Annotated in this window: 47 protein-coding genes and 1 pseudogene (1 of these 48 running past the window's edge); 25 read left to right on the top strand and 23 right to left on the bottom strand. The window is 72.0% G+C overall.

Annotated features, from left to right (window positions below; genetic code table 11):
• The 13 genes from ACWCP6_RS14860 to ACWCP6_RS14800 all read left to right on the top strand — a co-directional run.
• On the top strand, positions 1-192 hold the end of the coding sequence (locus ACWCP6_RS14860) for a xanthine dehydrogenase family protein molybdopterin-binding subunit (protein ID WP_450932804.1). 2,193 nt of this gene lie to the left of the window's left edge; only the last 192 of its 2,385 coding nucleotides appear in the window; its start codon lies beyond the left edge, outside the window; it ends in the stop codon at positions 190-192.
• Between the two features lie 264 nt (positions 193-456).
• Positions 457-1,920: an NCS2 family permease gene (locus tag ACWCP6_RS14855; RefSeq protein ID WP_450932803.1), complete on the top strand. Its 1,464-nt coding sequence runs from the start codon at positions 457-459 to the stop codon at positions 1,918-1,920.
• 41 nt (positions 1,921-1,961) lie between these two features.
• Positions 1,962-3,110: an XdhC family protein gene (locus ACWCP6_RS14850; RefSeq protein WP_450932802.1), complete on the top strand. Its 1,149-nt coding sequence runs from the start codon at positions 1,962-1,964 to the stop codon at positions 3,108-3,110.
• 258 nt (positions 3,111-3,368) lie between these two features.
• Positions 3,369-4,583, top strand: coding sequence for a cytochrome P450 family protein (locus ACWCP6_RS14845; RefSeq protein ID WP_450932801.1), 1,215 nt, complete (start codon positions 3,369-3,371; stop codon positions 4,581-4,583).
• 158 nt (positions 4,584-4,741) lie between these two features.
• Entirely contained in the window at positions 4,742-6,553 is a 1,812-nt protein-coding gene (locus ACWCP6_RS14840) for a glycosyltransferase (RefSeq protein ID WP_450932800.1), read from the top strand.
• A gap of 2 nt (positions 6,554-6,555) precedes the next feature.
• A complete protein-coding gene (locus ACWCP6_RS14835) occupies positions 6,556-8,769 on the top strand; it encodes a bifunctional glycosyltransferase family 2 protein/CDP-glycerol:glycerophosphate glycerophosphotransferase (protein ID WP_450932831.1) in 2,214 nt (737 codons plus the stop codon).
• A gap of 11 nt (positions 8,770-8,780) precedes the next feature.
• Positions 8,781-10,451, top strand: a complete 1,671-nt coding sequence (locus tag ACWCP6_RS14830; RefSeq protein WP_450932799.1) for a glycosyltransferase family 2 protein — start codon at positions 8,781-8,783, stop codon at positions 10,449-10,451.
• Between the two features lie 51 nt (positions 10,452-10,502).
• A complete protein-coding gene (locus ACWCP6_RS14825; protein WP_450932798.1) occupies positions 10,503-11,327 on the top strand; it encodes a polyprenol monophosphomannose synthase in 825 nt (274 codons plus the stop codon).
• Entirely contained in the window at positions 11,324-12,952 is a 1,629-nt protein-coding gene (locus tag ACWCP6_RS14820; RefSeq protein ID WP_450932797.1) for a hypothetical protein, read from the top strand. The genes ACWCP6_RS14825 and ACWCP6_RS14820 overlap by 4 nt, the downstream gene beginning before the upstream one ends.
• 222 nt (positions 12,953-13,174) lie before the next feature.
• Positions 13,175-14,371, top strand: coding sequence for an EfeM/EfeO family lipoprotein (locus ACWCP6_RS14815; RefSeq protein ID WP_450932796.1), 1,197 nt, complete (start codon positions 13,175-13,177; stop codon positions 14,369-14,371).
• A complete protein-coding gene (gene efeB / locus ACWCP6_RS14810; RefSeq protein ID WP_450932795.1) occupies positions 14,368-15,609 on the top strand; it encodes an iron uptake transporter deferrochelatase/peroxidase subunit in 1,242 nt (413 codons plus the stop codon). Before ACWCP6_RS14815 ends, efeB begins: the two co-directional genes overlap by 4 nt.
• Positions 15,610-15,785: 176 nt before the next feature.
• Positions 15,786-17,621, top strand: a complete 1,836-nt coding sequence (locus ACWCP6_RS14805; RefSeq protein WP_450932794.1) for a phospholipase C — start codon at positions 15,786-15,788, stop codon at positions 17,619-17,621.
• A 105-nt stretch (positions 17,622-17,726) separates the two neighbouring features.
• Positions 17,727-18,545 carry an SDR family NAD(P)-dependent oxidoreductase gene (locus tag ACWCP6_RS14800; RefSeq protein ID WP_450932793.1) on the top strand — a complete coding sequence of 273 codons (819 nt, stop codon included), beginning with the start codon at positions 17,727-17,729 and terminating at the stop codon, positions 18,543-18,545.
• 100 nt (positions 18,546-18,645) lie between these two features.
• On the opposite strand, the gene ACWCP6_RS14795 is transcribed toward ACWCP6_RS14800, so the two are convergent.
• Both ACWCP6_RS14795 and ACWCP6_RS14790 read right to left on the bottom strand, forming a co-directional pair.
• A complete protein-coding gene (locus ACWCP6_RS14795; protein ID WP_450932792.1) occupies positions 18,646-19,029 on the bottom strand; it encodes a HEAT repeat domain-containing protein in 384 nt (127 codons plus the stop codon).
• Between the two features lie 375 nt (positions 19,030-19,404).
• Complete coding sequence (locus ACWCP6_RS14790; RefSeq protein ID WP_450932791.1) at positions 19,405-20,586, bottom strand: magnesium and cobalt transport protein CorA; 1,182 nt, start codon at positions 20,584-20,586, stop codon at positions 19,405-19,407.
• 319 nt (positions 20,587-20,905) lie between these two features.
• On the opposite strand from ACWCP6_RS14790, the gene ACWCP6_RS14785 reads away from it, so the two are divergent.
• A complete protein-coding gene (locus tag ACWCP6_RS14785; protein ID WP_450932790.1) occupies positions 20,906-22,066 on the top strand; it encodes a winged helix DNA-binding domain-containing protein in 1,161 nt (386 codons plus the stop codon).
• 354 nt (positions 22,067-22,420) lie between these two features.
• On the opposite strand, the gene ACWCP6_RS14780 is transcribed toward ACWCP6_RS14785, so the two are convergent.
• The gene (locus ACWCP6_RS14780; RefSeq protein WP_450932789.1) at positions 22,421-23,368 is read right to left on the bottom strand and encodes a LuxR C-terminal-related transcriptional regulator; all 948 of its coding nucleotides are present in this window, start codon (positions 23,366-23,368) and stop codon (positions 22,421-22,423) included.
• A gap of 133 nt (positions 23,369-23,501) precedes the next feature.
• On the opposite strand from ACWCP6_RS14780, the gene ACWCP6_RS14775 reads away from it, so the two are divergent.
• Positions 23,502-25,184, top strand: coding sequence for an AMP-binding protein (locus tag ACWCP6_RS14775; protein ID WP_450932788.1), 1,683 nt, complete (start codon positions 23,502-23,504; stop codon positions 25,182-25,184).
• 20 nt (positions 25,185-25,204) lie between these two features.
• Entirely contained in the window at positions 25,205-26,839 is a 1,635-nt protein-coding gene (locus ACWCP6_RS14770) for an AMP-binding protein (RefSeq protein WP_450932830.1), read from the top strand.
• A 33-nt stretch (positions 26,840-26,872) separates the two neighbouring features.
• Here the strand turns inward: ACWCP6_RS14770 and sigJ are convergent, their stop codons facing one another.
• On the bottom strand, positions 26,873-27,766 hold the full coding sequence (gene sigJ, locus ACWCP6_RS14765; RefSeq protein ID WP_450932787.1) for an RNA polymerase sigma factor SigJ: 894 nt from the start codon (positions 27,764-27,766) through the stop codon (positions 26,873-26,875).
• Positions 27,767-27,888: 122 nt separating this feature from the next.
• Here sigJ and ACWCP6_RS14760 point away from each other — a divergent pair, with 122 nt between their 5' ends.
• The gene (locus ACWCP6_RS14760; protein WP_450932786.1) at positions 27,889-28,278 is read left to right on the top strand and encodes a hypothetical protein; all 390 of its coding nucleotides are present in this window, start codon (positions 27,889-27,891) and stop codon (positions 28,276-28,278) included.
• A gap of 71 nt (positions 28,279-28,349) precedes the next feature.
• Here the strand turns inward: ACWCP6_RS14760 and ACWCP6_RS14755 are convergent, their stop codons facing one another.
• Together ACWCP6_RS14755 and ACWCP6_RS14750 are read right to left on the bottom strand one after the other, a co-directional pair.
• Entirely contained in the window at positions 28,350-29,711 is a 1,362-nt protein-coding gene (locus ACWCP6_RS14755) for a serine hydrolase domain-containing protein (RefSeq protein ID WP_450932785.1), read from the bottom strand.
• A gap of 147 nt (positions 29,712-29,858) precedes the next feature.
• Positions 29,859-30,765 (bottom strand): annotated as a pseudogene (locus ACWCP6_RS14750) (hypothetical protein).
• Between the two features lie 293 nt (positions 30,766-31,058).
• Here ACWCP6_RS14750 and gcl point away from each other — a divergent pair.
• Entirely contained in the window at positions 31,059-32,846 is a 1,788-nt protein-coding gene (gene gcl, locus ACWCP6_RS14745) for a glyoxylate carboligase (RefSeq protein WP_450932784.1), read from the top strand.
• A gap of 196 nt (positions 32,847-33,042) precedes the next feature.
• On the opposite strand, the gene ACWCP6_RS14740 is transcribed toward gcl, so the two are convergent.
• The 17 genes from ACWCP6_RS14740 to ACWCP6_RS14660 all read right to left on the bottom strand — a co-directional run bounded on the left by ACWCP6_RS14740 (position 33,043) and on the right by ACWCP6_RS14660 (position 51,582).
• Positions 33,043-33,951: a TIGR04222 domain-containing membrane protein gene (locus ACWCP6_RS14740; RefSeq protein ID WP_450932783.1), complete on the bottom strand. Its 909-nt coding sequence runs from the start codon at positions 33,949-33,951 to the stop codon at positions 33,043-33,045.
• 360 nt (positions 33,952-34,311) lie between these two features.
• Positions 34,312-35,769, bottom strand: a complete 1,458-nt coding sequence (locus ACWCP6_RS14735; protein ID WP_450932782.1) for a catalase — start codon at positions 35,767-35,769, stop codon at positions 34,312-34,314.
• Between the two features lie 225 nt (positions 35,770-35,994).
• Positions 35,995-36,900: a 2-hydroxy-3-oxopropionate reductase gene (locus ACWCP6_RS14730; protein ID WP_450932781.1), complete on the bottom strand. Its 906-nt coding sequence runs from the start codon at positions 36,898-36,900 to the stop codon at positions 35,995-35,997.
• Between the two features lie 74 nt (positions 36,901-36,974).
• A complete protein-coding gene (locus ACWCP6_RS14725) occupies positions 36,975-37,814 on the bottom strand; it encodes a TIM barrel protein (RefSeq protein WP_450932780.1) in 840 nt (279 codons plus the stop codon).
• Positions 37,815-37,986: 172 nt separating this feature from the next.
• Positions 37,987-38,772, bottom strand: a complete 786-nt coding sequence (locus tag ACWCP6_RS14720) for a hypothetical protein (protein ID WP_450932779.1) — start codon at positions 38,770-38,772, stop codon at positions 37,987-37,989.
• Between the two features lie 106 nt (positions 38,773-38,878).
• The gene (locus ACWCP6_RS14715) at positions 38,879-39,478 is read right to left on the bottom strand and encodes a hypothetical protein (RefSeq protein ID WP_450932778.1); all 600 of its coding nucleotides are present in this window, start codon (positions 39,476-39,478) and stop codon (positions 38,879-38,881) included.
• Positions 39,451-40,725: an MCE family protein gene (locus ACWCP6_RS14710; protein ID WP_450932777.1), complete on the bottom strand. Its 1,275-nt coding sequence runs from the start codon at positions 40,723-40,725 to the stop codon at positions 39,451-39,453. Before ACWCP6_RS14710 ends, ACWCP6_RS14715 begins: the two co-directional genes overlap by 28 nt.
• Positions 40,722-42,008 (bottom strand): MCE family protein, encoded by a 1,287-nt coding sequence (locus ACWCP6_RS14705; protein ID WP_450932776.1) that lies wholly within the window; start codon positions 42,006-42,008, stop codon positions 40,722-40,724. Before ACWCP6_RS14705 ends, ACWCP6_RS14710 begins: the two co-directional genes overlap by 4 nt.
• Positions 42,005-43,117 carry an MCE family protein gene (locus ACWCP6_RS14700; RefSeq protein ID WP_450932829.1) on the bottom strand — a complete coding sequence of 371 codons (1,113 nt, stop codon included), beginning with the start codon at positions 43,115-43,117 and terminating at the stop codon, positions 42,005-42,007. Before ACWCP6_RS14700 ends, ACWCP6_RS14705 begins: the two co-directional genes overlap by 4 nt.
• Positions 43,118-43,191: 74 nt before the next feature.
• The gene (locus ACWCP6_RS14695; RefSeq protein WP_450932775.1) at positions 43,192-44,406 is read right to left on the bottom strand and encodes an MCE family protein; all 1,215 of its coding nucleotides are present in this window, start codon (positions 44,404-44,406) and stop codon (positions 43,192-43,194) included.
• Positions 44,403-45,452, bottom strand: a complete 1,050-nt coding sequence (locus ACWCP6_RS14690; RefSeq protein WP_450932774.1) for an MCE family protein — start codon at positions 45,450-45,452, stop codon at positions 44,403-44,405. Before ACWCP6_RS14690 ends, ACWCP6_RS14695 begins: the two co-directional genes overlap by 4 nt.
• Positions 45,449-46,726: an MCE family protein gene (locus ACWCP6_RS14685; RefSeq protein WP_450932773.1), complete on the bottom strand. Its 1,278-nt coding sequence runs from the start codon at positions 46,724-46,726 to the stop codon at positions 45,449-45,451. Before ACWCP6_RS14685 ends, ACWCP6_RS14690 begins: the two co-directional genes overlap by 4 nt.
• Positions 46,727-46,730: 4 nt before the next feature.
• On the bottom strand, positions 46,731-47,570 hold the full coding sequence (locus ACWCP6_RS14680) for an MlaE family ABC transporter permease (protein WP_450932772.1): 840 nt from the start codon (positions 47,568-47,570) through the stop codon (positions 46,731-46,733).
• 2 nt (positions 47,571-47,572) lie between these two features.
• Positions 47,573-48,343: an MlaE family ABC transporter permease gene (locus ACWCP6_RS14675; RefSeq protein WP_450932771.1), complete on the bottom strand. Its 771-nt coding sequence runs from the start codon at positions 48,341-48,343 to the stop codon at positions 47,573-47,575.
• Positions 48,340-49,281, bottom strand: a complete 942-nt coding sequence (locus ACWCP6_RS14670) for an ABC transporter ATP-binding protein (protein ID WP_450932770.1) — start codon at positions 49,279-49,281, stop codon at positions 48,340-48,342. Before ACWCP6_RS14670 ends, ACWCP6_RS14675 begins: the two co-directional genes overlap by 4 nt.
• Positions 49,282-49,433: 152 nt before the next feature.
• The gene (locus ACWCP6_RS14665; RefSeq protein ID WP_450932769.1) at positions 49,434-50,516 is read right to left on the bottom strand and encodes a sigma-70 family RNA polymerase sigma factor; all 1,083 of its coding nucleotides are present in this window, start codon (positions 50,514-50,516) and stop codon (positions 49,434-49,436) included.
• Between the two features lie 61 nt (positions 50,517-50,577).
• Complete coding sequence (locus tag ACWCP6_RS14660) at positions 50,578-51,582, bottom strand: lytic transglycosylase domain-containing protein (protein ID WP_450932768.1); 1,005 nt, start codon at positions 51,580-51,582, stop codon at positions 50,578-50,580.
• Positions 51,583-51,896: 314 nt separating this feature from the next.
• Between ACWCP6_RS14660 and ACWCP6_RS14655 the strand changes: the two genes are divergently transcribed.
• The 7 genes from ACWCP6_RS14655 (at position 51,897) to ACWCP6_RS14625 (ending at position 57,461) form a co-directional block, all read left to right on the top strand.
• Positions 51,897-52,148, top strand: coding sequence for a hypothetical protein (locus tag ACWCP6_RS14655; RefSeq protein ID WP_450932767.1), 252 nt, complete (start codon positions 51,897-51,899; stop codon positions 52,146-52,148).
• 53 nt (positions 52,149-52,201) lie between these two features.
• Positions 52,202-52,522, top strand: coding sequence for a helix-turn-helix domain-containing protein (locus ACWCP6_RS14650; protein ID WP_450932828.1), 321 nt, complete (start codon positions 52,202-52,204; stop codon positions 52,520-52,522).
• A gap of 169 nt (positions 52,523-52,691) precedes the next feature.
• A complete protein-coding gene (uraD, locus tag ACWCP6_RS14645; RefSeq protein WP_450932766.1) occupies positions 52,692-53,198 on the top strand; it encodes a 2-oxo-4-hydroxy-4-carboxy-5-ureidoimidazoline decarboxylase in 507 nt (168 codons plus the stop codon).
• Positions 53,199-53,203: 5 nt separating this feature from the next.
• Positions 53,204-53,605, top strand: coding sequence for a hydroxyisourate hydrolase (uraH, locus tag ACWCP6_RS14640; protein WP_450932765.1), 402 nt, complete (start codon positions 53,204-53,206; stop codon positions 53,603-53,605).
• Positions 53,606-53,610: 5 nt separating this feature from the next.
• On the top strand, positions 53,611-54,534 hold the full coding sequence (gene pucL / locus ACWCP6_RS14635) for a factor-independent urate hydroxylase (RefSeq protein WP_450932764.1): 924 nt from the start codon (positions 53,611-53,613) through the stop codon (positions 54,532-54,534).
• 62 nt (positions 54,535-54,596) lie between these two features.
• Positions 54,597-55,994: a nucleobase:cation symporter-2 family protein gene (locus tag ACWCP6_RS14630; RefSeq protein ID WP_450932763.1), complete on the top strand. Its 1,398-nt coding sequence runs from the start codon at positions 54,597-54,599 to the stop codon at positions 55,992-55,994.
• 81 nt (positions 55,995-56,075) lie between these two features.
• Entirely contained in the window at positions 56,076-57,461 is a 1,386-nt protein-coding gene (locus ACWCP6_RS14625; protein WP_450932762.1) for an 8-oxoguanine deaminase, read from the top strand.
• Positions 57,462-57,671 lie beyond the last annotated feature (210 nt).

Below are 57,671 nucleotides of genomic sequence, written 5' to 3'. Positions count from 1 at the left end.
CTCGACACGCCGACCATCCCCGTCGACGTGCTCGAACTCGCCGACCAGCACGCCCCGTACGGGCTGCGCGGCATCGGCGAGGCCCCGACCCTGTCGTCCACCCCGGCCGTCCTCGCGGCGATCCGGAACGCGACGGGTCTCGAACTCAACCGGACGCCAGTGCGCCCCGAGCACCTCACCGGCACCGCCTGAGTTCCCCCGAGCCTCCGGACGGTGCGTGCCTCCCGGGAACGTCACACTTCCGCCGCCCGCACCGTCCGGAGAACCCGTACCGCACCGCTCGCGGTCCGAGCAGCACCCTCGCAGTACCCAGCAGTACCCGACGAGTACCTCAACAGGTACCCCGATGTCCGTCTCGGGCCGTCCCCCGGGTCGTGCAGCCAAGCAACATCCCAAATCCCGCAGGCTCATGGGAGCTTGTTGCGGGTGCCCCTATGAACCTTGGGAGTAGGCACCATGACCCAGTCGTCAGTGGAGCCGAAGACCACCGCCGAGGACGCGGGCGCGGGTTCGCGTCCGTCGGCGGGCCGGTCTTGGCTCGATCGGTACTTTCACATATCCGAGCGAGGATCCTCCGTCGCCACCGAGGTGCGCGGCGGCATCACCACCTTCATGGCGATGGCGTACATCCTCCTTCTCAACCCCCTGATCCTCGGCGGCAAGGACCTCGCCGGGGACTCGCTCAGCCGCCAGGCCCTGATCACCACGACCGCGCTGTGCGCCGCGGGCACCACCCTGCTCATGGGCTTCCTCGGCAAGGTGCCGCTCGCCATGGCCGCGGGTCTCTCGGTCTCCGGCGTGATGGCCGGTCAGATCATCGGGCAGAAGCTGATGACCTGGCCGCAGGCCATGGGCATGTGCGTCGCCTACGGCGTCGTCATCATGCTCCTCGTGGTCACCGGGCTCCGCGAGATGATCATGAATGCCATCCCGCTCGCCCTGAAGCACGGCATCACCATCGGCATCGGTCTTTTCATCGCGTTCATCGGCTTCAACAAGGCCGGGTTCGTGCACCAGGGCGAGGCGACCCCGATGACGCTCGGCCCCGCCGGGCAGCTCGCCGGCTGGCCCGTGCTCCTCTTCGCGGGGACCCTGCTGCTGATCTTCGCGCTCCAGTCCCGGAAGATCCCGGGCGCCATCCTCATCGGCATCATCACCGGCACCGTCGTCGCCGCCGTCCTCAACGCCGCCGGCGTCATCGGCGCCAAGCAGTGGGCCAACGGCGCTCCCGAACTGCACGGCAGCGCCGTCTCGATGCCGGACTTCTCGCTCATCGGCCACGTCTCCTTCAGCGGCTGGGGCGACGTCGGCTACATGACGATCGGCATGATCGTCTTCACGCTGGTGCTCGCCGGCTTCTTCGACGCGATGGCCACCATCATCGGCGTCGGCACCGAGGCCAACCTGGCCGATGCGCAGGGCCGTATGCCGGGCCTGTCCAAGGCGCTGTTCATCGACGGCGCGGGCGGCGCGATCGGCGGTCTCGCGGGCGGCTCCGGCCAGACCGTGTTCGTCGAGTCCGCGACCGGCGTCGGTGAAGGCGCCCGTACCGGCTTCGCCTCGGTCATCACCGGACTGTTCTTCGCGGCCTGCCTCTTCTTCACACCGATCACCGCGATCGTGCCCCAGGAAGTCGCGTCCGCCGCGCTCGTCGTCATCGGCGCCATGATGATGATGAACGCCCGTCACGTCGACTGGGGCGACCGGTCCGTCGCCATCCCGGTCTTCCTGACGGTGGTCCTCATGCCCTTCACGTACACCATCACCACCGGTGTCGCGGCGGGTGTCATCTCCTACGTCGCCATCAAGGTCGCCCAGGGCAGGGCCCGTGACATCGGTGCCTTCATGTGGGGCCTGACGGCGATCTTCGTCATCTATTTCGCGCTGCACCCGATCGAGGGCTGGCTGGGCGTCCACTGATGCCCTTAGTTCTCCACGCACACGCCCCAAGGAGGCCGAACATGCTGGACATCGCCGACGAGCTGAACCGGTGGGTCGGGCAAGGACGTGACTTCGCCGTGGCCACCGTGGTGGCCGTCAGCGGCAGCGGGCCCCGGCAGCCGGGCGCCGCGCTCGCCGTGGACAGCGAGGGCACGGCCATCGGTTCGGTCTCCGGCGGGTGCGTGGAGGGTGCGGTCTACGAACTCTGCCGACAGGCGCTCGACGACGGCGAGACCGTCCTCGAGCGCTTCGGCTACAGCGACGAGGACGCCTTCGCTGTCGGCCTGACCTGCGGCGGCATCATCGACATCCTCGTCACCCCGGTCCGTGCGGGCGACCCCGGGCGGGAGGTCCTCGCGGCCGCGCTGGCCGCCGCCGCCCGAGGGGAGGCCGCGGCGGTCGCGCGGATCACCCGGGGCCCGGCCGACCTCATGGGCCGAGCCGTGCTCGTACGCTCCGACGGGAGCTGGGAGGGCGGCCTCGGCGGACACCCCGAACTCGACCGCACCACCGCCGCCGAAGCGCGCGCGATGCTGGACGCCGGGCGGACCGGCACCCTGGAGATCGGCGAGCGGGGCTCGCGCTGCGGACAGCCCCTGACGCTCCTCGTCGAGTCCTCCGTCCCCGCCCCGCGCATGATCGTCTTCGGTGCCATCGACTTCGCGTCCGCGCTGGTCCGCATCGGCAAGTTCCTCGACTACCACGTGACCGTGTGCGACGCGCGCCCCGTCTTCGCCACGAGGACCCGTTTCCCGGACGCCGACGACATCGTCGTCGAGTGGCCGCACAAGTATCTGGAGCGCACGGAGGTCGACGGGCGGACCGTGCTCTGCGTACTGACGCACGACGCCAAGTTCGACGTGCCGCTGCTGCAGCTGGCGCTGCGCCTTCCGGTCGCCTACGTCGGCGCGATGGGCTCGCGCCGGACCCACGAGGACCGCAACCGCCGGTTGCGCGAGGTCGGTGTCAGCGAGCTCGAACTCGCCCGGCTGCGCTCGCCGATCGGGCTCGATCTCGGGGCGCGGACGCCCGAGGAGACGGCTCTGTCGATCGCCTCCGAGATCGTCGCAGGACGGCGTGGGGGCAGCGGGGTCTCGCTCACCGGTGCGCACACCCCCATCCACCACGACCCCGTCCCTCCGCCGGTCCGCATCGGCTCGGTCGCCTGAGGTGTCCGCCGTCCGCCGGGTCTGTGTCCCGGGGGCAACCGCCCGGTCACCACGAGGCTCACGCCGGTCCACCGCTCCCCGGATCGCCGCAGCTGTGCCGGTGACGCGCGCACATGGCTCCGTGACGTCGAACTGACCTGTGTATAGGGTGAGTTGATCGCTCCGAGTGCGGTGGCGGGCGCGGCGGCGGCAAAAGCGGCACGTCGCACGGAACCGGCTCTCGCACGGGCGCTCCACCCCCCACACCCAGGAGACTCCATGGCGCACGAGCCCCTCGCCCTCGACCCGGCGGGCCGCGATCTGCACGGCGAGGCCGACCGACTCCGCGAGCGGGGCGCCGCCGCTCTCGTCGAACTGCCCGGCGGCATCCGCGCCTGGGCGCCCACCGGGTACCAGGTGCTGCGCGACCTGCTCGCCGACGACCGGGTCTCCAAGGACCCCAACCGGCACTGGCCCGCCTGGATCAGGGGCGAGTACCGGGACACATGGGTGAACTCATGGGTGGGCGTGACGAACATGTTCACCGCGTACGGCGCCGACCACCGGCGGCTGCGCAAGCTCGTGTCGCCTGCCTTCACCAAGCGGCGCACGGACGTCCTGCGGCCCCGGGTGGAGGAGCTGACCGCCGGCCTGCTCGACGCGATGGCCGAGGCCCCGGACGGGCGGGCCGAGCTGCGCGCGGCCTTCGCCCATCCGCTGCCCATGCAGGTGATCTGCGAGCTGTTCGGCGTTCCCGGCGACCACCGGGCGGACAGGGCCCGCCTGGTCGAGAGCATCATGGACACGACGGTCACACCGGAGCAGGCCCAGGCCACCTGGCAGGAGGTCCACGGCCTGCTCGCCGGGCTCGTCGCGCTCAAGCGCGAGCAGCCCGGCGACGACCTGACCAGCGCGCTGATCGTCGCCCGCGACGACGAGGGCTCCGCGCTCACCGAGGCCGAGCTGATCGACACGCTGCTGCTGGTCATCGGCGCGGGCCACGAGACGACGGTGAACCTGATCGGCAACGCCGTGCAGGCACTGCTCAGCCACCCCGAGCAGCTGGGGCGGGTGCTCGGCGGCGAGGTCCCGTGGAGCGAGGTCATCGAGGAGACCCTGCGGTGGGCGCCCTCGATCGCCAATCTGCCCCTGCGGTACGCAGTCGAGGACATCGAGCTCCCCGACGGCACCACGATCCGGCAGGGCGACGCGATCCTCGCGACCTACGCGGCGGCGGGCCGCGACCCGCTGCGGCACGGCGGGAGCGCGGGGACCTTCGACGTCACGCGCACGGACAAGGAGCACCTGGCGTTCGGGTACGGCGTGCACTACTGCATGGGTGCGCCCCTGGCCCGTATGGAGGCGTCCGTGGCGCTGCCCGCGCTCTTCGCACGCTTCCCGCGGCTGCGGCTCGACGTGTCGGCCGGCCCGGCGCAGCAGGTGGAGTCGTTCATTGCCCACGGCTGGGCACGGCTGCCGGTCCTGCTCGGCTGACCTGCGGCTCTGCCCTCGGGCGTGTGGGTGCCGGTGCGCCCGTCCGAACGGAGAACGGACAAAGGGTTACGAGCAAGAACGTTCTCTTACCTCTCCCACAAGATGCTCTTAACACAAGACAGAGGGCCTCTTACTGCCGCTCATTAGCGTCCGCGGCTGTGCAGTCGACAACGATCGGAACACCCGAAGTCAGCGTTGTGATCATTGCCTACGACGACGCCGAGCACGTCGAGGAGGCGGTGCTCTCTGCTCTGCGCCAGGGCCCTGCCGTGGCCGAGGTGATAGCCGTCGACGACGCCTCCGGCGACGACACCGGCCGGATACTCGACCGGCTGGCCCGCCGGGAGGCACGGGTGCGCGTCGTCCACCGCACCGAGAACAGCGGCGGCTGCGGCACCCCGCGCAACACGGGGCTCGCACAGGCCACGGCGCCCTGGGTGATGTTCCTCGACAGCGACGACGTACTCGGCCCCGGCGCCGTGGACCGGCTGCTCGCGGCCGCCCGGCGGCACGGCAGCGACGTAGCAGCGGGCGCCTGTGTGCGGCGCGAGCTGCCCGACGGACGCGAAGCGACCTGGCAGCCGCAGCTGTTCACCGACGAGACCTGTCACGAGGACACCAGCAGCGAGCCCGCGCTCGTATGGGACACGCTCTCCGTCAACAAGCTCTACGCCCGCGACTTCCTCGACCGCAACGGCATCCGCTTCCCCGACGGGGCCTTCCACTACGAGGACTTCGTCTTCACGGCACGGCTGCTCGCCGCCGCCGCGCGGATGGCCGTCGTACCCGACCCGGTCTACCTGTGGAACGTGCGCCGCGACGCCGCCCGGCTCTCCCTCTCCCTCGACCGCGGCCGCATCACCAACTGGCGCAGCCGGCTGGCCGCCCAGCGGCTCGCCCTCGCAGCGATGGAGGAGGCCGGGCGCGACACGCTCGCCGACGCGGCACGCACCAAGTTCCTCGACCACGACCTGCGGATGTACCTGCGGGAGCTGCCCCGCAGGTCCCGGTCCTACCGGCAGGAATGGTGGACCGAGACCCGCGCCTTCCTCACCGGCGACCCCCGCACCGAGCAGGCACTCGCCCGGGCGTCGGCCCCGGCCCGCTGGGCCGCCCGCGTGCTGCTGGCCGCGGACGGAACCCCGCGTGACATCGACCGCCTCGCCGCCCTCGCCGCACGCTCGCCCCGGCTGCTGCCACCGCACCCGGCCGGCCCCGACGGCGCCCCCGTCTGGTCCGCCGACCTCCCCATCGCCCTCGACGGCATCGAGGCGCTGGCCCTGGACGAACTCCCCGTGACGGTCGAGGCGCAGGTCCGCCCGGGCTCCACCACGGGCATCGAGCTGCGCATCCACGACGTGTACGGGCGGCTGCGCGACGCCGCCCCGCAGAGCGCCGAACTGGAGCTGACCGACCGCGCCACGGGAGCCGTCGGCGCGATGTGCCGCGCGCCGCTGGCCGCACCGCCGGCGCACGACACGGAACCGGCGCGCCCGGGGGAGCGGCGGCGCACCGGGTCCGCGGCCGACACGGCCGGGCCGGCCGGGGTCCCGGCGCGAGAGGCGGCACGGGCGACCGCCGTCGAGGAGCCACCTGCCCGGGAACGCCCCTCGGGCCGCCTCCCCGCCTGGACCGCACACCTCGACCTGGATCTGGCCCGCGTCGCCGCCTCCCGGCCGAACGCCTCCTGGGACGTGCGCGTCCATGTGCGCTGCGCCGGCGGCGACACCCTGTCGGCCTCCGTGCGGTCCGACGGGACCGGACTGGCCCGCGTCGCCGCCCCCCACCCCCGCCGTCTGCTCGTCCTGCTCCAGCCGTACGTGACCCACGACGGCTCCCTGGCGTTCCGTACCGCCCGGGGCCTCGCCGGGGCCCTGCGCATCGCACGGGCGAGGGCCGGGCGGGTCCTCGGCCGCCGTTCACCGTCCGCCCGGCGCGCCGCCGCCGACCCCGCAAGGAGCACCTCGTGAGCATGTTCAGCATCGTCGTCACCGCGCACAACGCCCAGGGGCAGCTGCGCCGCTGCCTGGAGAGCGTGCTCGGCGGGCACGGTGCGGAAGACATCGAGGTCGTCGCCGTCGACAACGGCTCCACCGATCTCACGGGCCCGATCCTCGAGGAGTTCCGGACCGCCGACCCGCGCCTCACCCTCCGGCGTCTGCCCCGGCGGATCACCGCGGGCCCCGCGCGCGACGCGGGCGCCGAACTCGCCACCGGCCGGTACCTGCTGTTCATCGACGCGACGGACCGGATCGTCCCCGGCGCCGTCGCCGCGCTGGCGGCCCGCATCGCCGAGACCGGCGAACCCGACGTGCTGATCTTCGACCACGAGCGCGAACACTGGCGCGAGGGAACCCGGCCCAGCGGGGACGCCCGCCATCTCGTGCGCGGTGCCACCGACGCGGTGACGCTCGTCGAACGCCCCTCCCTGCACCGGGTCGCACGCACCCTCGCCAACCGGGTGCTGCGCCGCGACTTCCACGCCGCGCACCGTGAACTGTTCGACCGGGACGCCCGCGACGAGGTGCTGCCGGCCTGGGGCAGCCTCCTCGCCGCCGAACGCATCGCGTTCACGGACCGGGTGTGCCTGGTGCGCCCCGAGCCGGAGCCTGCCGCGGACCACGCCTTCGACCTCTTCGACCAGTACGAGCGCGTCATGGCGCACGTCACCGTCGACGGACCCGCCCGCGCACTGCACCCGGCCATCTTCCGCGCCATGGTGCAGCACTACCTGGAGACCATCGCCGGGTCGGGTCTCGCCCCGGCCGACGCGGCCCGCTTCTTCCACCGGGCCGCAGCCCACTTCGCACACCACCGCCCGGACGGCTACCGCCGCCCCGACGGCCTCACCGGCATCCGGCACGCCCTCCTGGAGCGCGGCTCCTACACCGGCTACCGCGCGATGCAGCGCGCCAACCGGGGCCGCCGCGAACTGCTCGCCACCGCCGGCCGGGCCAAGCGGTTCGCCGGCGAGAAGGCCGCGGGCCGCTACTACCGCGAACAGCTGAGGGCGCCACTGGACCCGGACCTGGCCGTGTTCTCCGCCTACTGGGACCGCGGCGTCACCTGCAGCCCCGCCGCGGTCGCCGCCGCGCTCGGCGAACTCGCCCCGCACATCCGCCCGGTGTGGATCGTCCGCCGCTCCGACGCGCCCCTCGCCCCGCCCGGCACCACCGTCGTCTCACCCGGCGACCGCCGCTACTGGCAGGTCCTGGCCCGCGCGACGTACTTCGTGAACAACGTCAACTTCCCGGACGCACTGGTCAAGCGGCCCGGCCAGATCCATGTGCAGACCCACCACGGCACACCGCTGAAGCGCATGGGAGTCGACCAGCTAGCCTTCCCCGCCACCTCGCGGGGCGTCGACTACGACGCGCTGATGGAGCGGTGCTCCCGGTGGGACTACAGCCTCTCCGCCAACCGGCACTCCACGGAGACCTGGGAGCGCGCCTATCCGACCGGCTTCACCTCCCTCGACTTCGGCTGCCCGCGCAACGACGTCTACTACCGGGCCACCGCCGAGGACATCCGCCGGATCCGCGCCCGCCTCGGCATCGGCGACGGCACCACGGCCCTCCTCTACGCTCCCACCCACCGTGACTACGAGTCCGGCTGGACCCCGCGCCTGGACCTGGAACGGCTCGCCGACACCCTCGGACCCGGCTTCAGACTCCTGGTCCGCGGGCACTACTTCTACGACCGCGGCCCGTCCCCGCTCCAGGCACTCCACAGCCGGGGCAGGATCGTGGACGTCTCCGGGTACGACTCGGTCGAGGAGCTGTCCCTGGCGGCCGACGCTCTCATCACCGACTACTCGTCCGTGATGTTCGACTACGCCAACCTCAACCGCCCCGTCCTCGTCCTCGCCGACGACTGGGAGACCTACGCGGTGACCCGCGGTGTCTACTTCGACATCACCGAGGAAGCGCCCGGCGTCGTCGCCCGCAGCCAGGACGAGCTGACCGACGCGCTGCTGTCGGGCGCCTACCGCGGCGCGGAGGCCCGGGAGCGGCTGGCCCGGTTCCGGGACCGCTTCTGCGAGTTCGACGACGGACACGCGGCGGAACGCGTCGTACGCCGGGTGTTTCTCGGGGAACGCGACGTACCGCCCGTGGTGCCGGTGCGGGAGCGCATCCCGGCGCCCGCGCCCGGTGATCCCGCCCTGTCCCTGACGGACACCCGCTGAAGGACGGACCCTTGACCACGACCCTCCCCGACGTCACGCTGACGGTGATCGTCCACAACGACGCCGAGCGTCTGCCGCGTGCCGTCGCCTCGCTGCGCCGCCAGACCCTGCGCAACGTCGAGATCATCATCAGCGACGACCACTCCACGGACGCCACCGAGCAGGTCGCGCGCGCCCTCGCCGCCGAGGACGACCGCATCACCTACCTCCGCCTCCCGGAGAACAGCGGCGGATGCAGCGCCCCGCGCAACGCGGCCATCGAGCGCTCCCGAGCCCCGTTCCTGATGTTCCTCGACAGCGACGACGAACTCCCCGACACCGCGGCCGAGACCCTGCTGACGGCGCTGCGCGCGGGCGACGCCGACTTCGCGATGGGCGGCGTCGACCGTATACGCACCGACACCGGCAGCGTCTCGCGCTGGCATCCGCACCTGTTCCGCGAGGAGCGGACCATCCGGTCGATCGAGGAGCACCCCGCCTACCTCTTCGACCATCTGTCGACCAACAAGATGTACCGCAGGTCGTTCATCGACCGCTGCGGGCTGCGCTTCCCGCTCGGCATCCACTACGAGGACCAGCTCTTCTCGGCCCAGGCGTACTGTCTGGCCCGCTCCTTCACGGTCGTCCCGGTGCCCGTCTACCGCTGGTACATCGCCCCGTACGAGGCCGAGGACGCGCTGTCGATCTCCAACCAGCGTCACCGCATCCAGAACGTCCGCGACCGGATCGGCGTCGCCCGGCTGATCGACGACTTCCTCACCGAGCACGGACGCACCGCCCTGCGCGCGGACAAGGACTACAAGTTCCTCAAGCACGATCTGCGCATGTACGAGGGCGACCTGCCCTACCGCGACCCTTCCTGGGTCAAGGAGTTCGCGGAGGAGACCTGCCCCTACCTCGACACGCTCGCCCCCGAGGCGTACGAACGGCTGCCGCGCGACCAGCGCGTCGTCATCGGGCTGCTGCGCGACAACCGCTTCGAGGAGGCGCAGCTCGCCGCACGCGGACTCGGCCGGGCCGTCGGCCCGCGCACGGTGACGCGGGACGCCGACGGACGCGCGTACTGGGGAGCCGGGCTGCCAGCCGATCCCGGCGCCGCGTCCGAACTCGACGTCACCGACCTCCATCTGACGACCCGCCCGTTCCGGCGGGCCCTCGTCCGCCACGAGATCACCTCCGTCGAGCCCGGACCCGGCGCCACCCTGGACCTGACCGTGCGGACCTGGGACCCGGGTCACCGCCTGCCGGCCGGACCGGTGGCCGCCACGCTCCACCTGGCCGCCCGGGGCCGCCTCAAGAAGCCGTTCCGCCTCGACCTGGTGCGTCCGGGGCTGTACGAGGGCCGGGTCCGGCTCGACCTCGCCGCGGTCCCCGTCCCGCTGCACGGTTTCGGCGGCACCCGGCATCTGCAGCTGTCCCTCGCGGGCCGCGGCGAACAGAACTCGGCCTGGCTGCTCGCACCGCTGGACTTCCCACGCTTCACCCGGCACCTTACGTACCGCCGCTGGGGCCGTCACACCGTCACCGTCGAACCCGAGGGGCGCGGCGCGGGCCGCCTCCAGGTGGTCTGGCGCCGCGAAGGGCTGCTGCGGCAGGCGGAGCCCGCGCTGCGGTCCGTGCGACGCGTGGCGGGCCCCGGCGCGGGACGGCTGCGCAAGGTGTGGCGCGGCCTGCGGTCCTGAGGGCACCCCGAACCACCGCAACCATCGCCTCCGACAAGGACGTTCACCGCCATGACGACCACAGCACCCCGCGGCGCGGCACCGCGCACACCGACCCCCGGGACCCTGCGTTCCCCGAGAGAGCTGCCCGGTTCCTGGGCCGGCACCGCGCTCACCGTGGTGATGCCGACCTACAACGAGGCAGAGAACCTGCCCGTCATGGCCGACGCCCTGATGGCGCTCCCGCTGCCCGGGCTGCGGCTCCTCGTCGTCGACGACTCCAGCCCCGACGGCACCGGCCAGGTCGCCGAACGCCTCGCCGAGCGGTATCCCGGCCGGATCTCCGTGCTCCACCGCACCACCAAGGACGGCCTCGGCCGCGCCTACGCCGCGGGCCTGACCCGGGCCGTGGCGGACGGCGCCGAGTACGTCCTGCAGATGGACGCCGACGGCAGCCATCCCGTCGAGTACGTCGCCCAGTTGCTCGGCTCCGCCCTGTCCACCGGCGCCGCGCTCGCCGTCGGCAGCCGCTACGTCAGCGGCGGGCGGCTCGCCGAGGAGTGGGGCCTCCACCGGCGCCTGCTGTCCCGATGGGCCAACCGGTACGTGGGCGCCGTGCTGCGCACGGGAATCCGGGACGTCACCGCGGGGTTCGTGCTGTGGCGCGCCGACGCGGTGCGCGCCGCCCGCCTGGACGAGGTGCGCAGCAGCGGCTACAGCTTCCAGGTCGAGCTCAAGTACGGGGCGGTGCGCGCCGGTTTCACCGCCGTCGAGGTGCCCATCCACTTCGAGGAACGCCGCATCGGCGCCTCCAAGATGACACTCGCCGTACAACTGGAGTCGGCGGTGCTGCCGTGGCGCCTGCGGCTCGGCGGTGCCCGGGGAAGGGGCGCGTGACCAACGCCTTCCTCCGCGGGCGCAGCGGAGCCGCGCCCTCCGGGGCCGCCGGCCCGGCCACCGAGCCGCCGGCGCCCGGGCCCCGGGGCCGCCTCGCCCGGTACGTGGCACACCGGAACCCGGTCCTGGACACGGCCGTGCTCCTCGTGACGGCTCTGCTGCTGCTCATGGCGGTGCGGCTGCCCTGGGCCGGCGATCTCGGGATCCACGCGGCCGTCCTCGACCGGCTGCGCACCGACCTGACCGCCCCGGGCGACCCGCTCGTCGACGCCGCCGTGCCCAGCCCGTACTACTCGCCCTGGACCGTGACCCTGGCGCTCGCGGCGAAGGCGACCGGCGCGGGCACCTTCACGGTGCTGCGCGCCGCCGCGCTCGCCGACGTCCTGCTGCTGCTCACGGGCGTACGCCACTTCGTCCGCACCCTGACACGGCGGCGCGCCGCACCCCCGCTCGCCGTCCTGTGCCTGCTGTTCCTGCTGGGCGTGCAGCTCTTCACCTGGAGCGGCCTGACCGGCCTGACGTCGCTGTCGCTCTGCCTGGCCTACCCCAGCACCTTCGCGCTCGGCCTCTCCTTCCACCTGTGGGCCCTGCTGAGGAAGGCACTCGCGGACGACCGCGGCCCGGTCCACCACCTCGCCCTGGGCGTGCTGCTCGCGGTGGTGCTGCTCAGCCACCAGTTCACCGGTGTCGTGGCGTGCACGGGCCTCCTCGCGGTGCTGCTGGGCGCGCGCCCATGGCCCTCGCGCAGCGCGTGGGCGAAGGTCGCGGCGGCCGCCGCGCTGGCCCTGGCGCTGCTGGCGGCCTGGCCGTACTACTCGGTGTTCTCACTGCTCCGGGCCGGCGGCCTGGACGCCATCCACCGGCCGCTGTACGACGGCCTGCTGCCGCGCTTCTGCCTCGTCCTGACCGGGGTCGCGGCCCTCGCGGCACGCGCCCGGCGGGACCGCCGCGACCCTTTGGTCCTGTTCTTCGCGCTCGGGGTGACCGTGTACGCGGCCGGCGGTCTCACCGGGCACTGGTCGTGGGGCCGGGTGCTGCCCGCCGCGCTCGTCCCCGCGCAGCTCGCCGCGGCGATCGAGGCGGCGGGCGCACGGCTGCGCGGGGGAGCCGGGGCGGGGCCCGGCCGCTTCGTGCGGGGTGCCTTCGCCGCCGTCACCGGGGCCGCGCTGCTCATCGGCTGCTGGGCGCAGGCCGGCGCGTCGGCCTACGTCCTGCCGTCCGGCAGCCTCCCCTGGCCGCTGAGCACCGCGCCCGTGCAGCCCGCCTGGCCGGGCTTCGACTGGGCGATGCACAGTGTCCGCCCCGGTCAGACGGTCCTCACCGAGGACTTCCGGGCCCTGCGGATGCTCCCCGGCTATGGGGCGTACACCGTCGCACCGGCCTACCCGGACGCCTTCCTGCCGGACCAGGCACGTCGCACCGCCGACACGGCCCGCTACTTCGCGCCCGGCACACCACGCGCCGAGCGGCTCGCCGTGCTGCGTCGCTACCACGTGGCCTGGATCGTGCAGTGGCGCTCCGACGGGGGCCTGCCGCCCGGCGACCCGGCGGTGCGCGTGGCCGGGCGGGGCGCCGACGGATCGCTGTTGCTGCGGGTGCGCACCGCGGGCGCGCCGTCGCCCTGACCGGCCGTCCGTGCCGCTCGCCGTCCGCACCCGCCGCCGACGGCCGCAGGTGCGCGTCGCCGTGGGCGACGTGCGGACGGCGGCCGTGGCCGCGCCCCCGTGGACGGGACGGTGAACGGGGAGGAAACTTTCGGCCATCGGTTTCCCCGAGGGCTGTTCGGGTGATTCTCGCTGCCTAGCATGAGGCGATCACGCACGGAACGAGTCCGGTGGAGGCCCGGAATGCTGTCGTCCGGCCCCGGGCCGCGATCCCTTCGCCTGTGGGGTGGTGCCGCGCTCGCCCTGACCCTCGTCCTGGTGGGCGTGGCGGTCCTCGTCCACGGCACGCACCCGCGGCCCCGCGCCTCGGGCGGGCTGCCGCACACCACCGTGGAGGTGTCGCCCGGCCACTGCGGCCGCGGCTGGCGCGTGCCGGTGCCCGGTGTGCAGGTCTTCGCCCTGCACAACACGTCGGACGGCGCCGCCGAGGTGTACCTCGAGAACCCGAGGACCCGTGCCGTGTACGGCGAGGTGGAGGGCATCGGTCCCGGCACGACACGGGAGTTGACGGTACGTCTGGGCAAGGGGACGTACGCGTTCACCTGTGTGCCCGACGACGCCGACGCCGTCACCGGGCCCACGGTCCGCCTCACCAGGGGGCGCAGCGGCCCTGCGGCGGCCCCGGTCACCCAGCACGACCTGATCCCCCCGGCGCTCGACTACCAGAAGTGGGTCGGCCACGGCCTCGACGAGGTGGTGCGGCTGACCGGGACGCTGCGGGACGCGATCGACCGCGGTGACCTCGCCGGTGCCCGCACGGCCTGGCTGCCGGCCCATCTGGAGTACGAGCGGCTCGGCGCGGCGTACGACGCCTTCGGCGACGCGGACGGGCTGATCAACGGCACGGACGCAGGGGCGGCCGGCGGTGTCCACGACCCGGGCTTCACCGGCTTCCACCGCATCGAGTACGGGCTGTGGCACGGCGAGTCCGCACACGGCCTGCACGCCCCGGCGGCCGCACTCGTCAAGGCCGTCACCGGGCTGCGCGACGACTGGGCCCAGGCCCGTATGGACCCGGCCCAGCTGGGGCTGCGGGCGCACGAAATCCTGGAGAACACCACGCAGTTCGAGCTGACCGGGCGCACCGACTACGGCAGCGGCACCGGTCTCGCCACCGCCCGCGCGAACCTCGACGGCACCCGTGCGGTGCTGTCCCGGCTGCGCCCCCTGCTCGCGCCCCGGTACGCCGGACTGGCCGGTCTGGAGCGGCAGCTGGACCGGGCGCAGCGCACCCTCGACGGCTTCCGCCACGGCGGCCGGTGGACCCCGTTGGACCGACTGGACCGCAGCGGGCGGGAGAGGGTCGACGCGGACCTCGACGACCTGGTGGAACGACTGGCCTCGGTGGCCACCCTGTGCGATCCGCGGAGGACGGTATGAGCAAGACCGAGACGCCCGGCGGAGTGGCCCGGCGCGGCTTTCTGCGAGGGGCGGCCCTCGCGGGCGCCGGGCTGGCCGCGGGCGGCGCCGCCGCGCCGGACACGGCAGGCCCCGGCACGGAGTGCTCCGGACCGTCGCCCGTGGTCCCCTTCCACGGCACCCACCAGCAGTCGGTGCTCGCACCCTCGCGCCGGGTCACCGCGTTCACCGCGTTCGACGTCACCGCCGAGAACCGCGCGGAGCTGCGGGACCTGCTGCGCACGCTCACCGACCGGGCCCGTTTCCTGACCGCGGGAGGCACGCCCGAACCCGTCGGGATCACCGGCCCGCCCGCCGACTCGGGCGTCCTGGGCGACCGGCTGCCGTCCGGAGCCCTGGCGGTGACGGTCGGCGTCGGCGCCGGGCTCTTCGACGACCGCTTCGGACTCGGCGGGCGCCGACCGCGCCGGCTGAAGGCCATGCCCGCCTTCCCCGACGACGACCTGTTGCCCGACTGGTGCCACGGCGACCTCAGCCTGCAACTGCAGGCCGACGACATGGACACGGTGCTGCACGCGCTGCGCGACATCGCCCGGCACAGCCGTGGCGGTATGCAGGTCCGCTGGCGCCTCGACGGCTTCACCAGCCCCCCGCGGCCGTCGGGCACCCCGCGCAATCTGATGGGCTTCAAGGACGGCACCGCCAACCCGGACGCCACCGACGCCCGCGCCATGAACCGCCTGGTGTGGGTGGGCAGCGGCCTGGGCGAACCGGACTGGGCGGTCGGCGGCAGCTACCAGGTGGTCCGTCTGATACGCATGCTGGTGGAGTTCTGGGACCGCGTCTCGCTCGGCGAGCAGGAGCGGATGTTCGGGCGGGCCCGCGCATCGGGCGCCCCCCTCGACGGCAACGCCGAGCACGACAGCCCGAGGTACGCCGACGACCCCAAGGGCGACGTCATCCCCCTGGACAGCCACATACGGCTCGCCAATCCGCGCACCCCGGCCACCGCCGGCCAGCGGATCCTGCGCCGCGCCCACAACTACGACCGGGGCATGGACGCCAACGGCAACCTCGACATGGGCCTGCTGTTCTGCTGCTACCAGCAGGACCTCGCCCGCCAGTTCGAGACCGTCCAGCGGCGGCTGGCGGGGGAGCCGCTCACCGACTACATCAAGCCGTTCGGCGGCGGCTACTTCTTCGCGCTGCCAGGTGTGCGGGACACTGCGGACTGGTACGGACGCGGTCTCGTCGGGTGAGCAGGACTGGCTGGATCCGTACAGCAGTTGGTCAATACCGGGTCAAGGTTTGGCCCGGCTTCCCTGACTCGGTGTTCACCCGTGCGCCACCATGGCTCCTCCGAAGAGCCGTCTGCCTGGCGGAACATCCCAGGCAGTACGGCGCAAGAACGATTCTGTTCGGAGGGTGAACCAGCATGGCCCACAGGGCAAGACGAGCAACGATACGGAGCATCGGGGCGCTGACAGGCGCTGCGGCGCTCACGGTAATCGGCGCAGCCGCACCCACGTGGGCCGGGACGCCCGCCGGCCACTCGTCCACGGCCACGCCCGTCAAGCACGTGGTCGTCCTCTTCGACGAGAACGTCTCCTTCGACCACTACTTCGCGACGTACCCGAAGGCCGCGAACACCGACGGCACGAAGTTCAGGGCGTCGAAGAACACGCCCAAGGACATCGACACCCTCGCGAACGCCGGACTGCTGACCAAGAACCCCAACCAGTACGCGCCCAAGCGGCTGGCCCCGTCCCAGGCCATGACCTGCGACCAGAACCACTCGTACGGGCCCGAGCAGTACGCCGCCAACGGCGGCAAGGCCGACAAGTACGTGGAGAACACCGAGGTCGACAAGTGCAGCGGCGGCCTGTTCGGTGAGCCGGGCCTGGTGATGGACTACTACGACGGCAACACCGTCACCGCGCTGTGGAACTACGCGCAGCACTACTCCCTGAGCGACCGCGCCTTCAGCTCGGTCTACGGGCCCTCCACGCCCGGAGCGATCAACCTGGTCTCCGGCCAGACGCACGGCGTCATCTCCGTGGACCCGGCGTCCGGCACCGAGAACCCGAAGCAGACCCCGACGCCCGACGCGTACACCGTCAAGTCGCCCGACGCCAACGGTGTCGGCACGATGATCAACGACCCCGACCCGGCGTTCGACGACTGCTCGGGCAAGAACCACACCAGCACCAACGCGCTCGCGGTGCTGAAGGGCCGCAACATCGGCGACCGTCTCAACTCCCGGCATGTCAGCTGGGGCTGGTTCCAGGGCGGCTTCCGCCCGTCCACCGCGTGGGACGGCCAGCAGGGTCACTACGCGAAGTGCGACACCACGCACACCAACGTCGGAGGCGCGGCGGTCGCCGACTACAGCCCGCACCACTCGCCGTTCGAGTACTACAAGTCGACGTCGAACCCGCACCACCTGCCGCCCAGGAACGTCGCCGAGATCGGCCACGACGGCCAGGCCAACCACAATTACGACCTGACCGACTTCGACGCGGCCCTCAAGGCGGGCAGGCTGCCGAGCGTCAGCTTCGTCAAGGCCCCCGAGTACCAGGACGGCCACGCCGCCTACTCCGACCCGATCGACGAGCAGCACTTCCTCGTCGACCGGATCAACGCCATCCAGAGCTCCCCGCAGTGGAAGTCCACCGCTGTCGTCATCGCCTACGACGACTCCGACGGCTGGTACGACCACGCCTACGCCGTCCCGCGCAACGGGTCGAAGGACACCTCCGTCGGCTCCAACGGCAAGGCCACCGACAGCCCCGCCTGCCAGGCCGGTCCCAAGGCCTCCGGCGGCTACCAGGACCGCTGCGGTCCCGGCACCCGCCAGCCGCTGCTCGTGATCTCCCCGTACAGCAAGGTCAACAAGGTCGACCACACCCCGACCGACCAGTCCTCGATCATCCGCTTCATCGAGGACAACTGGCACACGAGCCGCATCGGCGACCACTCCTTCGACGCCGCGGCGGGTTCCCTGAAGGGCATGTTCGACTTCCGCCACCCGAACAACAAGCGGCTGCTGCTGAACGCCGACGGTTCGGTGAAGTCCGTCGGCCCGATCCGGCACGTGGCGCCGGTCGCCACCGGCATCACGCCCGGACCGGCGCTGCAGAACACCGCCGCGACCGCCGACGCGTCGTCCTTCCCCGCCCTCCCGGTGGGCATCGCCGCGGGCGCCCTGCTCGCCGCCGGAGCCACCGGCACCTACCTCACCCTGCGCCGCAGGGCACGCACAACCGCCTGACGCCACGGCGTCACCCGGCCCGGCACGGTCCCAGGACCGCGCCGGGCCTTCGCGCATCTAGGATCGGATGCGTTGTGGATCTCGAAGCGGGGGGCCTGAACACCAGTGGCGGACAAGCGAGTTGTCATCGTGACCGGCGGCGGCACGGGTATCGGGGCGGCCACCGCCCGGCTGCTGCGTGAGGGCGGGCACCATGTGGTCGTCTCCGGGCGGCGGGCGGAACCCCTGCGGAGCCTCGAACGGGAGACCGGAGCGCTGGCGTATCCGTCCGATGTGGGTAACCCCGGGGCGGCCGACGGCCTCGTCCGCACGGCCCTGGACGCCCACGGGCGCATCGACGGGCTCGTGCTCAACGCGGGCATCGGGCGCGGCGGCACCGTGGGCGACCTGTCGCTGCGGGACTGGGACGACGTGATGCGCACCAACGTCACCGGCCCGCTGCTGCTCCTGCGCGCGGCGATCCCGCACCTGCTGGAGGCGCGCGGGTCGGTGGTCGCCGTCGCCTCGGTGTCCGCGCTGCGCAACGGGGCGGCCAACGCCCCGTATGCGACGTCCAAGGCGGCCCTGCTCCAGCTCTGCCGCTCCGTCGCCGTCGACTACGGGCGTCAGGGGGTGCGCGCCAACATCGTGTGTCCCGGCTGGGTGCGCACCGAGATGGCCGACCGGCGGATGGCCCGTTTCGCCGAGGAGGCGGACCTGGGGGACGGCGGTGCCCAGTCCGCGTACCAGGAGGCGACCGGACACCTGCCCATGGGCCGGCCGGGCGAACCGCGCGAAGTCGCCGAGGCGATCGCCTGGTTGCTCTCCCCGGCGGCCTCGTACGTCAACGGCTCGGTGCTCACCGTCGACGGTGGGGCGACGGCCCTCGATCCCGGAACCCTGGCGTTCGACTTCCACGTCGCACCGCGCGGTCCCGCCCTCTGACACGTGCGGAGCAGCACCTGCCGCGTCCACGGGCGTTCCGGTCTGCCGGGAGCGGGGTGACGTGCGGGCGCACGCCGGTGTCGGATCCGTCCCGGCCCCCTCAGGGGGATCCCTGGAGCAGCCTCAGACAGTGCTTGCGCAGATAGTCGGGCAGCCGGCGGTTCGAGGAGATCCTGGACAGCAGGGCGCGGGACGCTCCCCTCGGCAGCGCGCTCAGTGCATCCAGCACCTCGAGCTTGTACGGGGTTGCGACGCTCCGGTCGTCCAGGAAGGCCGGAACCGCGTCGGCGACGGCCACGTGGCCCATGCGCGCCAGCGCGACGATCGCCCTGGACTGCACGTATCCGCTCCAGGAGTCGTGGGCGAGCGTCAGCAGGCAGTCGAGGACCTCCGGGCCACCACGGCGCTGCAGCACCTGCACGGCCTCGGCGCGAATCCTCCCCGAGGAGTCCCGGTCCGCCGCGATGGCGCGGTACGCCGCCACCGTGTCACGCTGTTGTCGGGATGCAGTACGCAGCTCACCAGGAGAGCGCTGGTGTCCTCGCCCGAGACCTTGTTCAGGGCCACCGCGACCCGGATGAACAGGGGCGTGCCGAGCGGCGACCTGAGGAGGTCGGCCAAGGGATCCTTCGCCCTGCCGTCACGGAGCACGGCCAGGAGCTCGCCCGCCTGGATCCGCATGGAGTCCAGGAGGTCGGGGTTGCCCAGGACGTACATGAGCGCGTCGGCGGCCTTCGGGGTACGGAAGTGGTCCAGCCGTTCCGCCGCGCGAAAGGCGAGAGCCTTGGGTGTCGAGGGGTGGAGCGCGAGTCGGGGTGTCGACGGGCCGGTCCCGGAGTCGGCCCCGTGGCCGACCCCGTCAGAGCCAGTCCCGCCGCTTGAAGATCACGTACAGGCCGACGCAGACGACGCCCATGAGGCCGATCGCCAGCGGGTAGCCGAACGCCCAGTGCAGCTCCGGCATGTTCTGGAAGTTCATGCCGTAGACGGTTCCCACGAGGGTGGGGGCGAAGAGGATGGCGGCCCAGGCGGAGATCTTCTTGATCTCCTCGTTCTGTTCGAAGCCGGCTTCCGCGAGCGCGCGCATCTCGGCGTTCTGCTGCTGGGTCACCAGCGTCGCGTTCACGGTCAGGATGTCCGCCAGGGCCTGGCGGAAGCCGTCGACGCGTTCGCTGATGTGCGTGACGTGGTCGGCGACGTCGCGCAGATAGCGCTGGAGCTCCTCCTCGGTGCCGTACTTGGCGAAGCCCGCCATCAGACCGTGCAGCATCCCGACCAGCGGGCGGGTGGCGCGCTGGAACTCGACCATTTCGCGGGAGAGTTCGTAGATGCGCCGCGAGACCTCGGGGTCGCCGCGGAAGACCTCGGTCTCGATCTCGTCGATGTCGTTCTGGACGCCGGCCACGACCGGGGCGTAGCCGTCGACGACCGAGTCGAGGATCGCGTAGAGCACCGCCTCGGGCCCCAGCTTCAGCAGCTCCGGCGTCTCCTCCATGCGCTGTCGCACCGCCGACAGGTCCGGGGCCGTGCCGTGCCGGACCGTGATCACGAAGTCGGGTCCGACGAATACGTGCAGTTCGGCGAAGTCGACCTCTTCGGGTGCGTCGAGGTACCGGGCGGCCCGCAGGACGACGAACAGCGTCTCGCCGTAGCGCTCCAGCTTCGGGCGCTGGTGCGCCTCCATCGCGTCCTCGACGGCCAGTGGGTGGAGGTCGAACTCGGCGGCGAGGGAGAGGAGTTCGGTCTCGGTGGGCCGGGCGAGGCCGATCCACGCCATGCCGTCCGGCTCGTTGCGCAGCTGGCGGAAGGTGTCGGTGAGCGAGTCGGGCACGGAGACGCGCACGCCGTCGCGGTAGAGCGCGGCCTGGACGATGCTGACGCCGTCGGCGGGCACGGGGGTGTTCCCGTCGGGCCCCTCGGGCGCGCCGCCCGGGTCCGCCGCATGATGTCCGTTCCGCCGCCACATGGGTTTCCTGGCTTCCTTGGGGTTCTTCGGCGCGGGTGCGGGCTGCTCCGCGGGACGGGGTCGGCGGTCCGCCATGGTCGTGGTCTCCGTGTCGCACGTGCGTCTCTCCGGCCACGGAGCAGGATATACGGCTCAAAAAGAGCCGGCCCGATGGCGAGGGCCGATCGATTGAGGACAGAATACGTCCGCAAGGCGGACTAGCGTGCGGGACATGACGATGCCGGGGATGCCGAGGACTCGCCTGACGCCGAAGACTCCCAGGACGCCGGAGGCTCCTGGGGTGCCCACGAACCCGGGGGAGCGCGGGGCACCGCGAACCCCGGGAACGCACGGGACGCCGGGAACGCACGGGACCACCGAATCGCACAGGACCCCGGAATCGCACGGGACCCCGATGGCTCCGGGGAGCGGACCGGCATCGAAGTCCGTGACCCGGGCCGTGCCGGGCGGTGAAGGCGTGCTGTCGGTCCGGGCGCTGAACCGTGCGACCCTCGCCCGGCAGCTGCTGCTGACCCGCTCCGCCCTGTCCGCGAAGGACGCCGTCGCGCACCTCGTCGGCCTCCAGGGGCAGAACGTCCGACCGCCGTATCACGCTCTGGCGGCTCGGCTCGACGCGTTCGAGCCCGGCGACCTCTCGACGCTCATGAGCACGCGCCAGGTCGTACGCATCGTCACCATGCGCTCCACGCTGCACACCCACACCGCCGACGACTGCCTTGCGCTCCGGCCGTTCGTGCAGCCCGCGCGGGACCGCGAGATCGGGAACTTCCGCGCGGGGCTCGTCGGGGTCGACCTCGACCGGCTCGCCGAGGTGACCCGGGGCCTCGTCGAGGAGCGGCCGCGGACCATGAAGCAGCTCCGGGAGGCGCTGGCCGCCGAGTGGCCGGACGCCGACCCGCAGGCGCTGGCCGTGGCGGCCCGGTGCCGGCTGCCGCTCGTCCAGGTCACGCCCCGCGGGCTGTGGCGGCGCAGCGGACAGGTCGCGCTCACCACCGCCGAGCACTGGCTGGGGCGGCCCGCGTCGCCCGCACCGGCGGCGGAGACCGTGGTACGCCGCTACCTCGCCGCCTTCGGGCCGGCGTCCGTCAAGGACATGCAGACCTGGGCCGGGCTGACCCGACTGCGCCCGGTGTTCGAGCGCCTGCGCCCCGAGCTGCTGTCCTTCCGCGACGAGAACGGCGTCGAACTCTTCGACCTGCCCGACGCGCCCCGCCCCGACGAGGACACCCCGGCTCCGGTGCGCCTGCTCCCGGAGTTCGACAACCTCCTTCTCTCCCATGCCGACCGCACCCGTGTCGTGCCCGCGCTCCACCGGGGCCGCACCTGGACCGGCAACCAGGCCCACCCCGCACTCCTCGTCGACGGATTCCTGGCAGGCCTGTGGCGGCTGGAGGAGGCAGGGGACGGGCGGGCGCTGCTCACCGTGGAGCCGTTCGCCGAACTGACGCGCGCACGGCGCACCGAGGTCGAGGAGGAGGCGGTCCGGATGCTCTCGGTCCTGACGGTGCGGGGCGCCGCGTACGACGTCCGCTTCGCAACGGGGGTGGCCCGGTAGCCGCACCCGGGACCGCCGACGGCATACGCCCACGGCAGCCCCGGGGCCCCGCCCCCTGATCCGCCGTGATCGGCACGCCGTCACCCAGGGCAGCACCCTTGCCCGGCGTGATCGGCACGCCGTCCCCCAGGGCAGCACCCTTGCCCGGCGTGATCGGCACGCCGTCCCCCAGGGCAGCACCCTTGCCCGGCGTGATCGGCAGCCGTCCCCCAGGGCAGCACCCTTGCCCGGCGTGATCGGCACGCCGTCCCCCAGGGCAGCACCCTTGCCCGGCGTGATCGGCAGCCGCCTCCAGGGCACCATCCGCATCCGGCGCGACAGACACGCCGCCCGACGTGATCGGCACGCCGTCCCCTACGGCAGCACCCCCGCGCGCCGTGCCGACACCACCGCCTGCCAGCGGGTGTGGGCGCCCAGTTTGCGCATGGCCGAGCGGAGATAGGCCTTCACGGTCTCGGGGCGCAGGCCCAGCTGCCGGGCGGCGACGGCGTTCGTGGCTCCCGTGGCGACGGAGGCGAGGACATCGAGCTCGCGCGGGGTGAGGGCGACCCCGGGGGAGTCCCCCGGGGAAGGCGCCAGCCGGGCGCAGACCGAGAGGAGTTCGGCGCGCAGGGCCGGGTCCACGATCCGCGGTGCCAGCGCACGCAGCGCCCCGTGCGCCTCGCGCACCCGCTCCAGCACCCGGGCGTCGGCCTCGTCGGGCCCGGCGTCCGGCCGGGACGGGGGCGCCGCGGCCCACGGCGTCCGGGCCGTCGGCATCCCGGCGCCTGTCACCGCGGGCGAGCCCGCTCCCGCCGTGGCCGGCGCGGACCCGGGACCGTGCCGCACCCCCGCCGCCACCAGTGAGGCGACCTCGTCGCGCAGCACCAGCGCCTGCTCCACGTCCCGGGCCGCCGCCACGGCCGCGTCGAGCGTCCGGTCGCCCAGCGGCTGCGCCGTGCGCAGAGCGCCGTACAACACCCCCCGCACCCGGCGGCGTACGACCACGGGCACCGCGAGCACCGAGCGCAGGCCCTCGGCCCGCACCGCACCGTCGTACTCGTGGCTGATGTGCCGCGCCACCGCGTAGTCCGTGACGGCGCACGGGCGGGACAGTGCCGCCGCCTTTCCGCCGAGACCGTTCCCGGACGACACCGCGAGCCCCCGCAGGGCGATCGTCCCGGTGCCGCTCAGCTCCCGGATGCGCACCTGGCGGCCCCCGGCCTCCATCAGCCCCCCGAAGGCGACGGGCAGGCCCGTGGCGCGCCGCATCCGCAGGAGTGCGGCGCGGATCTCCACCGATTCGGTTCCCTGCGGCGCCATGCGCTCGCCCCTTCCCGCCACCCGGCCCACCCCGGGTCGCCCCGGAATCGCACGGCACCCCCGTCCGGGGGTAGTGAGATCTGCATCACGGATCCCACGATGGTAGGCAATGGTCCGGCAACGAGGAGGACACATGACGGCGACGACCGGTGCGACCGGGCAGTTCCGCAGCGCGCGGGACTTCCTGCTGGAACACCGTGCGGACTACGCGGCCGCCCGCGACGGCTTCGTCTGGCCGCGGCCCGAGGCCTTCAACTGGGCGCTCGACTGGTTCGACGTCATCGCGCGCGACAACGACGGGACCGCGCTGCACATCGTCGAGGAGGACGGCACCGAGGGCCGGTTCTCGTTCGCCGAGATGTCCGAACGCTCCGACCGCACCGCCAACTGGCTGCGCGAGCAGGGCGTGCGCGCCGGGGACCGCATCCTCGTGATGCTCGGCAACCAGGTCGAGCTGTGGGAGACGGCGCTCGCCGCGATGAAGCTGCGGGCCGTCGTCATCCCGGCCACCCCGCTCCTCGGCCCGGCCGACCTGCGGGACCGTGTCGACCGCGGCCGGGTCCGCCACGTCGTCGTCCGCACCGAGGACACGGGGAAGTTCGACGACGTGCCGGGGGACTACGGCCGGATCGCCGTGGGCGGCGGCCCCCGCGAGGGCTGGCTCAGGTACGAGGAGGTCCGCGCCGCCGCGCGGACCTTCACCCCGGACGGGGTCACCCGCGCCGACGCCCCCCTGATGCTCTACTTCACCTCCGGCACCACCGCCCGGCCCAAGCTCGTCGAGCACACGCACACCTCGTATCCCGTCGGGCATCTGGCGACCATGTACTGGATCGGGCTGCGCCCCGGGGACGTGCACCTCAACATCTCGTCGCCGGGCTGGGCCAAGCACGCCTGGTCGAACCTGTTCGCGCCGTGGAACGCCGAGGCGACCGTCTTCATCCACAACTACAGCCGCTTCGACGCGGGGCGGCTCATGGCCGAGATGGACCGGGCCGGGGTCACGACGTTCTGTGCGCCGCCCACCGTGTGGCGGATGCTCATCCAGGCCGACCTGAGCCAGCTGCGCACCCCGCCTCGCGAGGCCGTCGCCGCCGGCGAACCCCTCAACCCCGAGGTCATCGAGCAGGTGCGGAGCGCCTGGGGCGTGACCGTCCGGGACGGCTTCGGGCAGACCGAGACGGCCGTGCAGGTGTCCAACAGCCCGGGCCAGCAGCTGAAGACGGGATCCATGGGGCGGCCCAGCCCCGGTTTCACGGTGGAGCTCCTCGACCCGGTCACCGGCGCGCCCGGAGCCGACGAGGGCGAGATCGCGCTCGATCTGGGCGACCACCCCGTCGGCCTCATGGCGGGCTACCACGGCGACCCGGAGCGCACGGCGGAGGCCATGGCCGGCGGCTACTACCGCACCGGCGACATCGGCTCACGCGACGCCGACGGCTACATCACCTACGTGGGCCGCGCCGACGACGTCTTCAAGGCCTCCGACTACAAGATCTCGCCGTTCGAGCTGGAGAGCGCGCTGCTGGAGCACGAGGCGGTGGCCGAGGCGGCCGTCGTGCCTGCTCCGGACGAGCTGCGGCTCGCCGTCCCCAAGGCGTACGTCGTGCTCGCCGAGGGGTACGCCCCGGGGCCGGACACCGCCAAGCTGCTGTTCGAGCACTCGCGCAGCGTCCTCGCCCCCTACAAGCGCATCCGCCGCCTGGAGTTCGCCGACCTCCCCAAGACGGTCTCCGGCAAGATCCGCCGTATCGAGCTGCGCGAACGCACCGCCGCGGGCTCCGCCGACGAGTACCGCGAGGAGGACTTCCGGTGACGGAGACACGGCAGGGAACGGTGACCGGGGCCGCCGCGACTGCGGGGGTCCCCGGGCTGTCGTACGCCCACGGGACCAGCTCGACGCCCCTCCTCGGCGACACGATCGGGGCCAACCTCGACCGCTCCGTGGCGGCGTACCCCGACCGCGACGCGCTCGTGGACGTGCCCTCGGGACGCCGCTGGACGTACCGCGAGTTCGGCGAGGCCGTGGACGAGGTGGCCCGGGGGCTGTTCGCCAAGGGCATCCGGAAGGGCGACCGGGTCGGCATCTGGGCCGTCAACTGCCCGGAGTGGGTGCTCGTCCAGTACGCCACCGCACGCATCGGCGCGATCATGGTCAACATCAACCCGGCCTACCGCGCCCACGAGCTGGAGTACGTCCTCAAGCAGGCCGGCATCACGCTCCTGGTCGCCTCGACCGGGCACAAGGCGACCGACTACCGCGCCCTCGTCGAGCAGGTCCGCCCGAACTGCCCGCAGCTCCACGAGACCGTCTACATCGGCGACCCCACCTGGGACGCGCTGACGGCGGCCGCCGCATCCGTGCCGCACAGTCAACTGATGGCGTGCCAGTCCGAGTTGAGCTGCGACGACCCGGTCAACATCCAGTACACGTCCGGCACCACCGGCTTCCCCAAGGGCGCGACGCTCTCCCACCACAACATCCTCAACAACGGCTACTGGGTGGGCCGCACCGTCGGCTACACCGAACAGGACCGGGTGTGTCTGCCGGTGCCCTTCTACCACTGCTTCGGCATGGTGATGGGCAATCTGGGCGCTACGTCGCACGGTGCCTGCATCGTCATCCCGGCGCCGTCCTTCGACCCGGCGGCCACCCTGCACGCCGTCGAGCGGGAACGGTGCACCTCGCTGTACGGCGTACCGACGATGTTCATCGCCGAGCTGAACCTCCCCGGCTTCGCCGGCTACGACCTGTCGTCGCTGCGCACGGGCATCATGGCGGGCTCGCCCTGCCCGGTCGAGGTCATGAAGCGGGTCGTCGCCGAGATGCACATGGACGAGGTGTCCATCTGCTACGGCATGACGGAGACGTCCCCGGTGTCCACGCAGACCCGGCGCGACGACGACCTGGAACGCCGCACCGGCACCGTCGGACGGGTCCTGCCGCATGTCGAGGTCAAGGTCGTCGACCCGGCGACCGGTGTGACGCTGCCGCGCGGTACGGCGGGGGAGCTGTGCACCCGTGGGTACAGCGTGATGCTGGGCTACTGGGACGAGCCCGACAGGACCGCGGAGGCGGTGGACGCCGGGCGGTGGATGCACACCGGGGACCTCGCGGTCATGCGCGAGGACGGCTACGTCCGGATCGTCGGGCGGATCAAGGACATGATCATCCGCGGTGGAGAGAACATCTACCCGCGCGAGATCGAGGAGTTCCTGTACGGGCACCCGAAGATCGCCGACGTGCAGGTGGTCGGGGTGCCCGACGAGCGGTACGGCGAGGAGGTCCTCGCCTGTGTGATCCTGCGGGACCCGGAGGATCCGCTCACACTGGACGAGCTGCGGGCGTACTGCCGAGAGCGCCTCGCCCACTACAAGATCCCCAGTCGGCTGCGGGTGCTCGAGTCCTTCCCGATGACGGTGAGCGGCAAGGTGCGCAAGGTCGAACTGCGGGAGCGGTACGGGGCGTAGGGGGATGGGGTGCTCCTGCCGACAGGAAACGGCCTAGCCGTCCCGCGTCCACGGGCGGAGCTTTTCCGGGTTGCGGACCGCCCAGATACGGGTGACGCGGCCGGCGGTGACGCCGAACGCGGCCACGGTCACGGTGGCGTCGGCGTGCTGGGCGACCAGGCCGGGCACGCCGTTGACCGAACGCTCCAGGAGCCTCAGCCCCGGAGCCTTGTCGGCGATGTGGACCAGGTACTGAGCGATGCGCTCGCCGCCCTCGACCGGGCGCAGGACGGTGCCGACCAGGCCGCCGCCGTCCGCGGTCATCACGGCGTCGGGGTCGAGGAGGCCGACGAGGGCCGTGATGTCCTTGGCCTCCCACGCCTCCTTGACGTGTCGCACCACATCGGCCTGCCCGGCCGTCGTCGGGGCCACCGGAGCCCGAGCCGCGCTTACCCGCCGCCGCGCCGAGGACGCCAGCTGTCGGCAGGCCGCCGGGGTCCGCCCGACGATGTCGGCGATCTCGGCGAAGGGGTACCGGAAGACGTCGTGCAGGACGAACGCCACCCGCTCGGCGGGCGTCATCGACTCCAGGACGACGAGGAAGGCCATGGTCACCGACTCGTCCAGGGTGATCTGGTCGGCGGGGTCGGCGCCGCGCCCGTCGGGCCAATCCGCGCGGTCGGGCATCGGCTCGGGCAGCCACGCGCCGACATAGCGCTCGCGCCGGGCCCGCGCCGAGCCGAGCAGATCCAGGCAGACACGGCCGGCCACCGTCGTCAGCCAGGCGCCGGGGGACGCGATGGCCTCCTGCCGGTCCCGCGGCAGCGCGTACCAACGCGCGTAGGCCTCCTGCACGGCGTCCTCGGCCTCGGTCAGTGAACCGAGCAACCGGTAGGCGACATTGATCAGTTGGCGCCGCTCGCCCGCGGCCACCTCGGGTGTCTCCATGCTCGTCACTGCTCCCCCCGGCCCCGTGTCCGCAGCCTCGCCTCACATTCCGAGGGCCCGCGTCGTCGGACTGGTGAGACCTTATCGACCTACTGCCTCGGGGCAGGAGAGGAGACCGTGTCATGGCCACTTCGACGACGGCGACGGCACAGCGCCGCTTCACGTTCCTGCGGGTGTCGATCGCCCTGCAGACCCTGTCCCTCTTCTTCCAGGCGGCCAGCGCCGGACTGCTGCTGTCCTCGTCACACTTCGAGGTGCTGCACGGCGTCGGAGCGCGCGTGATGTACGGGGCGTCCATGCTGTACGTGCTCGCCGCGGTGCTGGGGTGGCGGCTGGGCGGTGGCTCGGCCCGGCCCGTCCTTCACGCGTCCGGCTTCCTCGCCCTGGCCTCGGCCCAGGTCGTGCTCGGCATCGCGCACGTCCCGTCGCTCCATGTTCCCCTGGGCGTCCTGATGTTCGGCCTGAGCGTGCTGGCACTGGCCCGCGAAGGCGCGGCAGCGGCGCGTGTCTAGGCGTGGATCGTGATCGGTTCGAGGCGCCGGCCGAGGGCGAGGGTCATCCGGCCCGATCCACAAGTCGCCACCTAGTCCGAGCCGGTCGGCACGGAGAGGCCGGCATAGACCTGGTTGAGGACGACGGGCAGCAGGGCGTTGGCCGTGGTCCGGCCGCCGGGCGACAGAGTCAGGTTCGTCCAGATGACGAGCGTGACGTCGTTGTCCGGATCGTGGCCGATGAAGGAGTTGAAGCCGGGGAGTTCACCGCCGTGGTAGTACATCGCGGCATGCGGACCGAAGCGCTGGTGGCTGATGCCGTACCCGTACTTCTGCCCGTCCGGCGCGGCCGGGTCCTCGGCTTGCGGGCTGTGGAGCCACTGCTGCTGGAGCGCGGGGCCGAGGACCTTGCCCGTCACCAGGGCCCGGATCCAGGTGGCGAGGTCGTCCGCGGTGGAGATGGCGCCTCCGGCGGCGGTGGCGTAGGAGGGGTTCTGGTGGGTGTAGTCCACCGGCCGGAGCCTTCCGGACCGGGCCGCCGCCTGCAGGTCAGCGGGGTAGGGCCGGTCGAGCAGTGCGTAGGCCGTTCCGCCGTACATGTAGCCGTGTGCATAGGGGGTGGGCAGGGACGTTTCGTCGGCGCCGGGCAGCGAGGTCCCCGCCAGGCCGAGCGGGCCGAGCAGCCGGTCCCGGAACTGCTGGGCCAGCGGGCGGCCACCCGCCTTCTCGGCGACGAGACCCAGCAGAACGTAGTTGGTGTTGCTGTACTCGTAGGACGCGCCGGGTGGGAAGTTCGGCGGGTGCCGGAACGCGATGGCCAGCATCGCCTGCGGTGTCTCGGCCCTGCCCGGGTCGGCGTCCAGAGCCGCCGCGAGTTCTGGTGCGCTGGTGTAGTTGTAGAGCCCGCTGCGCATCTTCAGCAGGTCGGAGAGGGTGATGCGGTCGCCGCCCGGCACTCCGGGTACCCAGGCGGACACCGGGTCGCTCAGCCGGAGTCTGCCGTCCTGGACGAGGAGGGCGATCAGCGCCGCGGTCATGGTCTTGGTGTTGGAGGCGATCCGGAAGTGGTCGCCCGTAGTGGGCCGTTGGGCCGTGCCCAGCTCGGTCGTGCCGACGGTTGCCCGGAAGGTTCCCTGCGGAGTGCGGAGCAGGACCACCGCGCCGGGAACCATGAGCTTCTTCGCCGCACGCTCCACGGCGGACCGGAACGCGGCCGGGTCGATGTGCTTCAGCGCCGACGGAGTCCGGCCGGAGACGGTCGCCGTCGCCGCGGGTGTGGGTGACGCGTCGGAGAGTGCCGCGAGGCCCGCCCCCGAGGGCGCGGCGCAGCCCGCGATCAGCACGGCCGTGCACGCTGCCGACACGGCCGGCCGGCGGGCGGCGCGCAATGTGCTGGAGGCTCCCGTCCGGCGCGCACGGCCGGGGGCGTCGTCGTCAGCGCGGGGATCCCTCATGCCGGCATCACAGCCCTTGTGCTCGGCGGTCCCGTACCGCGGGCCAGGGTGACACGAACAGTGAATGCGGCACGGCCGAAGAGGCCAAAGTGCAGAAGAATGTGCAATTTTATCACTTCTGGACATTCTCAGGGGGGTGCGTCCTCCTCACGTCCCCGCTCCGAGCAGTCCCTCCGCCGCGCCGTTGACCGGCTGGGGCGTGCCCATGAGGTCGAGAACGAAGAGGGGTACGCCGAGCTCGTCGGCCCGGGCGCGGGCGTCGCCCGCGTACCCGGCGAGCGAGAAGGCCACGCACACGGCGGACTCCGTCATCCCGGTCAGCCAGAGGCACTCCACGTCCCGCAGGGACACGAGCCGCATGGTCGGCTCGACGAGTGCCACGACCCCGGGCGCCGCGAGTCCCACGCCGGCCGGGAGCCGCTGTCCGGCCTGGCGGATCTCCCGGTGGCCGAGCAGATGCAGACAGAGCGCGGCGGCAGTCACCGCATCGCGCGCGGTACGGATGGCGACCGGCGGGAACGCGGGTCGCGCCGAGCGGGTCGCGGGCGCACCCTCTCCCACGGCCGCACCCTCTCCCACGGCCGCACCCTCTCCCGCGGCTTCTCCGTCTCCCGCGGCCGCCACCTCTCCCCGGTCCACGGCGTCCCCTCCGGTCAGCTCCTCTCCCGGCACCCCCTCTCCAGGAGGCGCCCCCTGTCCTCCGGCCTCCGCCTCTCCCGTGGCCCCCGCCCCCGCTCCTCCCGCGGCCCGCGCCGTCCCCCCGACCGGCTGCCGTCGGCCCGCTCGTCTCCTGCGCGTCCCGCACCGGGACGCGTAGAACCGTGCCGCAGGTGCAGTCCAGCTCCGGCCTCGGCCACGGTGAGGTGCGGCCGCACGCCGTGCAGCGCAGCGTCACCCACTCCTCGCGCCGGGTCCGGTGGGTCAGCGGCTCGGCCGGTACCCCAGTGGCCGGACGTGCGGCGACCGGCGCACCGCAGGGGCAGGGGTAGGCGGGCGCGGCGTACGCATGCTCGCGCCGGCAGACCGGGCACCGCACCGGCACGCTCTCGGCCATGTCGTACTCCTGGGCTCCCATGGGACGGCGCCCCCATCGTCCTCCACCGGCACCCGTCCCGCAGGCGGTTCGGGTCTCCGCCTCCTCGGGGGCCGGGCCTCGCCCGCCCCGTGGACGTCCCTTGACGGCCCCGGGGCCGCCCCGTAGATTGCTTTCCATATAGCAGAACTCAATTTCCGCAATACGGAAGATGCGCCGCGTGGCGTACGGACGTCGAGCGGAGCAGGACCGGATGGAGCTCTCCGCGGGGCGCGACGGGAGTCCGAATCCGACGGCCGGACCAGGAGTACTCAATGGCTCGTATGACCGCTGCCCGCGCGGCAGTCGAGATCCTCAAGCGCGAGGGCGTCACCAACGCGTTCGGTGTGCCGGGCGCGGCCATCAACCCCTTCTACAAGGCGCTGAAGGAAGGGGGTGGCATCAGGCACACGCTCGCCCGCCATGTCGAGGGCGCCTCGCACATGGCCGAGGGCTACACCCGGACGAGTCCGGGGAACATCGGTGTCTGCATCGGTACGTCGGGCCCCGCCGGCACCGACATGATCACCGGGCTCTACTCCGCGATCGGCGACTCCGTCCCGATCCTGTGCATCACCGGTCAGGCGCCCACGCATGTCATCCACAAGGAGGACTTCCAGGCCGTCGACATCGCCTCGATCGCCAAGCCGGTCACCAAAATGGCCGTGACGGTCCTGGAGGCCGCGCAGGTCCCCGGTGTCTTCCAGCAGGCCTTCCACCTGATGCGTTCCGGCCGTCCGGGCCCGGTCCTCATCGACCTGCCGATCGACGTCCAGCAGACCGAGATCGAGTTCGACCCGGAGACGTACGAGCCGCTGCCCGTCTACAAGCCGGCCGCGACCCGCGCCCAGGCGGTGAAAGCGGTCAGGATGCTCGTCGCGTCCGAACGCCCGCTCATCGTCGCCGGCGGCGGCATCATCAACGCCGACGCCTCCGACCTGCTGGTCGAGTTCGCCGAGATCACCGGCACGCCCGTCATCCCGACCCTGATGGGCTGGGGCACCATCCCCGACGACCACGAGCTGAACGCCGGCATGGTGGGGCTGCAGACCTCGCACCGCTACGGCAACGCCAACTTCCTGGAGTCGGACTTCGTCCTCGGCATCGGCAACCGCTGGGCCAACCGCCACACCGGTTACAAGCTCGACGTCTACACCCGGGGCCGGACGTTCGTCCACGTCGACATCGAGCCCACCCAGATCGGCAAGATCTTCGCGCCGGACTACGGCATCGCCTCGGACGCCAAGGCCGCGCTGGAGCTGTTCGTCGAGGTCGCCAAGGAGCTCAAGGCCGCGGGCGAGCTGCCCGACCGCGGTGAGTGGGCCGCGTCCACGCAGCGCCGCAAGGCCGAACTCCAGCGCCGCACGCACTTCGACGACATCCCGATGAAGCCGCAGCGCGTGTACGAGGAGATGAACAAGGCCTTCGGCCCCGAGACGCGGTACGTCACCACCATCGGCCTCTCCCAGATCGCCGGCGCGCAGATGCTGCACGTCTACAAGCCGCGCCACTGGATCAACTGCGGCCAGGCGGGCCCGCTCGGCTGGACCATCCCGGCCGCGCTCGGTGTCGCCGCCGCCGACCCGGAGGCCCAGGTCGTCGCGCTGTCCGGCGACTACGACTTCCAGTTCATGATCGAGGAGCTGGCCGTCGGTGCGCAGCACCGCATCCCGTACGTCCACGTCCTCGTGAACAACTCCTACCTGGGTCTGATCCGGCAGGCGCAGATCGGCCTGGACATCAACTTCCAGGTCAACCTGGAGTTCGAGAACATCAACTCGCCCGAGCTCGGCGTCTACGGTGTCGACCACGTCAAGGTGGCCGAGGGGCTGGGCTGCAAGGCCATCCGGGTCACCGACCCGAACGAGCTGGGTGCCGCCTTCGAGCAGGCCAAGAAGCTCGCAGCCGAGCACCGGGTGCCCGTGGTCGTCGAGGCGATCCTGGAGCGGATCACCAACATCTCGATGAGCACCACCGCCGACATCAGCAACGTCAACGAGTGGGAGGAGCTGGCCACCGAGCCGGCCCACGCACCCACGGCCATCAAGACGCTGAAGGTGTGAGCGCCCGGGGCCGGTCCACCTGACCGTCGGCCCCCGGCCCGCGTTCGGACCCTCGGCTCTCAGGGGGTACGCGGCCCCCGCCCCGGAACTCCGGGGCGGGGGCCGCGTCGCGTCGCAGTCCCGCCGCCGGACGTGCCGTGGTGCCACCGCTCGACGGTGGTGCCGATGTGCGGTTCCCCGTGCGTCCGGCAGGGCGTCACCCGTACACGGACCCGCAGCCGTCACCGAATCCGCTGCCGCCGTGTCCGCCCCAGGGCGGCGGGGAGACCCCGTCGTCCACGGCGAGCCGTCCCAGCAGCCCCGCCTCGCGGGCGAAGTGGGGCGCCACGGCGACCAGGGCGGGCTCCCCGTACAGCGCGACCGCGAGCACCATGTCCGCCTGCGTCCAGCCCGCCTGGCGGACGCCGCTCGGCCGGGTCAGCCCCTCGGGCAGCGGCAGCCGCTCCCGCAGTTCGCGCAGGGCGCGCCGGCCGGCCCGGGTCTTCATCGCGGGTACGGTGCGCAGAAGCCCGGCCGCCACCAGGTCCGTACGCAGCGCGGTGAGCGCCTCGCGGACCCGCGGCCGGTCCACCAGATTGCGCAGCCCCGTCGGCCGGTACAGGGCGGCGTGGACGGCCTTCTCCAGAGGGTGTTCGCTACCGGTCGCGGCACCCGACGTACGCATCGTGCCGGGACGGCCGGGAAGGACGCTGCCGCGCAGGCGCAGGGCCAGGACGGCCACGGTCACTGCGGCGCGGGGTCCGCCGCGGAGCAGTGCCACGGCCTCCGGTGTCAGGGCGCTCGTGGTGTCCGGCATGGCGATCTCCCCCCAGTGGGCCCGCCGCCCCCGTGTCGGCGGGCCCCTGTGCTGGACAATGTGCCCGCCGCGGAGTGCCTTCGAAGCATCGATCGCGGAGTTCAGAGGAAGACTTGAGGTTTGCTTACGGCCCGTACGCCAGTTCGCGTACGTGTGCGGACACGGGTGCCCGGGCGGGTGCGCCGTGGCCGGTGGCACACGACGGAGCGCCGAGTACGGGACCGTCCGTACTCGGCGCTCGGGCTCCGGAGGGGGAGCCGTATCGGGGTGGGACCGTCCGACGGCGAGAGGCCGGCGCGACCGGTACATTCGCGCCGCCGGACGGGGTCTGCGGTGTTCGGCGGACACCCGCTCCGCACACCACGGCGCGGGGGCCGTGGTGTTGGGCGGTTGCCCGCTCCGGACGGAGGTCCGTGACGTGGGTGAACCGCGGCGGCCGCGACGGACCTTCGGATCCCTCCCTCAGGTCGAGAGGGACACTGCCGGACCTTGACCACCGCACTGGCTCGCTGGAGCCGCCGCGGTCCCCACGCGACGCCGGCCACGAGGCCGGCGTTCGTTCCCCGCAACGCTGGACCACCCCTCATCCGGGTCCACGGTGCGGGAAGCGCACCCGGGAGATGACCTCCCGTCACATCCCGGGGCGCCGTTCGGGCCGAACCGGCCGGATCAGTCCTCGCGCAGGGCGCGGACCGCGTCCTCCACGCGCTTGCCGTACTCCGGGTCGGCGGCGTGGAAATGGGCCAGGTTCTTCTCGACGACGTCCTCGCGGGAGACCTGCGAGAGGCCGCCGGCGATGTTCGCCACGAGGCGGGACTTCTCCTCCTGGGACATCAGCCGGTAGAGCTCGCCGGCCTGGAAGAAGGCGTCGTCCTTGGTGTGCTCGGGCGCGGCGTGCGTGCCCGTGTAGCCGCTGACGGCCAGCGGGGCGGCCAGCGGGCGGCCGGTCTCGGCGGGGCCGTCGTACGAGTTGGGCTCGTAGTTCCTGCGGTCGCGCGGGTAGGCGTTGCTCGCCATGAGGCCGTCGCGGCCGTAGTTGTCGGCCTGGGTCGCCCGGGGGGCGTTGACCGCGAGCTGGGTGTGGTTCACACCGAGGCGGTAGCGGTGGGCGTCCGCGTAGGCGAACAGGCGGCCCTGGAGCATCTTGTCGGGCGAGGGGCCGATGCCCGGAACGAAGTTGTTCGGGGAGAACGCGGCCTGCTCGACCTCGGCGAAGACGTTGTCCGGGTTGCGGTCCAGGACCAGCCGGCCCACGCGCTGCAACGGATAGTCCTTGTGCGGCCACACCTTGGTCAGGTCGAACGGGTTGAAGCGGTAGTCCGCCGCCTCGGCCGCCGGCATGATCTGGACGTAGAGGGTCCAGGACGGGTTCACCCCGCGCTCGATGGCCTGGAGCAGGTCCGTCTGGTGCGAGTTGGGGTCCTTGCCCGCGAGCTCGGCGGCCTGGTCGGAGGACAGGCAGCGGATGCCCTGGTTGGTCTTGAAGTGGTACTTGACGAAGAAGGCCTCGCCCTCCGCGTTCGTCCACTGGTAGGTGTGCGAGCCGTAGCCGTTCATGTGCCGGTAGGAGGCCGGGATGCCGCGGTCGCCCATGAGCCAGGTCACCTGGTGGGTTGCCTCGGGGGCGTGTGCCCAGAAGTCCCAGACGTTGTCCGGCTCCTGCTTGCCCGTGAAGGGGTCGCGCTTCTGGGAGTGGATGAAGTCGGGGAACTTCAGCGGGTCCTTGATGAAGAACACCGGGGTGTTGTTGCCGACGAGGTCGTAGTTGCCCTCCTCGGTGTAGAACTTCACGGCGAACCCGCGCGGGTCACGGACGGCGTCCGCGCCGCCGAGGCTGTCGGCCACGGTCGAGAAGCGCAGGAAGACCTCGGTGCGCTTGCCGGTCGTGTTCAGGAAGTCGGCGTGCGTGAAGCCGGTGACGTCGTCGGTCACCTCGAAGTAGCCGTAGGCACCGGAGCCGCGGGCGTGCACGACGCGCTCCGGGATGCGCTCACGGTTGAAGCGGGCGAGCTTCTCCAGCAGGTGCTGGTCCTGGAGGAGGAGCGGGCCACCGACGCCGGCGGTGGCGGAGTTCTGGTTGTCGGCGACCGGAGCTCCGGACTCGGTCGTAAGCACGCGCTGCGCCATCTCTGTCGGTTGACCTTCCGTGCGGGTTGCTGCTGACGGTGTCGCGAGCGTAGGTTCGCCCGAACAGCGACGTCAACAGTTTGTTGAAGTTTAATGTCAACGATTTGTTGAAGCTTGGGGTTCCGGGCCGCGGCGGCGCCTGGGCGCGACAGGACAGGTGTCAGCGCCACCGCGGCCCGGAGGCTGGGAGGGGCGGCCGGGCCGCCCCAGGGGGTGTGCCGCGGGTCAGACCTGCTGGCCTGACAGGCGCTCGACGGCGCGCAGGAGGGCCGAGTGGTCCAGGCCGCCGTCGCCCTGGGCACGCAGCGAGGCCACGAGCTGGGCGACCGTGGCGCCGACCGGCAGTGCGGCGCCGACGTTGCGGGCGGCGTCCGTGACGATGCCCATGTCCTTGTGGTGCAGGTCGATCCGGAAGCCCGGCTTGAAGTCCCGGTTCAGGAAGTTGTCCTTCTTGCGGGTCAGCACGGTCGAGCCGGCCAGACCGCCGTTCAGGACGTCGAGCGCTGCCTTCAGGTCCACGCCGGACCGCTCCAGGAAGACCACGGCCTCGGCGCACGCCTGGATGTTGACGGCCACGATCAGCTGGTTGGCGGCCTTCACGGTCTGGCCCGAGCCGTGCGGACCGCACAGCACGATGGTCCTGCCCAGGGCCTCGAAGATCGGCTCGGCCGCCTCGAAGTCGGCCTGCTCTCCGCCGACCATGATGGACAGCACGGCCTCGACGGCACCGGCCTCGCCACCGGACACCGGGGCGTCGAGGACGCGGATGCCCTTGTCCCGGGCCGCCTTGGCCAGGTCGACGGAGGTCTGCGGGGTGATCGAGGACATGTCGATCAGCAGGGCGCCGGGCTTCGCGTTCTCCAGGATGCCCGCCTCGCCGTACGCGATGGCCTCGACCTGAGGCGATGCCGGAACCATCGTGATGATGACATCGGCGTCCGCGACGGCCTCGGCGATCGAGCCCGCGGCGGCGCCGCCTGCCGCGGTCAGCCGGTCCAGCTTCTCCTGCTCCAGGGTGAAACCGGTGACGGAGTAGCCGGCCTTGATCAGGTTCTCCGACATCGGAGAACCCATGATGCCGAGGCCGATCCAGGCGATCGCCGGGCGGGGAGAAGGTGCAGGATTGCTCATGGGGTGCCTCTCTCAACTGCTGCTGTACGTCTGTGTGCCGGCGCGCCGTGGACGGCGTGCGGCGGCTGTGTGGCTCAGCGGGTGGCGCGCGCCTCGCGCGGCAGCCATGCGAAGGCCTCGGCGCTGGGCCGGTCGCCCGGCTTGTACTCGAGGCCCACCCAGCCCTCGTATCCGGCCTTGGCCAGCCGGTCCAGGAGGTCCTCCAGCGGGAGCGAGCCGGTGCCCGGGGCGCCGCGGCCCGGGTTGTCCGCGATCTGGACGTGGCCGGTCTTCGCCGCGTACTGCTCGATGACCGAGGGAAGGTCCTCGCCGTTCATGGACAGGTGGTAGAGGTCCATCAGGAACCTGGCGTTGCCGAGGCCCGTGGCCGCGTTCACCTGGTCCACGACCTCGATCGCCCTGGGGGCGCTCACGATCGGGCACAGCGGCGACTCGGGCGCGTTGAGCGCCTCGATCAGGAGGATCGCGCCGATACGGTCGGCGGCCTGCGCGGCGAGCTTCAGGTTCTCCAGTGCCAGCGCGTCCTGCTCCGCCGGGTCCACGCCCTCGACGCGGTTGCCGTACAGCGCGTTCAGCGCTCCAACCCCCAGGGACCGGGCGAAGTCGGCGGCGATGTCGATGTTCGCACGGAACTTCTCCGACTCCTCGCCGGGGACGGACAGTGCGCCGCGGTCCGGGCCGGGGAGCTGTCCGGCGTAGAAGTTCAGTCCCACCAGGCGCACACCCGCGTCCTCGATCGCCTTCTTCAGGGCGTCGAGCTCGGCCTGCTCGGGGGTGGGGGAGTCGACCCAGGGCCACCAGAGCTCGACCGCCGTGAAGCCGGCCGCGGCGGCGGCCGCGGGGCGTTCGAGGAGCGGGAGCTCGGTGAAGAGGATCGACAGATTGACGTTGAACCGGTGGTCGCTGAAGCCCATGAGGAGTAGCTTTCCCTTCCGTATTGCGGAAGTGCATTTCTGCTTAATGGAAGATTGCCCGTGGCTGAGGAGGACTGTCAAGAGCGGCAGACAAAAAAAGCACCCCCGCGCGGGACACGCGGGGGTGCTTTCCGTGCAGGCCGGGGGCGTGCCACGGACTGCGACGGGGTCGTCAGAGAGCGTCGACGGCGCTCACCTTCCACCCCTCGGAGGTACGGGTGAGCGTCATGCGTACCCGGTTCTGATCCACACGGGACCCGGAGACCCGGGTGCTCTCGGTGACCTGGTCGACGAAGAGGAGCACCACGACCCTGTCCGGGGACGCGGACACCACGGACGCCGCCGGGGCGCCCCCGCCGGCCGGCTTCACCACCCTGGCCCGCACCACCCCCCGGTACTTGGCGGCGGTCGGTCCGACCACCCGGTCGGTGGTCTTCCGGTACTGGTCGCGGAAGGCTCCGGTGAGATGCGTCCGCGCCGCGGCGAAGTCCCGGTCGAGGTGCCGGTAGTCGTACGACAGGACGACGGGCGCCGCCTCCACCGCCGCCGCGAGTGCCGCGGCCCGCGCCCGGTCCGCCCGCTGCCCGTCGCGGTACTGCCACCCGAGCACGGCGGCCGCGACGAGAGCCGCCACGAGCACGACGGTGAGCGCGGCGCCGAGCATGCCCGGCCGCCGGCCGTCGCGCCCGGCACCCCGGCTTCCGTCCTCCTCCCTGTCGGCCGGCACCGGCTCCGGCGGGTCGTCCCAGCCGCCGCGCGCCTCGACGACCGGCGTGCGCCCGGTGCCGCCTCCTGCCTGTCGCCGTGGCCCCTCATCAAGCGTGCCGTCCGCCGGCCCGGGGGCCTCGGTGTCGCGGCCGATGCGCTCCGCTCGCTTGGCCGCCGCGCGGGCGGCGGCGGTCATGCTGCGTCCGGCCGAGCCGGTCGCCCGGGGGCCTCGGGTGGTCGTGTGCGCCACGGTCCTTCTCCTCACTGGGTCGTACGGGGTGCCGCAGCCGTGGGCTTGCGGACGGTGCCCCGCCGGTCGTACGGGAACGGTCCGCTCCCGGTCCACCGCGGTCGGGTCAGCCGACGAACTCGACATCGGACGTCAGCCAGCGGCCGTGCTCGCGTACGAGGTCGAGCTGGAGCCGGTAGGTGCGGGCCTCCCCCTTGGGGGCTGCGGTATTGGTCACCCTGCTGTCGGCGACCACGAGGACGCGGGCCGAGCGCTCGTCGGACCGAGTGATGCCCGCATCCAGTACCTGGCCCCGGGAGACCGACCGGTTCTCCGTGACCAGCCGGGTCAGCTCACCGGTCCGGGCGGCGAACTGCTTGTGGAAGTCGCCGGTCGCGCCCCTCAGCACGCGTGTGCTGTCCCGGCCGTAGTGCCGGTAGTCGAGCGAGGTGAAGTTCAGCGCCGACTGGCGGGCGGCCGCCAGGACGTCCTGGCGCCTTTGGTCCGCCGCGTGTTGCCCGGACACCTGCACCGTCAGCCACACGGCGAGGGCCGTCGCCAGGGCGGTCGCAGCGGCGAGGCCCATGACCACCGCCCTGCCGCGCCCGGAGCGGTCCGCCGGACCGGCCACGAGCCGCCGCAACGGCCGTGCCGGAAACGCCGGGCGTCGACCGCTCACCCGCGCGAGGAAGCCCTCGCTCATGCCATCGGTCCCACGAGCAGCCATTGCCACGAGTCCTTTCCGAGCATGCTCTGTTCGCCGCCCGTCGAGCCGATCTCGACGGGCCGTCCGTCCGGGCCGGTGGCGGCCCCGGTCTCCGGGTCGTACGGGGCGACGTACGCCGCGCGGTCCGTGCCGCCGGAGCCGACGGGCGAGCCGGGGGCGTTCTGTGCGCCGCGCACCGAGGTCCTGCCGCCCCGCGGGGCCGCGCAGCGGGCGCCCGTGTTCGCCGGCCTGGTGCTGGTGTCCGCGGGGTCGCGCCGGCGCGTTCCGTACCCTCGCGTGCACGGCGGCGGGTCGCCGGCGTCGACGACCAGGCCGAAGTGGGTCGTGCCGTCACCGGGGATGACGGTGGGGCCGCCCGCGACGACCGCGGGGAACGTCACCAGAGCCTGCTCCACACCGGGCAGCCGCGCCAGCGTCACCTGGCCGCCGCTGATCAGATTGGCCAGCAGCACCGGTACCTGCGGCCGGGTGGACGTCAGCAGCGAGTTCACCTCCTGCGCGGCGGGCGCGCCGTTGCCGATCAGCTTGCGCAGGTCGCCGTCGTCGGACTTCAACTCCGCGGTGAGGGCGGCCAGATCATGGGAGAACGACCTGATGGCCGAGCCCTTGTCGGCCTGCGTCTTGAGCACCTTCCGCGACTGCTCGATCAGCTGGACGGTCTGCGGGAGCGAGGCGGAGGCCGACTCGACCAGCTTGTTGCCGGAGTCCACCAGCCGGCTCAGCTGCGGTCCCGTGCCCCTGAAGGCCTTGCCGAGTTCGTCGACGGTGATCCGCAGATCGCCCTTGTCCACCGAGTTGACGAGCCGGTCCAGGCTGAGGACGAGGTCGGTGGTGGGCAGCGGCACCCGGGTGTTGCCGCGCGGGATCGCACTGCCGTCCATCAGATACGGGCCACCGGAACGGCGCGGCTGCAGATCCACGTACTGCTCGCCCACCGCCGAACGGTTCGCCACCACGGCGAGGGTGTCCGCCGGGATCTTCGGCCCGCCCTTGAGGTCCAGGGCCACCGACACCCCGCCGGAGCCGGTCAGCCGCAGGTCGCCGACACGGCCGACCGGCACCCCGCGATAGGTGACCTCGGCCCCGGGGAAGACGCCACCGGTGTCGGCGAAGTCGGCCCGTACGGTGTAGTTGCCGCCGAGGAGACCGTCCACGAGGCCCGTGTACTCGGCACCCACGTACGACACACCCACGGCGGTGACGGTGGCGAAGGCGAGCAGCTGGGCCCTGACCGTACGTGTGATCACGGTTGTATCCCCTTCAGCATGAGCTCCGCGAGCGCGAGATCGATCCCCTGCGGCATGCGGCGCGCGTCCCCGCTCCGGTGTGCGGTCCAGCTGCTGGTGCACACCGGCGGACACAGGGGGCCGTCGCCCGGGGGAGCGGAGGGAACCGGCCGCCCGGTGGGCGTGCCCGGGAGGCCGGGCGGGGCCGGTACCCCGGTGGGCGTCGGAACGCCGGGGAGGTCCGGGGGCTTGGGAAGGCCGGGAACGCCGGGCTTGCCGGAGTGTCCGTCGCCCCGCCGCGGCCCGTCCGAGAGGTTGCCGTAGAGGTCGGCCAGGTCGAGGTCGGCGGTCACCTTGAGGTTGACGTAGTCGCCCCTGACGGCGTCCACGGCATTGCGCGGGAACGGATATGTCGTCAGCAGCTCCAGGGAGTTGGGCAGGTCGGCGCCCGCCCGGTTCAGCTGCTTCAGGATCGGCTGCAGATGTTTGAGGTCGGCGACCACGTCGTCCCGCGACGCGTTCACCACCCTGGTACCCGTCCGGCCGAGCTCGGACAGGGCCGTGAGCATCCTGGTGAGCTTGTGCCGCTGGTCGGCGAGCACCTTCAGCGCGGGCGGCATCGTGTCGACGGCCACGGCGATCGTCTTCTTCTCCTTCCCGATCCTCTTCGCGAGCCGGTCGATGCCCTTCATCGCGCGAACGATGTCGGCGCGCTGCTCGTCCAGGCCGCCGATGAACGTGTCCAGCTCCTCGAGCAGGGCCTTGACCCGGTTCTCCCGGCCCGCGAGAGCCTTGTTCAGCTCCACGCTGATCGTCTTCAGCTGGGCCACCCCACCGCCGTTCAGCAGTGCCGACAGCGCGGCCAGCACCTCCTCGATCTCCGGGTTCCGGCCACTGCGGGACAGCGGGATCCGGTCGCCGTCTCGGAGCCGGCCCACGGGTGCGGTGCCCACCGGCGCGGACAGTGCCACGTACTTCTCGCCGAGCATGCTGGTCTGCCGCAGTTCGGCGACCGCGTTGCCGGGCAGCTTGACCGAGTCGGCGACGCGTAGTCGCACCCGGGCGTGCCAGCCGTCCAGCTCCACCTTCTCGACGGCGCCCACCGTGACGTCGTCGACCTTCACGGCCGACTGCGGCACCAGATCGAGGACATCTCTGAACTCCGCGGTCACCCGGTAGGCGTGGTCCGCGGCGGCACCACCGGGCAGCGGAACGTCGTACCAGCCGTGGAACTCGCAACCGGACAGCAGCACCGTGCCGACCGCCACCCAGGCGACCGCCCCGCTCCTGCGCAGCATGCTCATGCGCCGGCCTCCAGGATTCCGCCGAGCGTCCTGTCGACCGTGGCGGTGCCCGTGCGGGGCACCGTGGCCTTCGGCAGTTCCGGCAGGGCGTCGAAGAGCTTCTTCAGCGCTCCGCAGTCGGGATTCCTGCCGCCCTCGTCCCCGGTGGTCCTCAGGAGCGAACACAGCAGGGCGGCCGGGTCCTGCGGCTGGTCCGCGTTGTTGCGGGTGTCGAGGGTGCCGGCGGACGGGTTGTAGGCGTTCTGCAGGTTCGACAGGCCGGTCGGGGTCACCTTCAGCAGCTCGTCGAGGGCCGCCCGCTCGGTGACCAGGAGCTTCGTGACCTTGCTGAGGCCCTTCACATTCGAGGTCAGCGCCTTCTTGTTCCTCTTCACGAACGCGGCCACGTCACCGAGGGCCGCGCCCAGGTTCCGCAGCGTCGCCCGGAGGTCCCCGCGCTCCCCGGCGAGCTGGCCGGCCACCTTGGCGAGGCTGTCGTCGAAGGACCGCACGCTCCGGTCGTCGGCCGCCAGGGCCGCCGTGAACACCTGAAGGTTGCGCAGGGTGCCGAACAGGTCCTGCCGACCGTCGGACAGCGTGGTGACCGCCTTCGAGAGGTCCTGGACCGTCCGGTTGAGGTTTCCGCCCTGTCCCTTCAGGTTGTCCGCGCTGACGCCCAGCAGCCGCGACAGGGAGCCGTTCTTGCCCGCGCCGTGCGGGCCGAGCGCCTCGGACGTCGTGTGCAGGCTGTCGAAGACCCGGTCCAGCTCGACCGGTACGGCAGTCCGCCGCTCGGGGACGACGTCGCCGTCCCGCATCACGGGGCCGCTCCGGTACACCGGCAGCAGCTGGACGTAACGGTCGCTGACCACGGAGGAGTTGATGATGGCGGCCCGGGCATCGGCGGGCACCTTGCGCCCCGTGTCGTACTCCAGGTCGACCCGCACCCGGGTGCCCTCCGGCGTGATCTTCTCGACCTCGCCGATCCGCACCCCGAGGACCCGGACGTCCGAGCCCGGGTAGATGCCCACGGTGCGCGGGAAGTACGCCGTCACATGGACGGTCCCGGGCCGCGGCCACAGCACGGCGGCGAGCCCGGCGACGACGGCGAGCGCGGTGAGCAGGGCGATACGGCGTGCAGGGCGGCCCGTGGGCGTGAGCCACGCCCTGAGCGCCGGGCGCCCCTTCGGCGCGAAGCGCGCGTTCATCGTGAGCCTCCTGTCCGCGGGGCCACCGGAACGGCGACGAGGTTCTGGATGTAGCTGTCGAACCAGCGGCCGTTGCCGAGGGTGTTGGTGAAGACCCGCACATAGGGCGCCAGGAGCCGCAGGCTCCGGTCGAGGTTCGTCTGGTTGCGTTCGAGCATCCGCACCACCGAGTTCAGGTTCTTGAGGGCGGGCCCGATCCGTCTGCGGTTGTCGTCGACCAGACCGGAGAGCTCGACGCCGAGCGTTGCCGAGCCCTTCAGCAGGTTGTGGATGGCGGTGCGCCGTCTGCTGATCTCCTTGAACAGCGCGTCGCCGTCCTCGACGAGCTTGGAGAAGTCCTGGGAGCGGTCCGCCAGAACTCCGGTGACTCCATGGGCGTGGGAGAGCAGGTCGTGCAGCGCCTTGTCGCGTCCGGCCACCGTCCGGGAGATCCTCGACAGCCCCTTGACGGAGGCCCGCACTTCGGCGGGAGAGTCCTTGAAGGTCGTCGACAGGGTGTCGAGGGCCGTCGCGAGCCGTTTGGTGTCGATCTGCTCCGAGGTGGTGGTCAGGTCGCTGAACGCCTGCACGACGTCGTACGCGGGAAGCGTCCGCTTCAGCGGGATCTCGCTGCCGGGCCGCAACCGGCCGGGACCCTGCGGATACAGCGCGAGGTACTTCGCGCCGAGGATCGTCCTGACCCGGATGGCCGCCGCGGTCGTCGTGCCCAGCGCCGGATCGCCCTTGACCTTGAAGGTCACCCGGACGTGGTCGCCGGCCAGATCGACCCCGTCGACCTTGCCGACCTTGACCCCGGCGATCCGCACCTCGTCGCCCGGCCTGAGTCCCCCCGCCTCCGAGAAGGCGGCACCGTACGTCTCGCCGTCGCCGATGAGCGGGAGGCTGTCGGCGTTGAACGCGGCGACCGTCAGCAGGGCGAGCGTGACGAGCCCGACCGCGCCGATCACCACGGGGTTCCTCCCCCTGCGACCGGCGGGCGGTGCCCCCGCGCGCAGCGGGGTCGGGCCCGGGTGGCGCCCGCGCCTGCGCGGCAGCCGTATGCGCGGCAGTCTCGGCGGCTCGATGCGCACCTTCACCAGGGGTTCCGGGCGGCGGGGCCGGGGCGTGTGCGGCAGCCGTATGCGCGGGAGCCTCGGCGGCTCGATGCGCACCTTCACCAGGGGTTCCGGGCGGCCGCGCCGGGGCCCGCGCCCGAGGACGCGCTTCGTCATCCGCCGCACCTCGCCCTCGCCACGTGCAGTTCGGGAGTGAGTACCTGCTTCGTCCTCGGCAGCACGATCCGGCCGTCGAAGTCGCACAGGTAGAAGTTGAACCAGGAGCCGTAGGACGCTGCCCCGGTCAACGCGTTGAGCTTGTTCGGCAGCCGTTTCAGCACGCCCTCCACCGTCTTCTGGTGATCGTTCAGCGTTCCGGTGACACCGGTCAGCTCGGAGATGTCGTCGTGCAGCGGCGGGCGGGCGTCCGCGAGCAGCCCCGAGGTGGCCTCCGTCAGGTCGCCGATGCCCGCCAGGGACCTTCCGACGGGCTTGCGGTCGGCGGACAGTCCGGAGATCACCCGCCGCAGCTGGGTCAGCAGGTCGGAGAACCGTCTGCCGCGCTTGTCCAGCGTGGCCAGCACGCCGTTGAGGTTGTCGATGACGGACCCGATCAGCTTGTCGCGGTCGGCGAGCGTCGTGGTGAGCGAGGCCGTGTGGGCGAGCAGGCTGTCGACGGTGCCGCCCTCGCCCTGCAACGTCCTGATGATCTCGGTGGCCAGCTGGTTGACGTCCTTCGGACTGAGCGCGGCGAACAGCGGCTTGAAGCCGTTCAGCAGCACGTTGAGGTCGAGTGCGGGCTTCGTCCTCGACAGCGGGATCCGGCCGCCCGGCCGCAGCCGGGTGCCGTCGCCCGGCCCCTCGGTCAGCGCGATGTACCGCTGCCCTACCAGGCTCCGGTAGCGGACGACGGCTCCGGTGCCGGTGAACAGCGGGCGGTCCCGGCGGACGCTGAAGGTGACCTCCGCCAGCCTGCGGTGCGCGATCCGGATGGACTCGACCTCGCCGACCCGCACCCCGGCCACCCTGATGTCGTCACCCTCCTCCAGGCCCGTGACATCGCTGAACACCGCGCGGTACGTGTCCTGGGGGACGAAGGAGACATTGACGATGGTGGCGGCCAGGAGCGCGGTGGCCAGGATCGTCACCACCGCGAAGACGCTGAACTTGACCAGCGGAGCGGCCGTCCGCCGAGCACTCGACCTCTTCGGTCCCGACCTCATGAGACGCTCACCGCCGTCCCGCGTGCCAGCGGTCCGAACAGCAGCGTCGCGACGGCCGGCACCCGGTCGGCAGGCACGCCCATGACGGGCGCCACGAGCGAGTCGACGGCGTGCCGCTCGGACGCGGTGGCGGACATACCGGCCCCGCCGGCCGGCAGACCGGCCGAGCCCGGACTCCCCGGCTTCGTGCCGTCGTCGAGCGTGACGGCCGGTGCGGGCACCGGCGGGTGGGGCAGCCCCCTGCAATTGGGACCCGAGTGTTCTGCATAGCGCGGTTCCTCGCCGGGTTCGTACGGAGATCTCTGGCGGACGACTTCGAGCGTGATGTGCATCTCGCCGCCCTTGAACGTCTGTTCCGCGGCCGCCTCCTGCTTCACCAGACCGCCGAGAAGGCAGGGGTACTCGGGGGCGTAGCGGGCGAAGAGGGCCAGGGTGGGGCGGGAGACCCGGCCCAGGGTGATCAGCCGGTCGCCGTTCTCGCGGAGGAAGGTGTCCGCGGTGCCGGCGACGGTGGCTGTCGTGGTGAGCGCGGCGGCCAGCCGGTCCCGCTTCTCCACGAGGGTGCGGCTGGTGGTGACGGTGTTGTGCAGGATCTTCATCAGGTCGGGCGCCGCGTCGCCGTACACCTTCGCCACGTCGGCGAGCCGTGAGATGTCCTCCTTCAGGGACGGCATATGCGGGTTGAGGCGGTGCAGATAGCGCTCGACGCGGCTGAGGTTCTCGCCGATCCGGTCGCCACGCCCCTCCAGCGCGGTCGCGAACGCGGAGAGGGCGGCGTTGAGTTCGGCGGGCCTGATCGTGCGCAGCAGGGGCAGCAGGTCGTTCATCAGCTGCTGCACCTCGATACCGGCCCGGGTGCGGTCCTGGGTGATGACGTCACCGGCGCGGACGGGGCGGGCCGAGGAACCGCGCGGGGGCACCAGATCGACGTACTTCTCGCCGAACAGCGTCTTGGGCAGCAGCAGCGCGTGCACATCGGCCGGGATGTGCGCGACGTACGCGGGATCCAGCGCGATGTCGAGGGTCGCCTTCTCGCCGTCGGCACTCACCCCGCGCACCTGGCCGACCAGCAGCCCGCGCAGCTTGACGTCGGCGCGCGGCTCCAGCTGGTTGCCGAGCGCGTCGGCCTGCAGCGTGATCCGTACGACGGAGGTGAACACCTGCTGGTAGACGGCGACCGAGAGGGAGAGCAGCAGGGCGAGCACGGCCAGGAACACGACGCCGTACAGGCGCAGCCTCACTTCGGGCCTCGCCGAGGGGACGGTGATCCGCACAGGCCTACCCCGCAATCCGGACGGTCGTGTTGGCGCCCCAGATCGCCAGGCTGAGGAAGAAGTCCAGGACGTTGACGGCGACGATGGAGGTGCGCACCGCACGGCCCACGGCGACCCCGACACCGGCCGGGCCGCCGCTCGCGTGGTAGCCGTAGTAGCAGTGCACCAGGATGATCAGGACGGCGAAGACGATCACCTTGCCGAAGGACCAGAACACGTCGACCGGCGGCAGGTACTGATGGAAGTAGTGGTCGTAGGTGCCCGCCGACTGGCCGTAGTAGCCGGTGGTGATGGTCCGGGCGGCGAAGTACGAGGAGAGCAGCCCGATCACGTACAGCGGGACGACGGCGACGAAGCCCGCGACCATCCGGGTGGTGACCAGGAAGGGCAGGGAGGGCACGCCCATCACCTCCAGCGCGTCGGTCTCCTCGCTGATCCGCATCGCACCCAGCTGTGCGGTGAACCCCGCGCCGACCGTCGCGGAGAGGGCCAGACCCGCCACGAGGGGCGCGATCTCGCGGGTGTTGAAGTACGCGGAGAGGAACGCCACGAAGTTGGACGTGCCGAGCTGGTTGAGGGCCGCGTACCCCTGCAGACCGACCTCGGTGCCGGTGAAGAACGACAGGAAGGCGATGACGCCGACCGTCCCGCCGATGACCGCGAGCGCCCCGCGGCCGAAACTCACCTCCGCCAGCAGACGCAGGATCTCCTTCTTGTAGCGGCGTACGGTGCGGCCGGTCCAGGCGAGGGAACGCCCGTAGAAGGACAGCTGGGCACCCAGCTCCTCCAGGGACGACAGCGGACGTCCCACCGCCCGCCCCACGATCCGGTTGATGAGCGCCATGGTCAGCCCCTCTGCGGAACGACTTGGAAGTACACCGCGGTCATCACGAAGTTCGTCACGAAGAGCAACATGAACGTGATCACCACCGACTGGTTCACCGCGTCGCCCACGCCCTTGGGCCCGCCGCGGGCGTTCAGCCCCTTGTAGGAGGCGACGATCGCCGCGATCGCCCCGAACACCAGCGCCTTCAGCTCGGCCGCCCACAGGTCGGAGAGCTGGGCGAGCGTGGTGAAGGAGGCCAGATACGCGCCCGGGGTGCCGTTCTGCAGCACGACGTTGAAGAAGTAGCCGCCGGCCACGCCGACCACCGACACCAGGCCGTTGAGCAGCACCGCCACGACCATGGACGCGAGCACCCTCGGCACCACCAGCCGGTGGACCGGGTCGATGCCCAGCACCTGCATGGCGTCGATCTCGTCGCGGATCTTCCGCGCCCCGAGGTCCGCGCAGATCGCCGTGCCGCCGGCTCCCGCGATCAGCAGCGCGGTGACGATCGGCGATGCCTCCCGCAGCACCGCGAGCACCGAGGCGGCGCCCGAGAACGACTGCGCACCCAACTGCCGTGTCAGGCTGCCGATCTGGAGCGCGATGACGGCCCCGAACGGGATCGAGACCAGGGCGGTCGGCAGGATCGTGACACTGGCGATGAACCAGGCCTGCTGAATGAACTCACGCACCTGGAAGGGCCGCCGGGGCACGGTCCGTACGACGTCCAGGGCCATCGCGAACAGGTTTCCGGAGTGGCGCAGTGCTCCGGTGGGCGACAGGCTCATGCGTCGCTCGCCTCCTTCCGGCGGAGTGCGGCCTCGCGCTGCGCGATCGCCTCCCAGCGGGGCGGGCGGGCGATGCCGGGCCCCGGCAGCAGGCGTGGGGTCATGTCGAGGCCTCGATGGCGGGGCCGCGGCTGCCCGTCGAGCTGTGCCAGTTCCTGCTCGACCTGGGCCGCGTCCTTCTCCTCCGCCATGCCGATCGGCCCCTGCATCCGGCCGTTCAGGAACTGCCGCACCACGGGCTCGTCGCTGGTCAGCAGGTCTTCGCGGGGCCCGAACATCACCAGTTCGCGCCGGAACAGCAGTCCGATGTTGTCCGGGACCTGCCGGGCCGATGCGATGTCGTGGGTGACGATCAGGAAGGTCGCGTCGATCTGCGCGTTGAGGTCGACGATGAGCTGGTTGAGATACGCCACGCGCACCGGGTCGAGGCCCGAGTCCGGCTCGTCGAAGAGGATGATCTCGGGATCGAGTACCAGGGCCCGCGCGAGCCCGGCCCGTTTGCGCATGCCGCCGGATATCTCACCGGGCAGCTTCTCCTCGGCGCCGATGAGCCCGACCATGTCCATCTTCTCCAGGACGATCCGCCGGATGTCGCTCTCCGGTTTGCGGGTGTGCTCGCGCAGCGGGAAGGCGATGTTGTCGTACAGGTTCATCGAGCCGAACAGCGCGCCGTCCTGGAACAGCACCCCGAACAACTTCCGTACCTCGTACAAGTCGCGTTCGCGCAACCGCGTGATGTCCCGCCCCGCGATCCGGATCGAGCCGCGGTCCGGCTTCAGCAGCCCCACGAGCGTCTTGAGGAACACGGACTTGCCCGTCCCGGACGGGCCGAGCATCACCGAGACCTCGCCGGCGGGCAACGTCAGCGAGACGTCCTGCCAGATCACCTGGTGCCCGAAGGACTTGGTCAGCCCTTCCACACGGATCTCGACGCCCATCCGGTCACCCTCCAGCCGAGGAACACGTTCGACACCTGCTCTACGGGGAGGGCCGGGTCGTCCGTCGCGGCGAGGGCGAAGTTTTTCGGCGGGCAGGTGATGCGGCGTGGCGGAGTGGTGCCCGAGGAGCCCCGGGCCGGGTCAGGCGTACGTCAGGGGCTGCTCGGGATCGCGCCGGGAAGGCCCCGTGGTGTGCCGGACGGCGCGACGGCCTGCGCCGACGGGGCGACAGCCGGGGCACCGGGCAGCTCCGGGCCGGCCGTCGGGAGGCGGGGCGCCTTCGGCAGCCGTACGCCGGGAGTGCCGGGCACCCGGACCTTCGGCACCTTCGGCATCGCGGGGACCGCCGGCACGTCCGGGGCGGGGAGCGCCGGCAGCGGCACCTCGGGGACGGAAAGCCCGGTCTGCGGACCGGATGCGGCCCCTCCGGCAGAGCCCGGGGTGCGGCTGCCGGCGGGCACCGTCGTCACGGAGACGTCGTGTGCGTCGGGCGAGGGCGTGCCGTCCGGTCCCCACCGTTCGGAGGTGGGCGAGACGGCGGGGCGGGGTGCGCCACCGTGCGGCCCCCCTGCGTGCACGTACGGCAGCACGAGCCCGGCGACGGCCAGCGTCGCGGCCGTCGAGGCCACTGCCACCGCGTGCACCTTGCCGCCGGGCCCGGGGCGACCGCGCCGGCACAGGAGCACAACCAGACCGAGGGTGCCGGCCAGTGAGTCGCGCAGCGTGCGCCGGGCCCGTGCCAGCAGCGACTCGACCGTCCGGTAGCTCAGCCCCATCCTCACCGCGACCTGTCCGACGTCCAGGTCCTCGGACTTCAGCCAGATCGCCTGCGCCTGACGGGCGGGCAACTCCCCGCTGCGCACCGCGAGCCACTTGGCCTCGGCCCGGTCGCACACCGCCTCCTCGACGGGCACCGGCCCCGGCGCCGTCAGCGTCGGGCTGGTGTGCACCTCGGCCTCGCGGTTGACCTGCCGGTACCGGTCGACGCACAGCCGCATGGTCACCGTCGTCAGCCAGGCACCCAGGCGCTCGTCGTCGAGCTCCGGCCGCTCGGCGGCGCGCAGCATCGCCTCGTGCACGGCGTCCTCGGCGTCCTCCGGACTCATCGACCTGCGGCGGGCCACCTTGAGCAACTGCTCGCGATGGCTCCACATGCGCTGCCATCGGTCGGACTGCTCGGGGCAGGCCCTCTCCGCCGGCCCGCCCGCACACCCCAGCTGCATGTCCGTCGCCATGAGGGCCCCTTCGCGCTCACTCGCCGGGGCGTCGTCCCGTGCTGCCCGGCGGGTGGCGACATTACCGCTGGGTAGCCACGATTGTGGAGGGGGAGGACGGCGTCGAATCCGTACCGTTGCCCGTGCCTGCCGTCGTGGGCGACGGGTGGACGACGGACGCGCTGCCACTGCGGGCGGCGCCGTCTCCGCCGACGGAGAGTTCCACCCCGGTGCCGGGCAGGGTGACCGCGGGTGCGACCGGCACCTCGATCGTGCCTGCGGGGCCCGTCCTGGAGGGGGAGGGCGACGGTGAGGCCGGGGTGCTCGACGCGTCGCGGCGCGGACGGCTCGGCGCCTTACGCGTGGGGGAGGGCGTGGGCGCAGGCCGGGTGGCCCGGGATACCTCGGGCTCGGGTTCGGGGTTCCGCTCGGGCCCGGCCGCAGAGGCACCGTCCGGCACCACCCGGTGCCCGGCCAGGAAGTACGCGTACCACGCCCGCACGGTGCGCAGATACGCGTCGGAGTGGTTGTAGCCGAGGATCGCCCGGTCCAGGTCCGCGGGACGGGACAGATCCCTCCCGTCGGCACACAGATAGCGCCCCGCGGCCAGCGCGGCGTCGTACACGTTGTTCGGGTCGGCACGCCCGTCGTGGTTCCCGTCGGAGCCCCACACGGCCCAGGTCGACGGAATGAACTGCATCGGTCCGACCGCCCGGTCGTACACCGTGTCACCGTCGTACGCCCCGCCGTCGCTGTCCCGCACGGCGGCGAACCCGTTGCCGTCGAGCCGCGGCCCGAGGATCGGCGCCCGCGTCGTACCGTCCGCGGACACCCGTCCGCCGCGCGCCTGCCCGGACTCGACCTGGCCGACGGCGGCGAGCACCTGCCAGTGCAGATGGCACCCGGGCGCACGGCGCGCGAGTTCCGACTCGGCCTGTCGGTAGGCGGCGAACACGCTCGCCGGGACCGCGCCGCCCGCCGGGGCGGTACCGTCCGCCGAGCTGCCGCTCGCCGGGCCGCCGCCCGCCCGGCCCTGCGCCGCCCGCAGCGGCGGCAGTTCCATGCGGTACGGAGCGTCTCCGGACACGCTCGGCCCCCGCCGCTCGGTGCTCCCGGCCACGGGTACGGCCGCCCGGGCCGCCGCCCCCGGCGCATGTGAAGCGGTCAGCGCCGCCATCGCCGCGGCCGCGACGGCCGTTCCCCTGACACCCCTGCGCCTGACATCCGCGCGCTCGCGCCCTGCCACGTTGCGGACCCTCCCTGTTCCTCGCCGCACCGGGAACGAGGACCGGTGCGGGCTGCGTCACCTGCTCTACGCGGGGGCGAGGCGGTTCCGTCGCGCGAGGTGCCGCCAGGAACGGGGGCTGCCGGAGAATCGGCGCTTCGCAGTAGGTTGAGCCTGTGCGATTGAGAGTGGAATTCACGACCGAGCCCTTCGACCTCGACGAGGCGCCGCCGCACGCGGTGGTCGCGCGCGAGGTCATCCAGGCGGCCGAGCTGGACGCCGTCGACGTGGGCCCGTTCGGCAACACGGCGGAGGGCGGCGCCGACGCGGTGCTCACCGCCGTCGACCAGCTGTTGCGCAAGGCCCTCCGGGCGGGCGCCACACGAGTCTCGCTCCAGGTCAATGTGCTCGGGGAGGCCGACCGGTGACCGGCAGCCAGGACGACGCCTTCGTTTCGGCGGTCAAGCCGCTCGTGGACGCCATGGGCGGTGTGATGCTGCCGCCGGACGAGGCGAGCGGCGACGACGTCGTCCTCGCCTGGGCGGGCGAGGACGTGGTGGCCGTGCGGCTGCCGCAGCTCGCCGACTCCCTGGACCACATCCTCGCGGCCATGGAGCGCAAGCAGGGCAAGCCGCTCTCCGAGCTCGACCGCAAGACCAAGCAGGAGGTCGTGCGGATACTGGAAGGGCGCGGCGCCTTCGCGGTGCGGCACGGCGTGGAGACCGTGGCGAGCGCTCTCGGCGTCAGCCGCTTCACCGTCTACAACTATCTGAACAGGGAGAACGCCGCGAAGGGCGAGTAGGCGAGGGCAGGCCGCCTGCCCCGTAGGGCACGCTCCGAAGTCGGACCGTCACCCCTGGTCATCGGGTGGCGGTTCTTTGTTCAAGAGATTTCAACAAACTGTTGACGCGGTGTTGTCGAGGGTCTTAGCTATTTCCAGCCCGTCCAGCACAAGGCCACGGAGGCTTCCCGTGACTTCGCGTACGACTCCGGGCCTCGCCCGGTTCAATGCCTTGTCGGAGGAGGCGGCCAGTGCCGCTCTCCACGAGGTGTGCGCCTCTTCGGCGTGGGGGAGCAAGCTGCTCGCCCAGCGGCCGTTCTCCACCGTCGACACCCTGTTCGCAGCCGGCGACGCCGCCATGGCAGAGCTGACCGCCGCGGACCTGGCGGAGGCGATGGCGGGACACCCGCCGATCGGCCGCCCGAAGCCGGGAGACCCGACCTCGTCCCGCGAGCAGCGGGGCATGGCCGGTGCCTCGGAGGAACTCAAGGCGGAGATGCTCGAACTCAACCTGGCCTACCAGGACAGGTTCGGCCATGTCTTTCTGATCTGCGCCACCGGCAGGTCCGGCGAGCAGATGCGCGACGCGCTCAGGGCCCGGATCGAGAACCCGGCCGAGCAGGAGCGGGAGATCGTCCGCACCGAGCTGGGCAAGATCAACCGCATCCGGCTGACCCGCCTCGTAGAAGGAGAGTGACGGTCTTGAGCACCGAGACCACTGCCTCGCCGCGGAGTTCCGTGTCCACCCACATCCTGGACACCAGCATCGGACGCCCCGCCGAGGGCGTCGCCGTCTCGCTCGCCGCCCGCCGGGGCCGCGACGCCGAGTGGGCGGCGCTCGGCGGCAGCGCGACCGACGCGGACGGGCGCTGCAAGGACCTGCCGGCTCTGCCGGAGGGGACCACCCACGTCCGACTCGACTTCGAGACGGACGCGTACTTCGCGAAGAAGCAAGCCGATGCGCAGCAGGACGCCCCCGCGAATCGGGACAGCGGTGCGTTCTTCCCGGAGGTGGCGATCACGTTCGCCGTCGTGCCGGGCGAGCACTACCACGTACCGCTGCTGCTCAACCCGTTCGGCTACTCCGTTTACCGAGGGAGCTAGCAGACATGCCCACGATTCTCGGCCAGAACCAGTACGGCAAAGCAGAGAACCGCGTCGTCAGGATCACGCGGGACGGCGACACCCACCACATCAAGGACCTGAACGTCTCGGTCGCCCTCTCCGGTGACATGGACGACGTGCACTACTCCGGCTCGAACGCGAACGTCCTGCCGACGGACACCACCAAGAACACGGTGTACGCGTTCGCCAAGGAGTACGGCATCGACTCCGCCGAGCAGTTCGGCATCCACCTCGCCCGTCACTTCGTGACGTCGCAGGAGCCGATCCACCAGGCGCGCATCCGCATCGAGGAGTACGCCTGGGAGCGCATCGCCAGCTCCGACGCCAACTCGAAGTTCATCGGCGCCGAGGAGGTCCGGCACTCCTTCGTGCGCAAGGGCCAGGAGACCCGCCTCACCGAGATCACCTACGACGGTGAGAAGTGGCAGGTCATCTCCGGCCTCAAGGACCTCGTCGTGATGAACTCCACCAACTCGGAGTTCTGGGGCTACGTCAAGGACAAGTACACGACGCTGCAGGAGGCGTACGACCGCATCCTGGCCACCCAGGTGTCGAGCCGCTGGCGGTTCAACTGGACCGACGACGAGCAGCGCATGCCCAACTGGGAGAAGTCCTACGAGCAGGTCAAGAAGCACATGCTGCAGGCCTTCGCGGAGACCTACTCCCTGTCGCTCCAGCAGACGCTGTACCAGATGGGCGCGCGCATCATCAACAACCGTTCGGAGATCGACGAGGTCCGCTTCTCGCTCCCGAACAAGCACCACTTCCTCGTCGACCTCGAACCCTTCGGGCTCAAGAACGAGAACGAGGTCTACTTCGCCGCCGACCGTCCCTACGGCCTCATCGAGGCCACCATCCTGCGGGACGGGGCCGAGGCGCACATCCCGGTCGACATGACCAACCTCTGACGCGGGGCGCGTGCCCCGGGGCCCCGGCCCCGGGGCACGCCACACCGGGAGGAACCACAGCAATGGCACAGCCTGCACAGGGGTCTGCCGAAGGCCCGTGTTCCACCCCACCGGAGCAGCCCTCGGTGCATCCGGTGGACGAGAAGCTCCACCCGTCGCGGCTCGTCCCCGCCGCGCTCCAGCACATCGCCGCCATGTACGCCGGCGTGGTCACTCCGCCGCTCATCATCGGTCAGGCGTGCCATCTGGACACCGCCGCCCGGACACGGCTGATCGCCGCGAGCCTGCTGATCGCGGGGCTCGCCACGCTGCTGCAGACCCTCGGGGTCAAGGGACTCGTCGGCAACCGGCTGCCCTTCGTGAACGCCGCGTCCTCCGCGGGTATCGCACCCATCCTCGCCATCGCCGAGACCAACGCCGAAGGACACCAGCTCCCGGCCGTCTACGGCGCGGTCATGATCGCCGGCGTCTTCTGTCTCGCCGTCGGCCCCTTCTTCGGCAGACTGCTGCGCTTCTTCCCGCCGCTGGTCACCGGTGTCGTCATCACCCTCATCGGGGTGACCCTGATGCCGGTCCCCGTCGCCTGGGCCCAGGGCGGCGACCGGACGGCCGCCGACTTCGGCGCCCCCAAGTACCTGGCGCTCGCGGCCTTCACCCTCGTCGTCATCCTGCTGATCCAGCGCTTCGGCAGGGGCTTCGTCAAACAGGTCGCCCTGCTCTTCGGCCTGTTGACCGGCACGCTCGCCGCGATCCCCTTCGGCATGGCCGACCTCGGTGCCCTCGGCTCCGCTCCGGTCGCCGCGCTCCCGGCGCCCTTCGCCTTCGGCACACCCGAGTTCCAGCCCGCCGCGATCCTGTCGCTGTGCATCGTGATGCTGGTCCTGATGACCGAGTCCAGCGCGGGCATGCTCGCCCTCGGCGAGATCTGCGACCGCAGGACCGACGGCAGGACCCTCACCCGGGGGCTGCGCACGGACGGACTCGCCACACTCGTCGGACCCGTATTCGGCGGCTTCCCGACCTCCGCCTTCGCACAGAACGTCGGCGTCGTCTCGCTCACCAAGGTGCGCAGCCGCTACGTCGTCGCCGCCGCGGGCGGAGCCCTCCTCGTGCTCGGCGCCTTCCCGGTCCTCGGCGCCGTGGTCTCCCTGGTCCCGATGCCGGTGCTCGGCGGCGCGGGCATCGTGCTCTTCGGCTCCATCGCGGTCAGCGGCATCCGTACACTGTCCGAGGCGGGGCTCGACGACAGCTCCAACATCATCCTGGTGGCCGTCTCGCTCGGCGCGGGCATCATCCCGCTCGCGGCACCCACCTTCTACGCGGCCTTTCCGGCCTGGGCGCAGACCGTGCTCGGCTCCGGCATCAGCGCCGGGGCGCTCGCAGCGGTTCTGCTGAACCTGTTCTTCCACCATCTCGGCACCCGGAGCAGTACGACGGCTCCGGCACTCAAATCCTCCTAGGGTCCTGCCGTGCCCACCCCCGAGGAATCCGACGGACACCGTCCCGGGGGATCCCCGCCACCACAGGAAGTAGGAAGCACGATGGCATCATCGGCAGCCCGGCGCATCGTCATCGAGAACTGCGCGATCGCCACCGTCGACGCCCAGGACACCGAGTACGCCGACGGGCACATCGTCGTCGCGGACAACCGGATCGAGTCGATCGGCGCGGGCAGGGCGCCCGAGGATCTGGAGAACGTCGTCCGGCGGGTCGACGCCACCGGGCATCTGGTCACGCCGGGTCTGATCAACACGCACCACCACTTCTACCAGTGGATCACGCGTGGCCTCGCCACCGACCACAACCTCTTCAACTGGCTGGTGGCCCTCTACCCGACCTGGTCGCGCATCGACGAGCAGATGGTCCGCGCCGCCGCGCAGGGCTCGCTCGCGATGATGGCCCGCGGCGGCGTCACCACCGCGATGGACCACCACTACGTCTTCCCCAAGGGCTCCGGCGACCTGTCCGGCGCCGTCATCGGGGCGGCGTCCGACTTGGGCGTCCGCTTCACCCTGGCCCGTGGCTCCATGGACCGCAGCGAGAAGGACGGCGGTCTGCCGCCGGACTTCGCCGTCGAGACCCTCGAAGGCGCTCTCGCCGCCACCGAGGAGACCGTCAGGAAGCACCACGACGCGTCCTTCGACGCGATGACGCAGGTCGCCGTCGCCCCCTGCTCCCCCTTCTCCGTCTCCACCGAGCTGATGAAGCAGGGCGCCGAGCTCGCCCGCCGCCTCGGGGTGCGTCTGCACACCCACGGATCGGAGACCGTGGAGGAGGAGAAGTTCTGCCACGAGCTCTTCGGCATGGGCCCGACGGACTACTTCGAGTCCACCGGCTGGCTCGGTGAGGACGTGTGGATGGCGCACTGCGTCCACATGAACGACTCCGACATCGCAGCCTTCGGCCGTACGAAGACCGGTGTCGCCCACTGCCCCTCGTCCAACGCGCGCCTCGCGGCCGGTATCGCCCGCGTCCCCGACATGCTCGCCGCCGGTGTGCCGGTCGGCCTCGGCGTCGACGGCACCGCATCCAACGAGTCCGGCGAACTGCACACCGAACTGCGCAACGCGCTGCTCATCAACCGCCTCGGCGCGCACCGTGAGGCGGCGCTCAACGCCCGCCAGGCGCTGCGCCTCGGCACCTACGGCGGCGCGCAGGTCCTCGGCCGCGCCGACAGCGTCGGCTCCCTGGAAGCGGGCAAGCTCGCCGACCTGGTCCTGTGGAAGCTCGACACACTGGCGCACGCCTCGATCGCCGACCCGGTGACCGCCCTCGTCTTCGGCGCGGCGGCCCCGGTCACCCTCTCCCTCGTCAACGGCAGGCCGGTCGTCGAGAACGGCCGGCTGCTGCACGTCGACGAGGACGCCATCGCCCGCTCCACGCGGGAGGAGGCGCAGCGTCTCGCGCGGATCACCGCCGAGAGCTGACCCACTGAACTCCGGTCGGGGGGGACGGCCCCCGACCGGACTTGAGCAGTCGAGCGGGCTGCTCAAGAGCCGCCCCGGAACGTGGCCCCATGCCTCACGTTCCCGGGGCGGTCTGCACTACCTGGGCGCATGACCGAGGACGACCGGCACCACCGGTGTCCGCGCGGCACCACGGGTGTCCCACGGCACCCGCCGCACCACCGAACGGGG

It is taken from the genome of Streptomyces sp. NPDC002004 (genome assembly GCF_053593975.1).
Note: the sequence above shows the minus strand (reverse complement) of the source record. Positions and strands in the feature narration are given on the sequence as shown.

Coding starts and splice junctions, on each gene's coding strand:
- ACWCP6_RS14855 (WP_450932803.1), top strand. CDS start 457: ATGACCCAGTCGTCAGTGGAGCCGAAGACCACCGCCGAGGACGCGGGC.
- ACWCP6_RS14850 (WP_450932802.1), top strand. CDS start 1,962: ATGCTGGACATCGCCGACGAGCTGAACCGGTGGGTCGGGCAAGGACGT.
- ACWCP6_RS14845 (WP_450932801.1), top strand. CDS start 3,369: ATGGCGCACGAGCCCCTCGCCCTCGACCCGGCGGGCCGCGATCTGCAC.
- ACWCP6_RS14835 (WP_450932831.1), top strand. CDS start 6,556: ATGTTCAGCATCGTCGTCACCGCGCACAACGCCCAGGGGCAGCTGCGC.
- ACWCP6_RS14825 (WP_450932798.1), top strand. CDS start 10,503: ATGACGACCACAGCACCCCGCGGCGCGGCACCGCGCACACCGACCCCC.
- ACWCP6_RS14815 (WP_450932796.1), top strand. CDS start 13,175: ATGCTGTCGTCCGGCCCCGGGCCGCGATCCCTTCGCCTGTGGGGTGGT.
- efeB (WP_450932795.1), top strand. CDS start 14,368: ATGAGCAAGACCGAGACGCCCGGCGGAGTGGCCCGGCGCGGCTTTCTG.
- ACWCP6_RS14805 (WP_450932794.1), top strand. CDS start 15,786: ATGGCCCACAGGGCAAGACGAGCAACGATACGGAGCATCGGGGCGCTG.
- ACWCP6_RS14790 (WP_450932791.1), bottom strand. CDS start 20,586: ATGGCGGACCGCCGACCCCGTCCCGCGGAGCAGCCCGCACCCGCGCCG.
- ACWCP6_RS14785 (WP_450932790.1), top strand. CDS start 20,906: ATGGCTCCGGGGAGCGGACCGGCATCGAAGTCCGTGACCCGGGCCGTG.
- ACWCP6_RS14780 (WP_450932789.1), bottom strand. CDS start 23,368: ATGGCGCCGCAGGGAACCGAATCGGTGGAGATCCGCGCCGCACTCCTG.
- ACWCP6_RS14775 (WP_450932788.1), top strand. CDS start 23,502: ATGACGGCGACGACCGGTGCGACCGGGCAGTTCCGCAGCGCGCGGGAC.
- sigJ (WP_450932787.1), bottom strand. CDS start 27,766: ATGGAGACACCCGAGGTGGCCGCGGGCGAGCGGCGCCAACTGATCAAT.
- ACWCP6_RS14760 (WP_450932786.1), top strand. CDS start 27,889: ATGGCCACTTCGACGACGGCGACGGCACAGCGCCGCTTCACGTTCCTG.
- ACWCP6_RS14755 (WP_450932785.1), bottom strand. CDS start 29,711: ATGAGGGATCCCCGCGCTGACGACGACGCCCCCGGCCGTGCGCGCCGG.
- gcl (WP_450932784.1), top strand. CDS start 31,059: ATGGCTCGTATGACCGCTGCCCGCGCGGCAGTCGAGATCCTCAAGCGC.
- ACWCP6_RS14740 (WP_450932783.1), bottom strand. CDS start 33,951: ATGTACCGGTCGCGCCGGCCTCTCGCCGTCGGACGGTCCCACCCCGAT.
- ACWCP6_RS14735 (WP_450932782.1), bottom strand. CDS start 35,769: ATGGCGCAGCGCGTGCTTACGACCGAGTCCGGAGCTCCGGTCGCCGAC.
- ACWCP6_RS14730 (WP_450932781.1), bottom strand. CDS start 36,900: ATGAGCAATCCTGCACCTTCTCCCCGCCCGGCGATCGCCTGGATCGGC.
- ACWCP6_RS14725 (WP_450932780.1), bottom strand. CDS start 37,814: ATGGGCTTCAGCGACCACCGGTTCAACGTCAATCTGTCGATCCTCTTC.
- ACWCP6_RS14715 (WP_450932778.1), bottom strand. CDS start 39,478: ATGGCTGCTCGTGGGACCGATGGCATGAGCGAGGGCTTCCTCGCGCGG.
- ACWCP6_RS14705 (WP_450932776.1), bottom strand. CDS start 42,008: ATGAGCATGCTGCGCAGGAGCGGGGCGGTCGCCTGGGTGGCGGTCGGC.
- ACWCP6_RS14695 (WP_450932775.1), bottom strand. CDS start 44,406: ATGACGAAGCGCGTCCTCGGGCGCGGGCCCCGGCGCGGCCGCCCGGAA.
- ACWCP6_RS14690 (WP_450932774.1), bottom strand. CDS start 45,452: ATGAGGTCGGGACCGAAGAGGTCGAGTGCTCGGCGGACGGCCGCTCCG.
- ACWCP6_RS14680 (WP_450932772.1), bottom strand. CDS start 47,570: ATGGCGCTCATCAACCGGATCGTGGGGCGGGCGGTGGGACGTCCGCTG.
- ACWCP6_RS14675 (WP_450932771.1), bottom strand. CDS start 48,343: ATGAGCCTGTCGCCCACCGGAGCACTGCGCCACTCCGGAAACCTGTTC.
- ACWCP6_RS14670 (WP_450932770.1), bottom strand. CDS start 49,281: ATGGGCGTCGAGATCCGTGTGGAAGGGCTGACCAAGTCCTTCGGGCAC.
- ACWCP6_RS14665 (WP_450932769.1), bottom strand. CDS start 50,516: ATGGCGACGGACATGCAGCTGGGGTGTGCGGGCGGGCCGGCGGAGAGG.
- ACWCP6_RS14650 (WP_450932828.1), top strand. CDS start 52,202: ATGGGCGGTGTGATGCTGCCGCCGGACGAGGCGAGCGGCGACGACGTC.
- pucL (WP_450932764.1), top strand. CDS start 53,611: ATGCCCACGATTCTCGGCCAGAACCAGTACGGCAAAGCAGAGAACCGC.
- ACWCP6_RS14630 (WP_450932763.1), top strand. CDS start 54,597: ATGGCACAGCCTGCACAGGGGTCTGCCGAAGGCCCGTGTTCCACCCCA.
- ACWCP6_RS14625 (WP_450932762.1), top strand. CDS start 56,076: ATGGCATCATCGGCAGCCCGGCGCATCGTCATCGAGAACTGCGCGATC.